At 72.6% G+C, this 55,747-nt stretch carries 47 protein-coding genes and 1 pseudogene (1 of these 48 cut by a window edge); 24 read left to right on the top strand and 24 right to left on the bottom strand.

Features of this window, described 5'->3' with window-relative positions:
- Nucleotides 1-184: 184 nt before the first annotated feature.
- Nucleotides 185-778, bottom strand: a complete 594-nt coding sequence (gene recR / locus AAC134_RS10155; protein ID WP_339948971.1) for a recombination mediator RecR — start codon at nucleotides 776-778, stop codon at nucleotides 185-187.
- Complete coding sequence (locus AAC134_RS10160) at nucleotides 775-2,586, bottom strand: ABC transporter ATP-binding protein (protein WP_339948972.1); 1,812 nt, start codon at nucleotides 2,584-2,586, stop codon at nucleotides 775-777. The genes recR and AAC134_RS10160 overlap by 4 nt, the downstream gene beginning before the upstream one ends.
- A gap of 228 nt (nucleotides 2,587-2,814) precedes the next feature.
- Between AAC134_RS10160 and AAC134_RS10165 the strand changes: the two genes are divergently transcribed.
- Nucleotides 2,815-4,605, top strand: coding sequence for an alpha-amylase family glycosyl hydrolase (locus AAC134_RS10165; RefSeq protein WP_339948973.1), 1,791 nt, complete (start codon nucleotides 2,815-2,817; stop codon nucleotides 4,603-4,605).
- A gap of 440 nt (nucleotides 4,606-5,045) precedes the next feature.
- On the opposite strand, the gene AAC134_RS10170 is transcribed toward AAC134_RS10165, so the two are convergent.
- Nucleotides 5,046-5,426, bottom strand: coding sequence for an NADH:ubiquinone oxidoreductase subunit NDUFA12 (locus tag AAC134_RS10170; protein ID WP_339948974.1), 381 nt, complete (start codon nucleotides 5,424-5,426; stop codon nucleotides 5,046-5,048).
- Nucleotides 5,427-5,778: 352 nt separating this feature from the next.
- On the opposite strand from AAC134_RS10170, the gene AAC134_RS10175 reads away from it, so the two are divergent.
- The 4 genes from AAC134_RS10175 to AAC134_RS10190 all read left to right on the top strand — a co-directional run bounded on the left by AAC134_RS10175 (nucleotide 5,779) and on the right by AAC134_RS10190 (nucleotide 9,707).
- The gene (locus AAC134_RS10175; RefSeq protein WP_339948975.1) at nucleotides 5,779-7,272 is read left to right on the top strand and encodes a phosphomannomutase/phosphoglucomutase; all 1,494 of its coding nucleotides are present in this window, start codon (nucleotides 5,779-5,781) and stop codon (nucleotides 7,270-7,272) included.
- A gap of 505 nt (nucleotides 7,273-7,777) precedes the next feature.
- Nucleotides 7,778-8,233, top strand: a complete 456-nt coding sequence (gene mlaD, locus AAC134_RS10180; RefSeq protein WP_339948976.1) for an outer membrane lipid asymmetry maintenance protein MlaD — start codon at nucleotides 7,778-7,780, stop codon at nucleotides 8,231-8,233.
- Nucleotides 8,230-9,006 (top strand): class I SAM-dependent methyltransferase, encoded by a 777-nt coding sequence (locus AAC134_RS10185; RefSeq protein ID WP_339948977.1) that lies wholly within the window; start codon nucleotides 8,230-8,232, stop codon nucleotides 9,004-9,006. Before mlaD ends, AAC134_RS10185 begins: the two co-directional genes overlap by 4 nt.
- Nucleotides 9,003-9,707 carry a DUF2155 domain-containing protein gene (locus AAC134_RS10190; protein WP_339948978.1) on the top strand — a complete coding sequence of 235 codons (705 nt, stop codon included), beginning with the start codon at nucleotides 9,003-9,005 and terminating at the stop codon, nucleotides 9,705-9,707. The genes AAC134_RS10185 and AAC134_RS10190 overlap by 4 nt, the downstream gene beginning before the upstream one ends.
- On the opposite strand, the gene aat is transcribed toward AAC134_RS10190, so the two are convergent.
- Nucleotides 9,644-10,300, bottom strand: a complete 657-nt coding sequence (aat, locus tag AAC134_RS10195) for a leucyl/phenylalanyl-tRNA--protein transferase (RefSeq protein ID WP_339948979.1) — start codon at nucleotides 10,298-10,300, stop codon at nucleotides 9,644-9,646. The genes AAC134_RS10190 and aat overlap by 64 nt on opposite strands.
- A gap of 157 nt (nucleotides 10,301-10,457) precedes the next feature.
- Nucleotides 10,458-11,537: a DUF2235 domain-containing protein gene (locus AAC134_RS10200; RefSeq protein WP_339948980.1), complete on the bottom strand. Its 1,080-nt coding sequence runs from the start codon at nucleotides 11,535-11,537 to the stop codon at nucleotides 10,458-10,460.
- A 355-nt stretch (nucleotides 11,538-11,892) separates the two neighbouring features.
- On the opposite strand from AAC134_RS10200, the gene AAC134_RS10205 reads away from it, so the two are divergent.
- Nucleotides 11,893-12,252, top strand: a complete 360-nt coding sequence (locus tag AAC134_RS10205) for a hypothetical protein (RefSeq protein ID WP_339948981.1) — start codon at nucleotides 11,893-11,895, stop codon at nucleotides 12,250-12,252.
- Nucleotides 12,253-12,588: 336 nt separating this feature from the next.
- On the opposite strand, the gene AAC134_RS10210 is transcribed toward AAC134_RS10205, so the two are convergent.
- The gene (locus AAC134_RS10210) at nucleotides 12,589-14,877 is read right to left on the bottom strand and encodes a xanthine dehydrogenase family protein molybdopterin-binding subunit (RefSeq protein ID WP_339948982.1); all 2,289 of its coding nucleotides are present in this window, start codon (nucleotides 14,875-14,877) and stop codon (nucleotides 12,589-12,591) included.
- Nucleotides 14,878-15,122: 245 nt separating this feature from the next.
- On the opposite strand from AAC134_RS10210, the gene AAC134_RS10215 reads away from it, so the two are divergent.
- Nucleotides 15,123-15,734: a hypothetical protein gene (locus AAC134_RS10215; protein ID WP_339948983.1), complete on the top strand. Its 612-nt coding sequence runs from the start codon at nucleotides 15,123-15,125 to the stop codon at nucleotides 15,732-15,734.
- 76 nt (nucleotides 15,735-15,810) lie between these two features.
- Here AAC134_RS10215 and AAC134_RS10220 read toward each other — a convergent pair whose 3' ends face one another.
- Nucleotides 15,811-16,524 carry an HAD family hydrolase gene (locus AAC134_RS10220; RefSeq protein WP_339948984.1) on the bottom strand — a complete coding sequence of 238 codons (714 nt, stop codon included), beginning with the start codon at nucleotides 16,522-16,524 and terminating at the stop codon, nucleotides 15,811-15,813.
- A 510-nt stretch (nucleotides 16,525-17,034) separates the two neighbouring features.
- On the opposite strand from AAC134_RS10220, the gene AAC134_RS10225 reads away from it, so the two are divergent.
- Both AAC134_RS10225 and AAC134_RS10230 read left to right on the top strand, forming a co-directional pair.
- On the top strand, nucleotides 17,035-17,484 hold the full coding sequence (locus tag AAC134_RS10225) for a thioesterase family protein (RefSeq protein ID WP_339948985.1): 450 nt from the start codon (nucleotides 17,035-17,037) through the stop codon (nucleotides 17,482-17,484).
- 173 nt (nucleotides 17,485-17,657) lie between these two features.
- Entirely contained in the window at nucleotides 17,658-18,167 is a 510-nt protein-coding gene (locus tag AAC134_RS10230; RefSeq protein ID WP_339948986.1) for a pyridoxamine 5'-phosphate oxidase family protein, read from the top strand.
- A gap of 253 nt (nucleotides 18,168-18,420) precedes the next feature.
- Here the strand turns inward: AAC134_RS10230 and AAC134_RS10235 are convergent, their stop codons facing one another.
- Both AAC134_RS10235 and ttcA read right to left on the bottom strand, forming a co-directional pair.
- Entirely contained in the window at nucleotides 18,421-18,834 is a 414-nt protein-coding gene (locus AAC134_RS10235) for a VOC family protein (RefSeq protein ID WP_339948987.1), read from the bottom strand.
- Nucleotides 18,835-19,007: 173 nt separating this feature from the next.
- Nucleotides 19,008-19,823, bottom strand: a pseudogene (gene ttcA, locus AAC134_RS10240) (tRNA 2-thiocytidine(32) synthetase TtcA); the annotation flags it as partial.
- A 137-nt stretch (nucleotides 19,824-19,960) separates the two neighbouring features.
- Here ttcA and AAC134_RS10245 point away from each other — a divergent pair.
- Complete coding sequence (locus tag AAC134_RS10245; RefSeq protein ID WP_339948988.1) at nucleotides 19,961-20,563, top strand: hypothetical protein; 603 nt, start codon at nucleotides 19,961-19,963, stop codon at nucleotides 20,561-20,563.
- A gap of 178 nt (nucleotides 20,564-20,741) precedes the next feature.
- Here the strand turns inward: AAC134_RS10245 and yidD are convergent, their stop codons facing one another.
- The 3 genes from yidD to rpmH form a co-directional block, all read right to left on the bottom strand.
- Nucleotides 20,742-20,993 carry a membrane protein insertion efficiency factor YidD gene (gene yidD / locus AAC134_RS10250; protein ID WP_339948989.1) on the bottom strand — a complete coding sequence of 84 codons (252 nt, stop codon included), beginning with the start codon at nucleotides 20,991-20,993 and terminating at the stop codon, nucleotides 20,742-20,744.
- Complete coding sequence (gene rnpA / locus AAC134_RS10255; RefSeq protein WP_339949037.1) at nucleotides 20,990-21,475, bottom strand: ribonuclease P protein component; 486 nt, start codon at nucleotides 21,473-21,475, stop codon at nucleotides 20,990-20,992. Before rnpA ends, yidD begins: the two co-directional genes overlap by 4 nt.
- 323 nt (nucleotides 21,476-21,798) lie before the next feature.
- Nucleotides 21,799-21,933, bottom strand: a complete 135-nt coding sequence (gene rpmH, locus AAC134_RS10260) for a 50S ribosomal protein L34 (protein WP_092865130.1) — start codon at nucleotides 21,931-21,933, stop codon at nucleotides 21,799-21,801.
- 301 nt (nucleotides 21,934-22,234) lie between these two features.
- On the opposite strand from rpmH, the gene AAC134_RS10265 reads away from it, so the two are divergent.
- On the top strand, nucleotides 22,235-23,005 hold the full coding sequence (locus AAC134_RS10265; RefSeq protein WP_339948990.1) for a TVP38/TMEM64 family protein: 771 nt from the start codon (nucleotides 22,235-22,237) through the stop codon (nucleotides 23,003-23,005).
- Nucleotides 23,002-24,372 (top strand): FAD-dependent oxidoreductase, encoded by a 1,371-nt coding sequence (locus AAC134_RS10270; protein ID WP_339948991.1) that lies wholly within the window; start codon nucleotides 23,002-23,004, stop codon nucleotides 24,370-24,372. The genes AAC134_RS10265 and AAC134_RS10270 overlap by 4 nt, the downstream gene beginning before the upstream one ends.
- Before the next feature lie 113 nt (nucleotides 24,373-24,485).
- Here the strand turns inward: AAC134_RS10270 and ugpC are convergent, their stop codons facing one another.
- From ugpC to AAC134_RS10295, 5 genes are read right to left on the bottom strand one after another with little or no spacing between them, the layout of a single operon-like run.
- On the bottom strand, nucleotides 24,486-25,556 hold the full coding sequence (gene ugpC, locus AAC134_RS10275) for a sn-glycerol-3-phosphate ABC transporter ATP-binding protein UgpC (protein WP_339948992.1): 1,071 nt from the start codon (nucleotides 25,554-25,556) through the stop codon (nucleotides 24,486-24,488).
- Nucleotides 25,557-25,569: 13 nt separating this feature from the next.
- Entirely contained in the window at nucleotides 25,570-27,264 is a 1,695-nt protein-coding gene (locus AAC134_RS10280; protein ID WP_339948993.1) for an alpha-amylase family glycosyl hydrolase, read from the bottom strand.
- Nucleotides 27,261-28,145, bottom strand: a complete 885-nt coding sequence (locus AAC134_RS10285; RefSeq protein WP_339948994.1) for a carbohydrate ABC transporter permease — start codon at nucleotides 28,143-28,145, stop codon at nucleotides 27,261-27,263. Before AAC134_RS10285 ends, AAC134_RS10280 begins: the two co-directional genes overlap by 4 nt.
- Nucleotides 28,142-29,137 carry a sugar ABC transporter permease gene (locus AAC134_RS10290; protein WP_339948995.1) on the bottom strand — a complete coding sequence of 332 codons (996 nt, stop codon included), beginning with the start codon at nucleotides 29,135-29,137 and terminating at the stop codon, nucleotides 28,142-28,144. Before AAC134_RS10290 ends, AAC134_RS10285 begins: the two co-directional genes overlap by 4 nt.
- 7 nt (nucleotides 29,138-29,144) lie before the next feature.
- A complete protein-coding gene (locus AAC134_RS10295) occupies nucleotides 29,145-30,416 on the bottom strand; it encodes an ABC transporter substrate-binding protein (protein ID WP_339948996.1) in 1,272 nt (423 codons plus the stop codon).
- A 606-nt stretch (nucleotides 30,417-31,022) separates the two neighbouring features.
- On the opposite strand from AAC134_RS10295, the gene AAC134_RS10300 reads away from it, so the two are divergent.
- A complete protein-coding gene (locus tag AAC134_RS10300) occupies nucleotides 31,023-31,952 on the top strand; it encodes an alpha/beta hydrolase (RefSeq protein ID WP_339948997.1) in 930 nt (309 codons plus the stop codon).
- 118 nt (nucleotides 31,953-32,070) lie between these two features.
- The gene (locus AAC134_RS10305; RefSeq protein ID WP_339948998.1) at nucleotides 32,071-32,841 is read left to right on the top strand and encodes an MBL fold metallo-hydrolase; all 771 of its coding nucleotides are present in this window, start codon (nucleotides 32,071-32,073) and stop codon (nucleotides 32,839-32,841) included.
- A 79-nt stretch (nucleotides 32,842-32,920) separates the two neighbouring features.
- Here the strand turns inward: AAC134_RS10305 and AAC134_RS10310 are convergent, their stop codons facing one another.
- Nucleotides 32,921-34,054 carry an acyl-CoA dehydrogenase family protein gene (locus tag AAC134_RS10310; protein ID WP_339948999.1) on the bottom strand — a complete coding sequence of 378 codons (1,134 nt, stop codon included), beginning with the start codon at nucleotides 34,052-34,054 and terminating at the stop codon, nucleotides 32,921-32,923.
- Between the two features lie 250 nt (nucleotides 34,055-34,304).
- Here AAC134_RS10310 and AAC134_RS10315 point away from each other — a divergent pair, with 250 nt between their 5' ends.
- Nucleotides 34,305-36,110, top strand: a complete 1,806-nt coding sequence (locus AAC134_RS10315; protein ID WP_339949000.1) for a calcium-binding protein — start codon at nucleotides 34,305-34,307, stop codon at nucleotides 36,108-36,110.
- A gap of 156 nt (nucleotides 36,111-36,266) precedes the next feature.
- On the opposite strand, the gene AAC134_RS10320 is transcribed toward AAC134_RS10315, so the two are convergent.
- Complete coding sequence (locus AAC134_RS10320) at nucleotides 36,267-37,040, bottom strand: gamma-glutamyl-gamma-aminobutyrate hydrolase family protein (protein WP_339949001.1); 774 nt, start codon at nucleotides 37,038-37,040, stop codon at nucleotides 36,267-36,269.
- Between the two features lie 221 nt (nucleotides 37,041-37,261).
- Between AAC134_RS10320 and AAC134_RS10325 the strand changes: the two genes are divergently transcribed.
- Nucleotides 37,262-37,501: a YdcH family protein gene (locus AAC134_RS10325; RefSeq protein ID WP_339949002.1), complete on the top strand. Its 240-nt coding sequence runs from the start codon at nucleotides 37,262-37,264 to the stop codon at nucleotides 37,499-37,501.
- 90 nt (nucleotides 37,502-37,591) lie between these two features.
- Here AAC134_RS10325 and AAC134_RS10330 read toward each other — a convergent pair whose 3' ends face one another.
- Entirely contained in the window at nucleotides 37,592-39,754 is a 2,163-nt protein-coding gene (locus tag AAC134_RS10330; protein WP_339949003.1) for a malate synthase G, read from the bottom strand.
- A 195-nt stretch (nucleotides 39,755-39,949) separates the two neighbouring features.
- On the opposite strand from AAC134_RS10330, the gene pepN reads away from it, so the two are divergent.
- From pepN to AAC134_RS10350, 4 genes are all read left to right on the top strand, one after another.
- On the top strand, nucleotides 39,950-42,514 hold the full coding sequence (gene pepN, locus AAC134_RS10335) for an aminopeptidase N (RefSeq protein WP_339949004.1): 2,565 nt from the start codon (nucleotides 39,950-39,952) through the stop codon (nucleotides 42,512-42,514).
- A gap of 127 nt (nucleotides 42,515-42,641) precedes the next feature.
- Nucleotides 42,642-43,592 carry an alpha/beta hydrolase gene (locus AAC134_RS10340; protein WP_339949005.1) on the top strand — a complete coding sequence of 317 codons (951 nt, stop codon included), beginning with the start codon at nucleotides 42,642-42,644 and terminating at the stop codon, nucleotides 43,590-43,592.
- 372 nt (nucleotides 43,593-43,964) lie between these two features.
- Complete coding sequence (locus tag AAC134_RS10345; RefSeq protein WP_339949006.1) at nucleotides 43,965-44,399, top strand: universal stress protein; 435 nt, start codon at nucleotides 43,965-43,967, stop codon at nucleotides 44,397-44,399.
- Nucleotides 44,400-44,413: 14 nt separating this feature from the next.
- Nucleotides 44,414-45,994, top strand: a complete 1,581-nt coding sequence (locus tag AAC134_RS10350; protein ID WP_339949007.1) for an alanine/glycine:cation symporter family protein — start codon at nucleotides 44,414-44,416, stop codon at nucleotides 45,992-45,994.
- A gap of 238 nt (nucleotides 45,995-46,232) precedes the next feature.
- Here the strand turns inward: AAC134_RS10350 and AAC134_RS10355 are convergent, their stop codons facing one another.
- From AAC134_RS10355 to AAC134_RS10365, 3 genes are all read right to left on the bottom strand, one after another.
- Complete coding sequence (locus AAC134_RS10355) at nucleotides 46,233-48,095, bottom strand: M3 family oligoendopeptidase (RefSeq protein ID WP_339949008.1); 1,863 nt, start codon at nucleotides 48,093-48,095, stop codon at nucleotides 46,233-46,235.
- Nucleotides 48,096-48,228: 133 nt separating this feature from the next.
- Nucleotides 48,229-48,633 (bottom strand): AAA+ family ATPase, encoded by a 405-nt coding sequence (locus AAC134_RS10360; protein ID WP_339949009.1) that lies wholly within the window; start codon nucleotides 48,631-48,633, stop codon nucleotides 48,229-48,231.
- Between the two features lie 442 nt (nucleotides 48,634-49,075).
- Nucleotides 49,076-49,900, bottom strand: a complete 825-nt coding sequence (locus AAC134_RS10365) for an OmpA family protein (protein ID WP_339949010.1) — start codon at nucleotides 49,898-49,900, stop codon at nucleotides 49,076-49,078.
- A 284-nt stretch (nucleotides 49,901-50,184) separates the two neighbouring features.
- Here AAC134_RS10365 and AAC134_RS10370 point away from each other — a divergent pair, with 284 nt between their 5' ends.
- A complete protein-coding gene (locus AAC134_RS10370; RefSeq protein ID WP_339949011.1) occupies nucleotides 50,185-50,403 on the top strand; it encodes a helix-turn-helix domain-containing protein in 219 nt (72 codons plus the stop codon).
- Nucleotides 50,404-50,645: 242 nt separating this feature from the next.
- On the top strand, nucleotides 50,646-52,430 hold the full coding sequence (locus tag AAC134_RS10375) for an alpha/beta-hydrolase family protein (protein ID WP_339949012.1): 1,785 nt from the start codon (nucleotides 50,646-50,648) through the stop codon (nucleotides 52,428-52,430).
- 107 nt (nucleotides 52,431-52,537) lie between these two features.
- On the opposite strand, the gene AAC134_RS10380 is transcribed toward AAC134_RS10375, so the two are convergent.
- Nucleotides 52,538-54,196, bottom strand: coding sequence for an electron transfer flavoprotein-ubiquinone oxidoreductase (locus tag AAC134_RS10380; RefSeq protein WP_339949013.1), 1,659 nt, complete (start codon nucleotides 54,194-54,196; stop codon nucleotides 52,538-52,540).
- Nucleotides 54,197-54,663: 467 nt separating this feature from the next.
- Between AAC134_RS10380 and AAC134_RS10385 the strand changes: the two genes are divergently transcribed.
- Nucleotides 54,664-55,614, top strand: coding sequence for a uracil-DNA glycosylase (locus AAC134_RS10385; protein ID WP_339949014.1), 951 nt, complete (start codon nucleotides 54,664-54,666; stop codon nucleotides 55,612-55,614).
- A protein-coding gene (gene moaB / locus AAC134_RS10390; protein WP_339949015.1) for a molybdenum cofactor biosynthesis protein B crosses the window boundary here: on the top strand, nucleotides 55,611-55,747 show its start. 427 nt of this gene lie beyond the right edge of the window; only the first 137 of its 564 coding nucleotides appear in the window; it begins with the start codon at nucleotides 55,611-55,613; its stop codon lies beyond the right edge, outside the window. Before AAC134_RS10385 ends, moaB begins: the two co-directional genes overlap by 4 nt.

Raw genomic sequence — 55,747 nt, forward strand, 5'->3', positions numbered from 1 at the left:
CCTGTTCTTTGGTGAGTCGGGAGCCCGCCGGAGGCTCCCGCACGCCGGACTCCTACGCCCCCATCCCACCCGGACGCGACGCAGCCAAGCCCGCCCGCAGGGCGCCTGTAGACCGTTTGCAGAATCCGTTTCTACGGGCGCCCTGCGCGCGGGCCTGGCTGCGTCGCGCCGTTTGCGAGGCGCGTCAGAGCCTCCGCCGCGCCCTCAGGGCTGCGCCGATGGTGCCGTCGTCCAGGAAGTCGAGTTCCCCGCCGACCGGCACCCCCTGCGCCAGGGATGTCGCCGAGACCCCGTCGGGGAGGATGTCGGCCACGTAGTGGGCCGTGGTCTGTCCGTCGATCGTCGCCGGCAGGGCCAGGATCACTTCGGCGACCCCGTCGCGCACGCGCTCCGCCAGCCGCGGCAGGCCCAGCTCGTCGGGGCCGGTCCCGTCGAGCGCGTTCAGCAACCCGCCGAGCACGTGATACCGCCCGCGATAGGCCGAGGCCCGCTCCATCGCCCACAGGTCCGCCACGTCCTGCACCACGCAGATCAGCGTCGCGTCGCGCTTGGGGTCCGAGCAGATCCGGCAGCGGTCGCCGGTCGAGAGGTTCCCGCACTCGAGACACGGCTTGACCGTGCGGGCCACCTCGGCCATCGCCTCGGCCAGCGGCGCCAGCAGCAGATCGCGCTTGCGCATCAGGTGCAGCGCCGCCCGCCGGGCCGAGCGGGGGCCCAGCCCCGGCAGGCGGGCCAGCAGCTCGATCAGCCGCTCGACGGGCTCCTGTCCCTGGGTCATGCCTCCTCCCGGAACTGCAGTCGGTAGAGGTCGGCGTAGAGGCCGCCCCGGGCCAGCAGCTCGTCATGGCCGCCGGTCTCCGCGATGCGGCCGGCGTCCATCGCCGCGATGATGTCGGCGTCGCGGATGGTCGAGAGCCGGTGCGCGATCACCACCACCGTGCGCCCCTGCGCCAGCCGGTCCAGCGCCGCGCGCACCTTGGCCTCCGATTCCGCGTCCAGCGCCGAGGTCGGCTCGTCCAGAAGCAGGATCGGCGCGTCCTTGAGCATCGCGCGCGCGATGGTCAGCCGCTGCCGTTCGCCGCCCGAGAAGCGCAGCCCCCGCTCGCCGCAGGGGGTGTCGATCCCCTCGGGCAGGGCCGAGACGAAATCCCAGGCGTTGGCGTCGCGCAGGGCCTGCTCGATCTCCTCGCGGCTGGCGTCCGGCCGGCCGAAGCCGACGTTGCGCGCGATGGTGTCGTCGAAGATCACCGCGTCCTGGCCGACCACCGCCACCTGCCCGCGCAGGCTTTCGAGCGTCGCGTCGCGCACGTCGCGCCCGTCGACGGCCACCCGGCCCGCCGAGACGTCGTAGAGCCGCGGGATCAGGTTCATCAGCGTGGTCTTGCCCGCGCCGGACCGACCCACCAGCGCCACCCGCGCCCCCGCCGGGATGGTCAGCGACACGTCGCTCAGCGCCGGCACGCCGCCGCCGTAGTGGAAGGAAACCCCCTCGAAGCGCACCTCGCCCTTCGCCCGCGGCAGCGCCGTGGCGCCGGGACGGTCCGAGATCGCGGGCGTCGCGTCGATCACGTCGAAGATCCGCTCGCCTGCCGCGGCGCCCTGCTGGATCTCGGCATAGAGGGTGCCGAAGCCCCGCAGGCTCTGCCCGGCGATCAGGAAAGAGGAAACGAAGGCCATGAATTCGCCGATCGAGTTCTCGCCGCTCGCGATGCGCGAGCCGATCACCCAGAAGATGATCGCCAGACCCAGACCCGCCAGCATCTCGAGAAACGGGTCGATGCGCGCGCGCTGATCGGCGGCGCGGACCCGCAGGCGGCGCAGGCTCTCGAAGGTCTCGCCGGCCTTCCGGGCCAGATACCCCTCCAGCCGGTAGGTCTTGGACAGGCGAATGCCCCCCAGCCCCTCGGCCACCCGCGCGGCCATCACCGCGGCCTCCTCGTTCGAGCGGCGCGCGATCCGGCGCAGGCGCCGGCCGATGTTGCCGATGGGGATGGCGGCGGCGGGCAGGGCGGCCAGCGCATAGAGCGTCAGTTCCCAGTCGATCCACAAGAGCGCGCCGAGCAGGCCGATCACCGTCAGCCCGTCGCGGATCAGCGCGGTGATCAGCTTCTCGCAGGCGGTGTGCAGCACCAGGATATCGGTGGTGAAGCGCGAGGCGGTGGCCGCCGGCGCCTCGCGGTCGAGGCGCGCGAGGTCGGCGCGCACCAGCGCGCCGTACATCGCCACCTGCAGGTTGCGGTCGACCTCGGCCAGGATCTTGTTGGTCTGCAGGCGCTGGGCGTAGAGCGCGGCCGACTTCGCACTCACCGCCACGATCACCAGCCAGGGCGCCAGCGCGATCATCTGCGCGTCGCGCGTCTCGAACGCGTCGAGCGCATTGCGGATGATCAGCGGATAGGCCGAGGTCGAGCCCGCCACCATTGCGATCAGCGCGAGGTTGACCAGCAGCCGTTTCCAGTGCGGCGAGAGCCAGTCGCGCCACATGCGCATCATCACGTCGCGGGCGCGGCCCTCCGGCGCGCGGCCCGGCGCGCGGTCTGGCGGCGCCGAGGCGGGGGCTGCGGCGCGGGCGGCGGCATCGGCCATGCGGGGTCTCCGTCGTCTCGGGCCCCCATGTCTAGGGGATTGCGGGGCGAGGTCCAGAGGGCAGGGCGTCCCGCCCGCCGCGCGCGCCGCACCGGCCGGGTCCCGATCCGGGCGCCGGCCGCGCGTCGATCCCTGCACTGGCCGCGCCGCGCGCCCGGTCCATATCGTTCCCGAGCCAGGCTGTCCGCGGCGACCTCCCGCCCTGCGACGCTTCCAGGAGATCCGGCCATGAACGAGGCCCCTTCCGCCGCGCCCCCGATGGGCGCGGTCGCCCATTCCGATGGAACCGCCTTTCGCGTCTGGGCGCCCAACGCCGAGGCGGTCCATGTCGTCGGCGACTTCAACGACTGGTCCGAGGACGCCGACCCGATGACCCGCGAGGACGACGGCTGCTGGGTCGTCGACCTCCCCCACGCGGCGCCCGGTCACGAATACCGCTACCGCATCTCGGCGGGGGGCGAGGTGTTCTCGCGCATCGACCCCTGGGCGCGGGCGGTGACCGGCTCGGTCGGCAACGGCATCGTGACTGCGCCCGCCTCGGCCCCCGAGGACGGCTTCCAGCGTCCCGACTGGAACCGCATGGTGATCTACGAGATGCATCTCGGCACCTTCAACCGGTCCGATCCGGACCGGCCCGGGGGCTTCGCCTCGGCGGTCGAGAAGTTCGATCACCTGCGCCGCCTTGGCGTCAACGCCCTGCAATTGATGCCGATCCAGGAGTTCGCGGGCGACCTGAGCTGGGGCTACAACCCCGCCCATATCTTCGCGGTCGAGACCGCCTACGGCGGGCCCGAGGGCTTCCGCGCCTTCCTGCGCGAGGCCCACGCCTCGGGCTTCGCGGTGCTGATGGACGTGGTCTACAACCACTTCGGACCCTCGGACCTCGACCTCTGGCGCTTCGACGGCTGGTGCGAGGACGACAAGGGCGGGATCTATTTCTACAACGACCCCCGCTCGGACACGCCCTGGGGCGACACGCGGCCCGACTACGGCCGTCCGGAGGTGCGCCGCTTCATCCGCGAGAACGCGCTGCACTGGCTGTCGGACTACGGCGTCGACGGGCTGCGCTTCGACATGACCCTCTATATCCGCACGATCTCGGGGGACGAGGGGTCGCAGGACGACGCGCTGCCCGAGGGCTGGAGCCTGATGCAGGAGGTCAACGCGGCCATCGCCGAGCGGTTCCCCGGCCGCATCGCCATCGCCGAGGACCTGCGCCGCAACCGCGCCGTCACCGAGCCGGTCGAGCAGGGCGGCGCGGGTTTCGGCGCCCAGTGGGACGCGGGCTTCGTGCATCCGATCCGCGAGGCGCTGATCGCCCCGCGCGACGAGGACCGCAGCATGCAGGCGGTGGTCGACGCGCTGACCTGCTCGGGCGCCGACGATCCCTTCCGGCGGGTGGTCTATACCGAGAGCCACGACGAGGTGGCCAACGGCCAGTCCCGGGTTCCCCATGAGATCGACGGCGACGGCCCGGCGGGCTGGGCGGCGCAGAAGCGCTCGGCGCTGGGGGCGGCGCTGATGTTCTCGGCCGCCGGGATCCCGATGCTGTTTCAGGGGCAGGAGTTCCTGCAGGGCGGCTGGTTCGACGACGAGGTTCCCCTCGACTGGGATCTCGACGAGACGTTCCGGGGGGTGACGCGCCTCTATCGCGACCTGATCGCGCTGCGGCTCGACCGGGTGGGGGACGCGGCCGGGCTGTCGGGGCGGGCGACGGAGGTGCTGCTGATGGACGAGACGCGCAAGCTGGTGGCGATCCATCGCCACGAGGGATCGCAGGACGCGGGCGCGATCGTGGTCTTCAACTTCCGCCACGAGCCGGCCGAGGAGGTCGAGATCGGCCTGCCGGCAGGCGGCGTCTGGCGGCTGCGGCTCAACACCGACTGGGACGGCTACAGCCCGGACTTCGCAGGGTTTCCCTCGGGCCCGATGGAGGCCGAGGAGGGCGAACGCGACGGTCAGCCCTTCCACGGCCGCGTCTCGATCGGCTCCTACTCGGCCCTGATCTTCACGCGCTGAGAGGGACGCCGCGCGGCCGCGCGGCTTTGGCGGGGGCGCCGCGTCGGGCGGGGCGCCGGCTGCCCGGGTCCGCCCGCGGCGCATGGCGGGCGTTGGCGCGTGGGGCCAAGGGCGCCCGGGATCGGCGGCGCGCCGGCGCGGCGGGCGGCCCGAGGGTTGGGGGGCGAACGGCCCGCCTGTGGGCGCCGCGGAGCGCCCGTCGGCCGGGGCGCCGCGCTCCCGGACCGCACGGAGGTCTGACAGGTCGAGGTCGCAGGCGGGGACGGCCGGGGGCGGAGGGCGGTCGCCGGAGGCGCCTCACGGCGCCGGCGCGAGACCACGGGCCCTGCGGCCGGGGCGGCCGATACCGGGGCGCCTGGCGTAGGCGCGCGGCGCTCGGACACGAAGAAGGCGGCCCCGGGGGCCGCCTTTTTCGTGTCCGAGCGCCGCGCAGGCGGGGCTTACTCCGGCGTCCAGGCCTCGTAGTCGCCGGCGACGCGGGGGCGGGTTGCCGGCGTCAGGACCGAGCCGGGGGGGTGGTAGGCCGCCTCGGTGCCCGTCAGGTTCGGGCGGTGCGGCTTTTCCCATTTCTGGGTCGGCAGGGGCTTCTCGGTCGGGGTCTCGTCCCAGGTGAAATGCAGCCAGCCATGCCAGTCGGGCGGGACCATCGAGGCCTCGGCCTCGCCCTTGTAGAGCACCCAGCGGCGCTTGCCGTCGGCGGTGCGCCAGTAGGTGTTGCCGAGGTCGTCCTCGCCCACCTTGGTCTGCCGGGAGACGGTCAGGCGCGTGATGATCGGCGCGCCGTTCCACCAGGTGAAGATGCTCTTGAGCGTGTCGATCATCGCCGCCTCGGTCTGCTGCCTTCGGGGCGCTTCTACCACGAAACGCGCGGGCGTCCAGAGTTCGGGTGACGCGGGCGGGTCCCGGGCGGGCCTCGAGCGGGTCCTGGCCGCCGGCGCCGGCGCCGGCGCGGGCCGCGCGGCCCGCGCGGATGTGCGCGAAGGATGCCCGCGCGCAAGGCGCCGTTTCGCTCGGGGCGCCGCGTCGCCGATGACGAAACAATGAATGCGCCCCGGGCGCCTTGCCGCGGCGCCGCATGGACGCTCGCAAAGCGGCGCGCGGCGGGCCATAAAACCCCTCGCGCGGGGGCTCGCCCGGCGCGCCTCAGGCCCCGAAGACCACCCGGAGCAACAGATGCCCAAGCCGCTTCCCGCCGTCGCCGCCAACACCTGGGACGAGCTGCGCGAACCGATGATCGTGCCCACGGGCTTCCGCGAATACGACGCCCGCTGGCGCTTCCCCGAGGAGATCAACCTCCCCGGCATGACCGCGCTGGGCCTGGGCCTGGGCACGCAGATGCACGAGGCCGGCGTGCCCCCGCGGATCGCGGTGGGCAACGACTACCGCTCGTATTCGCTGAGCATCAAGAACGCGCTGATGCTGGGGCTGATGCAGGCGGGGATCGAGGTGCTGGACATCGGCCCGGCCGTCTCCCCGATGGCCTATTTCGCGCAGTTCCACCTGGACGCGGCGGTGGCGATGGTCACCGCCTCGCACAATCCCAACGGCTGGACCGGGGTGAAGATGGGCTTCCATCGCCCCCTGACCCATGGGCCCGACGAGATGGCGCGGCTGAAGGCGATCGTGCTGAACGGCGAGGGGGTCGAGCGGCCCGGCGGCTCGATCAAGCGGGTCGACGGGGTGCGCGAGGTCTATCTCGACGACCTGGTGGGCGACTTCAAGCTCAGCCGGCCGCTGAAGGTGGTCTGCGCCTGCGGCAACGGCACCGCCTCGCATTTCGGGCCCGAGCTGCTGGCGCGCATCGGGGCCGAGGTGGTGCCGCTGCACTGCGAGCTCGACTACACCTTCCCCCACTACAACCCCAACCCCGAGGCGATGGAGATGCTCCACGACATGTCTCGCGCGGTGAAGGAATCGGGCGCGGACATCGCGCTGGGCTTTGACGGCGACGGCGACCGCTGCGGGGTGGTGGACGACGAGGGCGACGAGATCTTTGCCGACAAGGTGGGGGTGATCCTGGCGCGCGACCTCGCGCCGATGCACCCGGGCGCGACCTTTGTGGCGGACGTGAAGTCGACGGGGCTGTTCGCCTCGGACCCGGTGCTGAAGGCGCACGGGATCAAGGCCGATTACTGGAAGACCGGCCACTCTCACATGAAGCGCCGGGTGAAGGAGCTGGGCGCGCTGGCGGGGTTCGAGAAGTCGGGCCACTACTTCCTCGCCGAGCCGATCGGGCGCGGCTACGACTGCGGGATGCGGGTGGCGGTCGAGATCTGCAAGGCGCTGGACCGCAACCCTGACAAGTCGATGTCCGACCTCAAGCACGCGCTGCCCAAGACCTGGTCGACGCCCACCATGTCGCCGTTCTGCCCGGACGGGGAGAAGTATGGCGTCATCGACCGGCTGGCCGCGAAGCTGACCGCGATGGCGGACGCCGGCGAGACCCTTGCGGGCCGCAAGATCGTCGAGGCGATCACCGTCAACGGCGCCCGGCTGATGCTCGACAACGGCGCCTGGGGGCTGGTGCGGGCGTCGTCGAACACGCCCAACCTGGTGGTGGTCTGCGAGAGCCCCGAGTCGGAGGCCGAGATGCGCGCGATCTTCGAGGATCTCGACGCGATCATCCGCACCGAACCCTCGGTGGGCGAGTACGACCAGAAGATCTGACCAAAGCGCCCGGAGCGGGCCTCGCGAGGCGGGGCTCGCGCGGCCTGCGCGGCCGGGGGCCGCGCGGAAGGCGCTTCGGGATCTCACCCGGGAACAGGGCCGCGCCTGTTCCCCGAAGCCGTCCGTCGCTGTTGATGCCTGAGCGACTCGCCCGCAGGGGTCAAGGACAAGCCCCCTTCGGGGGTCGCTTCGCGATCCCTGACCCCTGCGGACGAGTCGCTCTGATCGGCATCAGCGACGGACGGCTCCGGGGAACAGGCGCTTCGCGAGGACCTCTGACCGGGGGCGCCCGGATGGGAGGGGGCGCGGGCCGGGGGGTTGCGCCGCGCGCGCGGGCGCCTACCTGCGGCAGGCGCACCGCGGTCTGCCCGGCCAGGGTTGCGGCGGCGTCGCCGATTGCGGAATCTCCGCTCAGGCGGCAACCTGCCGCCGAATTTCGGCCGGGCTCCCGCAGGGGCCGGGCACGGCAAGCTGGCAGGCGCGCTCCGGCGCGGAAAGGAAGACGATGGCGAGCAGCGCGGCGGAGACCCTGATCGGGGCGGCGGTGATCGCCGTCGCCGCCGGATTCCTCGTCTACGGCGCCCAGACCGCCGACCTCGGACCGACGGGCAGCGACCGCTATGAGCTGAAGGCCGCCTTCCGCAAGGTCGAGGGGGTGTCGGTCGGCGCCGACGTCAAGATCGCGGGCGTCAAGGTCGGCTCGGTCGCCTCGCTCGAGCTCGATCCGGGCACCTACCAGGCGGTCGCCATGCTGACCATCGACAGCACCGTGAAACTGCCCGACGATTCCGACGCCGCCATCCAGTCCGAAGGGCTGCTGGGGGGCAACTACGTCGCCATCACGCCCGGCGGCTCGGACCTGATGCTCGCTCCGGGCGAGGAGATTCTCTACACGCAGGGCTCGGTCAACCTGATGGACCTGGTGGGACGCGCGATCTCGTCCTCGGGAGCCTCGGATTGACCTCCGCCTCCGCGCCCGCCGCCGATCACTGGAACGCGCAGGGCTATGCGCAGGCGGCCCGGTTCGTGTCCGACCTCGGCGCGCCGGTGGTGGCGCTGCTGGATCCCGCGCCCGGCGAGCGGATCCTGGACCTGGGTTGCGGCGACGGCGCGCTGACCGCGCGGCTGGTCGAGATGGGCGCGCGGGTGACCGGCGTGGACGCCTCGCCCGACATGATCGCCGCCGCCCGCGCCCGCGGGATCGAGGCGCAGGTGATGGACGCCGCCGCGCTGACCTTCGAGCGCGCCTTCGACGCCGTCTTCTCCAACGCCGCGCTGCACTGGATGGTGGACGCGCCCGCGGTGCTGTCGGGCGTCGCCCGCGCCCTGGTCCCCGGCGGCCGCTTCGTGGCCGAGCAGGGGGGCATGGGCAACGTCGCGGCGATCCGCACCGCCATGATCGCGGTGCTGGCCGAGGAGGGCGTCGCGACCACGCTGCACGAGGTCTGGCGCTTTCCCTCCCCCGCCGAGCAGACGGCCGCGCTGGAATCGGCTGGCTTCGTCGTGGAAAGCATCGAGCTGATCCCCCGCCCCACCCCCGTCGCCGCGGGGATGGAGCAGTGGCTGGCGGTGCTCGCCGCCCCCGCGCTGGCGATGCTGCCCGAGTCGCGGCGCGAGGCCGCCCGCGCCCGGATCGCCGCGCTCGCCGCCCCCGCGCTGCGCGACGGCGCGGGGAACTGGACCGCCGACTATGTGCGGCTGCGCTTTCGCGCGCGACTGGAGAGAGCCGAATGATCCTCGGACCGATCCGCCCTCCCCTCCGCTGGCGGCCCCGCGTCGGGCTGCTGCTGACGCTCGCCGTCTCGGCGCCCGCGCTGGCGATGGCCCAGGCGCAGGGGGCGACCGCGCCCACCGCGCTGGCGCAGGCGCCCGCGCAGGGGATCGAGACCTGGACCGAGCGTCGCGCCGCCCCTGCGCAGACCGCCGTCCCCGGCGCCGAGGGCGCCGCGCTGCAGAACGTGCAGGGCGAGACCCGTCCGGGCGTCGAGACGCCGGGCCGCGACCTGCCCGCCGGCGACCGCGGCTCGCTTGGCGACAACTTCCGCCAGGTCCCCGCCGACGAGAACGGCCGCCTGCGCCAGTATGAGCCGCCCAAGCCCGAGCGGCAGCCCTCGGTCGCGATGGAGGGCGCGCGGCTCAAGGTGCTCGACAAGATGACCGGCCAGGTGGACGAGATCGACCTGAAGGTCGGCGAGACCCGGGTCGAGGATCGGCTGGAGCTGGCCCTGCTGACCTGCCGCGCGCCGCAGGAGGACGTTCGCCAGGACGCCTTCGCCTATCTCGAGATCCGCGACCTTCGCGAGGATCGGCCGCGGTTCTCGGGGTGGATGTTCGCCTCCTCCCCCGCGCTCTCGGCGATGGACCACGCGCGCTACGACGTCTGGGTGCTCAGCTGCAGCGCCAGGTCGGGCGAGGCGTCGCCGGGCAGCGAGTAGAAGTCGGCCCGCGACTTCACCGCCTCCTCCAGCATCTGGTGATAGCGCGCGCGGGAGATCTCGATCGCGCCCAGCCGGCTGAGGTGTCCGGTGACGAACTGCGTGTCCAGCAGCTTGAAGCCGCCCGCGCGCAGCCGCGCCACCAGCCAGACGAGCGCGATCTTCGAGGCGTCGGTGCGGGTCGAGAACATCGACTCGCCGAAAAAGGCCGCGCCGAGCTGCACGCCGTAGAGGCCGCCCGCAAGCTCGCCGTCCATCCAGATCTCGACCGAATGGGCGTAGCCGAGCCGGTGCAGCGTGCCGTAGAGCTCGCGGATCTCGGGGTTGATCCAGGTCTCGTCGCGGGCGGCGCAGCCGTCGAGCACCGCTTCGAACGCCCGGTCCACCGAGGCGACATGGCCGTCGCGCTTCATCCGCTTGGTCAGGCTGCGGGGCACGTGCAGCCCGTCGAGCGGCAGGATCCCGCGGCGCTTCGGGTCGACCCAGAAGATGTCGTCGGCGTCGGCCGACTGCGCCATGGGGAACACGCCGGCCGAATAGGCCCGCAGCAGCAGGGTCGGGGTGATCTCCAGCGGTTCGATGGGCTCGCTCATGGCCGCGGGGCTCCTGACCGTATCGTGAAGGATAGGCACGGGCCGGCGCTCTGCGCAACTTTTCGTAGCGGAAGGGTTGGGGCAAAACAGCTCTGACGGGCATTGCGGCGCCCCGGGAACCGCCTCCGCGAGCATCCGGGGGCGGGGCGGCGGGCGCTCAGCCCTGCTCGGGGCCGGGCGGTTCGGGCAGGGGCGGTTCGGGCAGGGGCGGTTCGGGCAGGGGCGGGGCGGCGCCGCGGGCCCGCGGCACATAGCCCAGCCGCACCATGCGCAGCGCCACCGAGGGGTGCAGGACCTCGCCGTTCTCGGGGCGCACGCGGCGGCGCTCGCGGATCACGAACATCCGGCCCGACCCCCGGCGCGCCCCGCGCATCGGCGCGGCGGCGTCGGGATGGACATGGTCGCGCCAGGTCTCGGGCAGCGGCAGGCCCAGCGCCTCCGATCGCTCGAGCATCCAGGCCAGCGACAGGTCGGCCAGCGGGCGCGCCGCCTCGAAGCCGCCGACGTGACCGCCGACGTCGCCGTGGCCGCCGGGGAACCAGACCTGCTCGACCCGGCCGGGCCGCTGCTGGTCCAGGCGCCAGGTCTCGGGGCGGAAGGCGACCCGATCCTCGTCGAGCGCCAGCGCGTGCAGGCCGTGGCCGACATGGGCGCCAAGGCGGTGGTCGTGGAATTCGGTCGCCATCGGGTGCAGGAACGACAGCCCCGGCCAGGGGATGCCCAGCGCCTTCACCGTGTCCCAGACCCCGACCAGGTCGATCGACGCGCGCGCGTCATGGCCGTGCAGCGCGCGGAACCCGGCCGCCCGCTCGGCGTCGCCGGATTCGTAGAGTCGGAAGGCCCGCTGCACCCGGCGATGGATCGCCCGCTCGGGCCGCAGCAGACCGACAAAGCCGATCAGCCCGGCCAGCGAGCGCACCGCATAGGCGCCCCGCGAATAGCCGTAGAGGAAGATCCGGTCCCCCGGCCGCCAGCGCGAGGACAGACGCGCATAGCCATCCAGGATCGCGTCGTTCAGCCCCAGCCCGATCGCCGCGCGCAACCAGCCGCGCGGCCCCCGCCCCTGCACGCCGGGGTGGTGGTCGAGCGCGAGATCCGCCCTCCGCCCCCCCTCGCCCAGCAGTTTGAACAGCCGCCCGGCATGCGTCTCGCGCCCCGGCTCGAGCGTGGACAGCGTGCCGTCGACGATGAAGACGTGGACGCGGGGACGACGGGAGGGGGCGGCGGGCTCGGTCATGGGGCGGCGCGCGGGAGGGCCGGCGGATCTCCGGAAACGGTCGGGCGGCGGCGGCCGCGGATCCCGGACCTTGCCGGCCAGCGGCCCCGGGTTGCAAGGGGGCTGGCGCGGGGCGAGGGCGCGCGCAGTTTGCGGGAAAGGGGCGCCCCGGGGGCGAGGCGGCGCCGGGGCGACGGCGCTCGGGCGCCGGCCTCGCGACGACGTCGAGATGCTACGGGAGCCGGAGCGAATGCCTCGCTTTGCTCCCATCCGCCGCCGCGTTTGCGCCTCATTTACCCCCGACGTGGCATCAAGAACCCGTGGGAGCGGCCCGACGCACAACGGGCGGCACGAGAGCGAGCGGAGCGTTAGTGAGATGCGTGACCTGATCTTCATGGATTGCGGCCCCGAAGCCGCGCAGCAGGCCGAACTCTGGGCGGGCGGGGCGCTGGCCCGCGCCGGCGTCCCCGAGGCGGAGGCCGCGGCGGCCGCCGCCCGTCTGGCCGAGGGCGTGCGCGCCGCGGCCGAGGCTTTCGAGGCGCAGGGCGGCGGCGCGCGGCCCCAGTCGATGCTGGTGCTCAGCGACGAGGGCGGGCGGCTGTCGTTCGAGCTGGTGGCCGACGGCCGCCTGCCGCGCAACGCCGCCTGCGCCTGCGGCAAGGGCGCCTGGACGCCGGCCGACCGCGCCGCCGCCGGCGACGGCGCCGTGCGCCTGACCATGGCCGCCGTGGCCTGAGGGCCCCCGCGCCCCGGCCGGACCCGGTTGGCGCGACGAGAACCGCCCTGCGGGCGGCTCTCGCCCGCCGCCGTCAGAGCCAGACACGTCAATCGAAACAGGCGCGCCCCACCGGGCGCGCCTGTTTCATTCAGGGTGCATGGCGCAGGGCGTATGGCCGTCCGCCTGCGATCGGGTCCCGAGTTTCGAGACGCGCGTCGTCGGTCGCCTGAACCCGCCGCCCCCTCACGCCCCTGCGCGGCCTGCCGAACGCCCTGATGTGCCCACCACAGAGACCCGGCGCGGGCCCGCCGATGCGCGCGGCGAGGGGCCATGCCCCCGCCGCGCGGGTCCCGATCAGGCCGCGTTGAGGTAGTTCCAGACCCGCACGGGCGTGAATGGCGGCGCGGCCACGCCCACGCCGGCCGAGAGCAACGCGTCCTGGATCGCCATCGCCAGCGCGGGGATCGCGCCGACGGCGCCGGCCTCGCCGCAGCCCTTCACCCCCAGCGGGTTGGTCGTGCAGGGGATCTCGTTGAGCTTGAACGAGATCGGCGGGAAATCCGAGGCCCGCGGCATCCGGTAGTCCATGAACGTGCCCGACAGCGGCTGCGCGGTCTGGGGATCGAAGACCATCACCTCGCCCATCACCTGGCCCGCGCCCTGCACCAGTCCGCCGTGGACCTGGCCCTCGACCAGCAGCGGGTTCACCACCCGCCCGAAGTCGTCGGCGACCGAATAGCGGGTGATCTCGACCGCGCCGGTCTCGGGGTCCAGCTCGACCTCGGCCACGTGGCAGCCGTTGGGGAAGGTGGCGACCCGGTCGTTGACCTCGCCCAGCGCCTCGACGCCGCCCATCTCGGCGGCCGCCTCGAACAGGGTCACCGAGCGGTCGGTGCCCTTGATGCGGAAGCGCCCGCCGTCCTCGACCGAGTACTCGATGTCGGGCCTGGCGGCCTCGAGCAGGCTCGAGGCGCCCTCCATCGCCTTCTCGATCACCTTCTCGGCCGCCAGCATCAGCACCCGGCTCGCCATGATCAGCGAGCGCGAGCCGCCGGTGCCCCCGACCGCGGTCAGCACGTCCGAGTCGCCCGCCAGCAGGCGGATCTTCATCGGGTCGACGCCCAGCTCCTCGTGCACGATCTGGGGCCAGGCGGTCTCGTGGCCCTGTCCCGAGGACTGGGTGCCGACGGCGAGCGTGATCTCGCCCTCGGGCGTCACGTTCATCAGCGCGCTCTCGGCCGGGCCGCCGCCGGTCCGCTCGAAGTAGTAGGCCGCGGCGATGCCCGCGACCTTGCCGCGCCCGGCCGCCTCGGCGCGCCGCGCCTCGAACCCCGCCCAGTCGGCGGCGGCCAAGGCGTCGTCGACGTTGCGCGCGGGATCGGCGCTGTCGAAGACGCAGCCGCCGTGGTTGGTGTAGGGCGTCTGGTCGGAGGTGATCAGGTTGCGCTTGCGGAACTCGGCCCGGTCGGCGCCAAAGGCGCGGGCGGCTGTCTCCATCAGCTGCTCGGTGACATGGATCATCTCGGGCCGGCCGGCGCCGCGGTAGGCGTCGGTCGGCACGGTGTTGGTGAAGGCGCCCTTCACCTCGTGCCGCCAGACCGGCACGTCGTACATCCCCCCCGAGATCGGCGCCGAGAAGAACGTGTGGATCGCCGCTCCGAAGGTCGAATAATACGCGCCCAGGTTCGAGACCGAGTGGAAGCGCATCGCCAGCACTTTCCCCTCGGCGTCGAAGGCGCCCTCGGCCAGGGTCAGCAGGTCGCGGCCCTGCGCGTCCGAGAGGAACGCCTCCGACCGGTCGGCCGTCCAGCGGATCGTGGCGCCCAGGTCCCTCGCGCCGATCGCGATCAGCGCGTCCTCGGGGTGGGCCTGCAGCTTCATCCCGAAGCCGCCGCCCACATCGGGGGTCATCACCCGGATGGTCGCCGCGTCCACGCCCAGCTGACGGGCGAGCTTGGCGCGCAGATTGTGCGAGCCCTGGGTGCCGGCGTGGATCTCCCAGCGCCCCTCGCTCCAGCCGATGCGGGCGGCGCGCGGCTCCAGCGAGGCGACGACGATGCGGTTGTTCACGACCTCGACCGAGACGGTCTTGGCGGCCCTGGCGAAGGCCGCGTCGGTGGCCTCGGCGTCGCCCATCCCCCAGTCGTAGGCGAGGTTGCCCGGCGCCTCTGCGTGCAGCTCCGGCGCGGCGGGCTCGAGGGCGGCGCGCTGCTCGACCACCACGGGCAGCTCCTCGAGGTCGAGCTCGATCAGCTCGGCCGCGTCGCGGGCCTGGGCAAGCGTCCGGGCCACCACCATCGCCACCGGCTGGCCGACGAAGCGGACGCGGTCCGTGGCGAGGTGGGGCATGGTCACGGGCTTGACCGGCTCGACGCCCTCGCCGGTGCTCTCGAGCGGGAAGTCGTTGGTCAGCGGGTTCAGCCGGCCCTCGATCTCGGCGGCGGTCAGCACCAGCTCCACCCCCTCGGCCTGCCGCGCGGCGGAGACGTCGAGGCCGGTGATTCGGGCGTGTCCGGCCGGCGAGCGCAGGAAAAAGGCGTGCAGGTCGCCCGTGGCGCGCATATCGTCGACGTACTGGCCTTCGCCCTTGAGGAAGCGCACGTCTTCGCGGCGGCGAATGGGCTGGCCGAGACCAAATTTCATCAGCGGACTCCGAATTTTGCGGAAAGATGCGCGGAGGGTCGCGCGAGACCGCCGGGAAGGTTACTATTGTCTGGACAGACTGTGCAACGGGCCGATGAGTCGGTCGCCGCAAGACAGTAGCTGAAGATAGCGTGAATGATTTCGCTAGCGTTCATCGAAGCGCGACGTTAATCTTCGGGGTGTATCGAGCGTGTTGTGTGCGTGCATGCTGTGGAGTGAGTTGCGTGCGTGGTGACGACAGACTGATGACGATTCTGACCGGAGTCGTGTTGACGATCGCCCTGGGCGCCGTGGTCCAGAGCGGCGATCTCATGGGGCGTTTCGGCGCCGGACCCGGCATCCATCCCAGAGACGATGTGGTCGAACTGGCCGCCAACGACGTCTATGCCATCGACGTGGTCGCCAACGACCGCGGCGCGGTGGACGGCGACGGGCGACGGGTGCTGATCATGACCGCGCCCGCCTGCGGCGTGGCCTATCGCAGCGGCGACCGGATGATCTACCAGGGCGCGGCCGAATGCGCGGGCGTCCAGCGGCTGACCTACTGCGTCGCCCGCGGGGACGAGTGCCTGGGCGCCGAGGTCACGCTCGTGCTCTCGCCCTCCAGCGTCGCCGCAAGCCCCACCGACACCCCTGTCGCGCGCCTGGCCGAGCGGCCGGCCCGCCCCTCGGACGCCGAGGTGTCGATGGCGCCCGGCGGCGGCTCGGGCTTCACGGTGGAACTGGGAACCGCGGCCGGCGAGCGTCCGCTGGTCGGCCTCAGCACGGCGTTCGGATCGCTGGCGCCGGGCGAGGCGGCGGCCGAAGCCGGAGCCTCGGCCGAGGGGCCGGCGCGCGAGGGAACCGCGCTCGACTGACCCGCGCCCGACCGGCTGCGCCGTGAGGGCGCCCGGTCCTGAGCTCCTCGCCTGACGCCCGCCCGGCAAGCGGGGCTCAGGCCAGCGCCAGTTCCGCCAGCAGATCCGGCAGCTCGACGATCGAACCGAGGACGCGGTCGGCATGGGGCGAGAGCTCCGCCGCCTCGGCCGGTCCCGTCAGCACCCCCACCACCAGACCCGCCCCGGCCGAGCGCCCCGCGCCCAGGTCGTGAAGGCTGTCGCCGATCATCGCCACCTCGTGGGGGGCGATGCCGACGGCGCCGGCGAAGGCCTGCACCATCCCCGGCCCCGGCTTCAGCCCGTGGCCGCTGTCGTATCCGGCGATGAAGTCGAATTTCTCCAGCGCGCCCAGCATCGACATGTGGGAGCGGGCGGCGCGTTCGGAATCGTGGGTGGCCACCCCCAGCGCCAGCCCGCGCGCCCGCAGCGCCTCGAGCAGGGCGGGCAGGTCGGGCGCCGCGGCCATCGGTCCGCGCATCACCGCCGCGGCGGCGCGGTCGTCGATCTCGGCCGCGATCCCCTCCGCGTCGCGTCCGGGCAGATAGGGCGCCCACAGCGCGGCCACCTCCGCCGTCGAGCCCGCCACCACCGGCGATCCCGCCCGGAACCGCCCCGTCACGGGGTCGAGCCCGGCGAGATCCCCCAGCCGGTCGCGCAGCGCGAGGTCATCGGGGATCACGGCGGCCAGCGTCTCCTCGACGAAGCCGCGCCAGGTGGCCTCGAAGTCCAGCAGGGTGCCGTCCTTGTCGAAGAGAATGCCCCGGATCATGCCTGCGCCCCTCGCTTGTCCGCCCCACGCGCGGGGGTCCTTCCGTGTCTAGCGGCAGGCGGCGGGCGGGGAAAGCCGGCGCGGCCGTGCCGGGCGGTCGAGGCGAGGGTCCGGGGGGCGCTGTCGGCCCGGCTGAGGCCGGCCGCGCAGGGTGACGAGGGCTCGCGCGCCCGGTCGGGGACGGCGCGCTGTGCGGGCAGGCCGGGACCGACCGCCTGTCGAGCCGGCGCCGACGCGCTGCTCGGCGGCGGCGGCGCGCACCTGTTCGGCTTCGGCCCGCAGGGCGGCGAGGCGCCGGACTTCGCGCCGGGCCTTTCCCGCGCCGTCATCGCCCGCCTGACCTTCGCCGAGGTTTGCCGGTGTCGAGGGCGGCGCCCTCCTCCAGGGGCCGGTCGAGCGACCCTCCGCCCCGCGGCTCGGCGAGGGTGTGACCGAGGCGAAGCTTAACAACGCGCCCGATTTCGTCGAAGGCTGTCGTCGGAGGAGACCCCGACCCGAGAAGGAGCCCCGATGCCCCGCGATCGTCCGCTGCGCGACCAGTATCTCCGGTTCGTCCCGATGACGACCCGGTTGAAGGACAACGACCAGTACCTGCACATGAACAACACGGTCTACTACGAGTATTTCGATACCGTGGTGAACGCCTGGCTGATCGAGTGTTGCGGTCTGGTCCTGCCCAACGGCCCCTACATCGGCATCATCGCCGAGACCCAGTGCACCTACCTCTCGGAGGTGAAGTGGCCCCAGAACGTGGTGGTGGGGATGCGCATCGACCGGATCGGCAGCTCCTCGATCACCTACGGCATGGCGCTGTTCGGCGAGCATGAGGCGCGGGCCAACGCCGTGTGCCGCTATGTGCACGTCTACTGCGACGGCGCCTCGCGTCGGCCCAAGCCCCTGCCGGAGTTCATGCTCGAAGAGGCCCGCAAGCTGATGCTGCCGGAGGCGGCGACGGCCTGACGCCCAGCACGCAGGCTTGAGGGACCGGCCGCGGGCCGCGACCGGTCCCCATGCTGTGGAACAGCCAATCCGTCTCGCGGAAAGGTTGGCTGTCTGCCCGGAAATTGCCATCCCTGGCGACAGATCGCCTCCCGAGGGCCCCGCGAACGGGACCGCATTGAAGGGAGACGATGATGACCGACCTGAAAAAGGCCGAGAAAAATCCCCAGGCGCTGTTCTGGGACGAGCTCGACGACGTGACCGCCGGCATGCTGGGGGTCGAGGGCATGAAGGCCAACCTGCAGCCGATGTCCCACCACGCCGAGCCGGCGCAAGGCAAGCTGTGGTTCGTGACCCGCCGCGGCGCGGAGATCGTGTCCGAGATCGGGCAGGGCGCCACCGCGCGCTACGTGGTGGTGGGCGATGACCACGACTTCCACGCCTGCGCCTCCGGCCCGATCCGCGTGCACCGCGACGAGCGGGTGCTCGACGACCTCTGGAACCCGGTGGTGGCGAGCTGGTTCGAGCATGGCCGCGACGATCCCGACCTGGTGATGCTGGAGATGGACCTGCGCGAGGCCGACGTCTGGGCCTCGACCAACAACGGCGCCCTGTTCGGCTGGGAGATCGCCAAGGCCAACCTCAAGGGCGGCGAGCCGGACGTCGGCGTGCGCGCCAAGATCGAGTTCGCCGTCGCGGCCTGAGGCCCTGCGCAGGGACAGCTGGGCGGCCCGGGGGAGCTTCGTCGACGTGTCGAAGACTGCCCCCGGCGAGCGAGGCGGGCCGGGCCGCGGCCCGCGCTCCCTCCGGCCGCTCCCGCCGCGCCGAGACAGGGCGGCCGGGCTCAGGCGCGTCTGCCCCCTCCCTAACGCCGCGCGCGGGCTTCGGTCCGCGCGCGGCGTTGCATCTGGTCATCGACGGGTTCGCGGGCGAAGGATCGGATCCGGCGTCGCCCGTTCAGAGGCCCCAGATCTTGGGCTCGGCAAACTCCACCGAGTTGCCGGCCGGGTCCCGGCAATAGATCGAGACGGCGCCGTTGGGCCATTCCACCCGGCTTTCGATCCCGATCCCGTGGGCGGCGAGGCGCGCGGCCCAGCCCTCGATCCCCGGCCCTTGCGCCGAGAAGCAGATGTGCCCCGGGCCATGCGCGCCATGGGGCGGCACCTGCAGGGGGGCGTCGGGCTCGGGCGGGATCGGGGTGCTCAGCGGGTTGAAGATGAACACCATCCCCCCGTCCGCGCGAAAGAAGCGGTGCCGGTCTGGGACCGACTGGATCATCTCCAGCCCCAGCGCCTCGCCGTAGAACGCCGCGGCGGCGTCGAGGTCCTGGGCGTAAAGGCAGGTTTCAAGGACGCGGGGCGCGGCGGTCATGGCGCTGGACTCCTGTAGGGTGTTCTGAGGGCTCAGACCTGCTCGGCGGCCTGATCCGCGGGATCTTCGAGGGTCTGCCCGCGCGCCCGGGAAGGCAGGCGCGGCGGCGCCTGATAGCCCTCGCCCAGCGCGCCGCCGGGCAGACCCTCGGCTGCGCCCGCCTCGGCGCCGGCCATCAGCCCGGCGAAATCGAAGAGCGTGGGATCTGCGAGATGCGAGGGGCGCACGTTGCACAGCGCCCGGAACATCACCGCGCGGCGGCCGGGCGAGCGGCGCTCCCACTCATCGAGCATCGCCTTGACCTGCTGGCGCTGCAGCCCCTCCTGGCTGCCGCAGAGGTCGCAGGGGATGATCGGATAGTTCATGGCCCGCGCAAACCGCTCGCAGTCCTGCTCGGCCACATGGGCCAGCGGGCGCAGCACGCTCAGGTCGCCGTCCTCGTTGATCAGCTTGGGGGGCATGGTCGCGAGGCGCCCGCCGTGGAAGAGGTTGAGGAAGAAGGTCTCGAGGATGTCGTCGCGGTGGTGGCCCAGGACCACGGCCTGGCAACCTTCCTCCCGCGCGATGCGGTAGAGGTTGCCGCGGCGCAGGCGCGAGCACAGCGCGCAGTAGGTGCGGCCGGCGGGGACCTTCTCCTTGACGATCGAGTAGGTGTCGCGGAACTCGATCCGGTGGGGAACCTGGCAGCGCTCGAGGAACGCCGGCAGCACGGTGGCGGGGAAACCGGGCTGGCCCTGGTCGAGGTTGCAGGCCAGCAGCTCGACCGGCAGCAGGCCGCGCCATTGCAGCTCCACCAGCGCGGCCAGCAGCGTGTAGCTGTCCTTGCCGCCCGAAAGGCAGACCAGCCAGCGATCGCCCTTGGCCGCCATGCCATAGGTCTCGATCGCCTCGCGCGTCTCGCGGATCACGCGCTTGCGCAGCTTGCGGAACTCGGTGGTTCCCGGGGCGCCGCGCAGCAGCGGCGGAAGCTCGGCGTCGGTGTCGGACATGCTCCGGCGATAGGGGATCGCGGGCGGGCGCGCAACCGGATTCCGGGGGGCGGGGCGAGGGGTTGCGGGCGGCTCGGGCTTGCGGGGGGGGCTGTGGCGGGCCTATCGTCCCGCCGTCCAGCAGGAGGACCGGGTCGATGGGAAATCACCGCGCGCCATGTCACCCCGCCGCGTCGCGCCTTGCCGCGGCCTGTGTCGGCCTCGTGGCGCTGGGCGCCTGCGCGGGCGGCAGTCCGGAGGGCGGCCCGCCGCCGCGGCCGCCGATGGCGGAGGCCGAGTGCCGGGCGCTGGTCGCCTCGGCTTCGCCCGAGGCGCTGTCGGCCCGCGGCGCGGCGCTGCTGATCGTCGAGCCGTCGCTGATCGAGGGCGGCGTCGCGCGCCCGGTCGGCCTGCGTCTGCGCGAGCAGACCTCGGGCGAGATCGCGACGCTCGACTGCCTCGAGGGGGGCACGGTCTATGGCGCGGTGCCGCCGGGCCGCTGGAACGTGGATGCGCTGATCCCGATCGGCGGCGCCTCGGGCGAGACGATCCCGCTGGCGGGCACGGTCGTGGCCACGGACGAGCTGCGCCTGGGCGCGGGCGAGACCATGCACCTGAGCCGCCCGATCTGGACCCGACAGGGCGGCGCGTTGAGCTTCCGCTCGGAATACGACGATCGGGCGCAGGTGGCCACGGTCCGCCGGCTCGCGCCCAACGTCGACACGGCGCTGCTGCTCAGGGAACTGGGCGAGGACGGCTGAGGTCGGCGCAGGCCGCGGCGCGATCCGCCCGCCTGTGGGGGCCGGACGCTCGCCGCGGCGGGTCGGCCGGGCCGCGCGTGGCGGCGGGCGCGGATCGGCGAGGGCGGCGCAGGCGGCTGGCGGCCAGCCGGCGCGCGGGTCCGCCGGTCGGCTGGTCCCGCGGGGGTCCGCGGGGGGGCTAGTCCCGCGCGGGTCCGCGGGGGGGCACCGGATCGTGACCGTCGCCGCCCCAGGGATGACAGCGCGCGATCCGCCGCAGGGCCAGCCAGCCGCCGCGCAGGGGGCCGTGGGTCTCGAGCGCCTCGAGCGCGTATTCCGAGCAGCTCGGCGCGAAGCGGCAGTTGCGCCCCAGCCAGGGCGAGATCAGCAGGCGATAGGCATGGACCGGCAGCGCCAGCAGGCGGGCGAGGAGACGGGCCGCGAGGCTCACCGTTTCCCCTTGCCGCGCGACTTGCGCGGGGGGCGGTCGGCGGGCGGGGCCGGCGTCTCGCCGCGGGCGCGGGCGGCGTCGGCCTTGTCCTCGCGCGCATGCAGGCGGGCGACGCCCTCGGCGAGGTCGGCGAGCAGCGCGGGGAAGGGGCGCGCCGCGGTGGCCTCGCGCCGGCCGATCAGGACGTAGTCCCAGCCGGGCCGGGCCGTGGCGGGCAGCACCTCGGCCGCGACGGCGCGCAGGCGGCGCTTGGCGCGGTTGCGCTGCACCGCGCCGCCGACCTTCTTCGAACAGGTGAAGCCCACGCGCACCGGCGTCTCTGCGGGCTCCTCCGCGCGGCGGCGGCGGGCCTGGAGGTTCAGCCCGGGCAGGCCGAGGCGCTGGCCGTGGTTGGCGGCCCGCACGAAGTCGCGGCGTTGCTTGATGACCGAGGGACGCCGCGCGGGGGAGACCTGCGCCGAGGGCGCGCCGCCCTCCGGCATCCGGGCGCCGGCAGCCGGGGCGTCGTCAGCCGGGGGGGCGTCAGGGCCGGGCAAGGGCCCCTCGCCGGTCGCGGCGCAATCGTCTGCGCCCGCGGGCGCGACGCCCGCACGCGCGCTGTCCGCCGGCGCTGCGCCGCGCTGGCGTTCAGGCGCGCAAACGGGTGCGCCGCCGGCCTCGCCCGACGTTCCGGAGGCGGCCGAGACGGGCTCGGCGGCTCCTGGCGGTCGGGGGGGCGCGGCGGCGGACATCACCGTCTGGCCTCTCGGCTGCGCGGCGTCGATCGTCGTCGATCCGCGGGACGGCGCCCGCGGGTCGGACGCGATCAGGCGCTCAGCTTCTTGCGGCCCTGGCGGCGGCGGCGAGCGATGATCTGCTGACCGCTCTTCGTCGCCATGCGGGCGCGGAAGCCGTGGCGGCGCTTGCGGACGAGCCGGCTCGGCTGGTACGTGCGCTTCATCTCGTGTCGCTCCTTGATCGGGGCCCTGGACCGCCCGCCTTGACGCCCCCTGGCGCCCGCCGCGATCCCGAACCTCGCCCTCCCGGCCGCGTCGCTGCGCGATCGAGGGGCCTCGAAAATTCCGGAGCCGGTCGGATAAGCGCCGTGACCCCCGCTGTCAATGGCGCAGAGGGCAGGCAGGCCGGGCTCGCCGCCTGAAAGACGACATCAAGCCGGCGTGAGGGGGCTCGTCGCCCGCGCCGGCGACCTGCATATCGCAGGGATATGGTCCGCGGCGCCCGCCGCCAGAGGGAGACGACCCATGACGCAGGCGCCGATTCCCCCAACGCCGCCGCCCGCTGCGCCTCCGGTCCCCGCCTGGCGCCGCTGGGCGCCGCTGGCGGCGCTGGCGGCCGGCGCGGCGCTGGGCTGGTGGCTGCTGGGGGACCGGCTGTCCTTCGACGCCCTGCGCGAGAACCGCGCGGCCCTCGTCGCCTGGCGCGATTCGGCCTGGATCGAGGCCGCGGCGGTCTTCATGCTCGCCTATGTCGCGGTGGTGGCGTTCTCCCTGCCCGGCGCGCTGATCATGACCCTCACGGGCGGCTTCCTGTTCGGCGCGGCGCCGGGGACGGCGCTGAGCGTGGTTGCGGCGACCCTGGGAGCCACGGCGATCTTCCTCGCCGCCCGCAGCTCGCTGGGCGCATCGCTGGAGCGGCGCCTGCAGGGGCAGGGCGGCTTCCTCGCCCGGCTGCGGGCCGGGGTGGCGGAGAACGAGGTCTCGGTCCTGCTGACCCTGCGGCTGATCCCGGCGGTGCCGTTCTTCATCGCCAACCTGGCGCCGGCCTTCCTGGGCGTGCGCACGCGCACATTCGCGTGGACCACCTTCGTGGGCATCATCCCCGGAACCGCGGTCTACTCCTGGACCGGCGCGGGCCTTGGGGCGGTGTTCGACGCGGGCGGGGAGCCCGACCTCGGCCTGATCTTCCGCATCGAGGTGCTGGGCCCGCTGCTGGCGCTGGCGGCCCTCGCCGCCCTTCCGGCGATCCTGCGCGCGGCGCGGGGACGACGCTCCGCTCTGGAGGGCGAGGGATGAGCGCCGCGGTCCTGACGCCGGACCTGTGCATCGTGGGAGCGGGCTCGGGCGGTCTTTCGGTAGCCGCGGGGGCGGCGCAGCTGGGCGCCTCGGTGGTGCTGGTCGAGGGCGGCGAGATGGGGGGCGACTGTCTCAACTTCGGCTGCGTGCCCTCCAAGGCGCTGCTTTCGGCCGGCGCCCGCGGGCTGGCGTGGGAGGCGGCGCTTGCCCATGTCCGCGAAGCCATCGCCGCGATCGCTCCCCACGATTCGCAGGCGCGGTTCGAGGGTCTGGGCGTCACCGTCCTGCGCGGCTGGGCCCGCTTCACCGGCCCCAGGGAGCTGGCGGTCGGCGAGACCCGCATCCGTCCCCGCCGGGTGGTGATCGCCACCGGCTCCTCGCCCGCGGCGCCGCCGGTTCCGGGGCTGGAGACGGTCCCCCACCTGACCAACGAGACGCTGTTCGAGCCCCGCCCCCGCCCCGACCGCCTGCTGATCCTCGGCGGCGGTCCCATCGGCATCGAGATGGCGCTCGCCCACCGTCGCCTGGGCTGCGCGGTGACGGTGATCGAGGCGGGGCGCGCCCTGGGCCGCGACGACCCCGAGGCCGCCGCCGTGGTGCTCGAGGCGCTGCGGGCCGAAGGGGTGGAGATCCGGGAGCGCACCTCCGTCGCCCGGGCCGAGACGACCGCGACGGGCGTCGCCCTGATCGACGACACCGGCGCCCGGCACGAGGGCGACGCGCTGCTGGTCGCGGCGGGGCGCAAGCCCAACCTCGACCGCCTCGACCTGCCCGCCGCGGGGATCGAGGCGGGTCCCGCCGGAGTCACGGTCGACCGGGGCCTGCGCAGCTCCAACGCCCGCGTCTACGCCATCGGCGACGCGGCCGGCGGGCCGCAGTTCACCCATGTCGCGGGCTGGCACGGGGGGCTGGTGGTCCGCTCGGCCCTGTTCCGCCTGCCCGTGCGCACCGACCGCAGCCCGATCCCGCGGGTGACCTACGCCAACCCCGAGCTCGCCCAGGTCGGCCTGACCGAGGCCGAGGCGCGCGAAGCCCATGGCGACAGGCTGGAGGTGATCCGCGAGGCGTTCACCGGCAACGACCGCGCGGTGACCGAGGGCGAGACGGCCGGCTTCCTGAAGCTGATGGCCGTGAAGGGCCGTCCGGTGGGCGTGACCATCGTCGGCCGCGGGGCGGGCGACCTGATCCTGCCCTGGGTGCTGGCGATGTCGGCGGGTCTGAAGCTGACCGCCCTCACCGGCATGATCGCCCCCTATCCCACCCGCGGCGAGATCTCCAAGCGCGCGGCGGGGTCCTATTTCACCCCTCGGCTGTTCGGGAGCCCCTGGCCGAAGCGGGTGGTGCGGCTGTTGTCGAAACTGCCCTAGGTCGGCGCCCGGGAGCGGCGTCGGGAGAGGCCCCGGGGGCAAGCCCGGGGCGCCCGTGGGGCGAGCCGGGGCCTCCTGCCCGCCGCCGGCCGCCGGCGCGGCCTGCGAGGTCTTCAGCCCGCCCGCACCGCCTTGCCGGACTCGTCGAAGAGACGCAGCGCGTTGGGGTCGGTGGCGAGCCGCATCCTGTCGCCTTTCCTGGCGGGCAGGGCGCCAGGGAGGCGGGCGACGAGGGGCTCGGCCTCCGGGCCCATGTCGAAATAGACAAGCTGGCTTTCGCCCAGCTTCTCGACCAGCGTGGCGTCGCCCTCGTAGAACGGCGCCTCGTCATCCTGCGCCAGGCGCAGGTCCTCGGGGCGCACGCCGAGGCTCAGTCCCCGGGCGCCCGACGGCGCGGTCAGGGGGACGGGGGCGAAACCCGCGACCTTCACGCCCGCCTCGGTCGCCTCGGCCGCCAGCAGGTTCATCGAGGGCGAGCCGATGAAGCGCGCGACGAAGGTGTTGGCGGGGTGGCGATACAATTCCATCGGGGCCCCGACCTGCTCCACCCGCCCCTCGCGCAGCACCACGATGCGGTCGGCGAGCGTCATCGCCTCGACCTGGTCGTGGGTCACGTAGATCATCGTGGTGTCGGCCATCCGCTCATGCAGGCCCGCGATCTCGATCCGGGTCTGCACGCGCAGGGCGGCGTCGAGGTTCGAGAGCGGCTCGTCGAACAGGAACACCCGCGGATCCCGCACGATCGCCCGCCCGATGGCGACCCGCTGGCGCTGGCCGCCGGAGAGCTGGCGGGGGAGGCGGTCCAGAAGCGGCTCGAGCTGCAGCATCCGGGCGGCCTCGCGCACCCGCTCCTCGACCGCGCCCTTGCCGGCGCGCGCCAGCCGCAGGCCGAAGGCCATGTTTTCGTAGACCGTCATGTGGGGGTAAAGCGCGTAGGACTGGAACACCATCGCGATGCCGCGCTCGGCCGGGGTCAGCTCGTTCACCCGCTCGCCGTCGAAGGCGAGCTCCCCCTCCGAGATCTCCTCCAGCCCCGCGATACAGCGCAGAAGCGTGGATTTCCCGCAGCCCGAGGGCCCGACGAAGACCACGAACTCGCCCGTCTCGATGGTCAGGTCGATGTCGCTCAGCGCCTGCACGCGCCCGTAGCGCTTGCCGAGTTTCTCCAGCGTCAGGCGAGCCATGGGGTTCCTTTCTTCATGCGGCCTCCGGCGCCTCGGCCCCGAAATAGGCGTCCCAGGGCCCCAGCCGCAGGGAGCCATCGATCAGGCGGCCCGAAAAGCCGTGCCCGTTCAGCCCGTGCGCGTCCCAGGGCGCGCGCAGGGCGCGGGTCTCGGGCGAGAGATTGAAGGCGCAGAGGATGCGCGAATTGCCCTCCGCCCGGGTGAAGGCGACGACGGGGTCGGGCGCCTCCTCCATCTCCAGCCGGCCGCGGGCGAGCGCGGGGTGCGCGCGGCGGAAGGCCAGCAGGCGGCGATAGGCGTGCAGGACCGAGGCGGGGTCGGCCTCCTGCACGTCGACGGCATGGGCCACATGCTCGGGCGCCAGCGGCAGCCAGGGGCGCGCGTCGGAGAAGCCGGCGTGGGGCGCGTCATGGACCCAGGGCATCGGCGTGCGGCAGCCGTCGCGGCCCTTGAACTGGGGCCACAGGCGCAGGCCGTAGGGGTCGCGGATGTCCTCGTAGGGGAGATGCGCCTCGCCCAGGCCCAGCTCCTCGCCCTGGTAGAGGCAGACCGAGCCGCGCAGGCTCAGCAGCAGGGCCGCCAGCAGGCGGATCTGCTCGGGCTCGTGCATCTTCCAGCGGGAGGGGTGGCGCACGGTGTCGTGGTTCGAGAACGCCCAGCACGGCCAGGCGCCGCCCCCCGTCCCGGTTTCAGTCTCGATCCCCGTCCCGGCCCCCGGCCCGCGCGCGTCGGCGGCGGCGTGCTGAACGCCCGCGATGATCGTCTTGACCCGGGCCGCGTCGGGCGGGTCGGGGGCGAGGAAGGCGAAGTCGTAGCACATGTGCAGCTTGTCGCCGCCGGCGGTGTAGTCGGCCATGACCTCGCTGCCGCGCTGGCTCTCGCCGACCTCGCCCAGCGTGGCGCGGGCGCGGCCCCCGGCCCCGAACTCGTCCAGCAGGGCGCGCAGCCGCCTGAGGAACGCCAGGTTCTCGGGTCGGGTCTTGTCGTGCAGGTGCTCCTGCCAGTTGTAGGGATTCTCGGAAGGGGCGGTGTTGGCGTTGCGCAGCGCGGGATCCAGCACCGGATTGTCGGTCAGCGCAGGGTCGTGGAAGTAGAAGTTCACGGTGTCGAGGCGAAACCCGTCCACCCCCCGCTCCAGCCAGCGCCGCGCCACGCCCAGCACGGCGTCCTGCACCTCGGGCTCATGGAAATTCAGGTCCGGCTGCGCGGCGAGGAAATTGTGCATGTAGTATTGCTGGCGGGTGGTGTCCCACTCCCACGCCGGGCCCCCGAAGATCGACAGCCAGTTGTTCGGCGCCGTCCCGTCGGCCTTGGCGTCGGCCCACACGTACCAGTCCGCCCTCGGCCCCTCGCGGCCCGAGCGGCTCTCGACGAACCAGGGGTGCTGGTCGGAGGTGTGCGAGAGGACCAGGTCGATGATGACCTTCAGGCCCAGGGCATGGGCCTCCTCGACCAGCGCGTCGAAATCGGCGTCGGCGCCGAACATCGGGTCCACCTCGGTGAAGCCCGAGACGTCGTAGCCGAAGTCCTTCATCGGCGAGCGGTAGAAAGGCGTCAGCCACACCGCGTCGGCCCCCAGCTCGGCGACATGGTTCAGCCGGGCGCGCACGCCCGCAAGGTCGCCGATCCCGTTGCCGTCGCTGTCCTGGAACGAGCGGACGTAGACCTCATAGATCACCGCCCCGCGCCACCACTCCGCATCGGTCATCCCTTCACGCCTCCCGCGGTCAGGCCGGCGACGATCTTGCGCTGGAAGATCAGCACCATGATCACCAGGGGCGCGGTGACGATCACCGAGGCCGCCATGATCTCCCCCCAAGGCACCTCCTTGCCCGAGGAGCCCGAGAGCAGGGCGATCGCCACCGGCACCGTGCGCGTGTCGTTGGACGACACGAAGGTCAGCGCGAACAGGAACTCGTTCCACGCCTGGATGAAGGCCAGCAGGCCGGTGGTGACCATGGCCGGCCACAGCAGCGGCAGGAACACCCGGCGCACGATCTGGAAGGGGGTGGCGCCGTCGACGATGGCGGCCTCCTCCAGCTCGGCGGGCATGTCGCGCATGAAGGTGGTCAGCACCCAGACCGTGAAGGGCAGGGTGAAGATCATGTAGCTCAGGATCAGCGAGCCCAGCGAGTTGTAGAGGCCGAACGCCCGCACCATCTCGAACAGCCCCGCCAGCACCGCGATCTGGGGGAACATCGAGACCGACAGGATCGTCAGCAGCAGCAGCCCCCGCCCCCGGAAGCGCACGCGCGACAGCGCGAAGGCCGCGGTCACGGCCAGGAACAGCGAGATCGCCACCACCGCGACCGCCACCATCACCGAGTTGAGAAAATTCAGCGGAAACGGCCCCTTGGTCAGCACGTCGACATAGTTGCCGAGGTCCAGGGTCGAGGGCAGGTAGTTGACCTCGAACAGCGCCGAGCCCTGCTCGAGGCTGGTCAGGATCGCGTAGTAGAACGGGAACACCGAGAACAGCACGATGAACACGACCAGCGCCCAGAAGCCCACCGCCTTGGCGGCCTTCGTGGCCCGGCGAAGCGCGAGGTTCGGGCGCGGCGCGGCGGCGCGGCGTGCGGAGCCGGTCATCGTCCGCTCCCTTCCAGGTCCAGCCGCGCCACCTTGATGTAGCCGATGGTGATCAGCGCGATGGTCAGGAACAGCATGGTCGAGGCGGCCGAGCCGTAGGCGAACTTGTCGAACTGGAACAGGTTCTGGTAGGCGAGCACCGACATCGTGGTGGTGTCGGCGTTGTTGGGCGTCAGCACGTAGACGATGTCGAAGACCCGCAGCGCATCGAGCCCGCGGAAGATCGTCGCCACGATCAGCGCCGGCGCCACCAGCGGCAGGGTCACCTTCCAGAACACCTTCACCGGGTTCACCCCGTCGATCTTCGCGGCCTCGTAGATGTCGCGCGGGATCATCTGCAGACCCGCGAGGATCAGCAGCGCCATGAACGGCGTGGTCTTCCAGATGTCGACCAGCATCACCGCGATCATCGCCGTGTCGCCCGAGGCGAGCCAGGCGATCGGCCGCTCCATCAGTCCCAGGCTCATGCCGAGGTCGTTGATCACCCCGAACTGGTCGTTGAGCATCCACGCCCACATCCGCGCCGAGACGATGGTCGGGATCGCCCAGGGGATCAGCACCGCGGCGCGCACCCAGCCGCGGCCCCGGAACTCCTGGTTCAGCACCAGCGCGATTGCCATGCCCAGTACCGTCTCGACGCTGACCGTGACCAGCGCGAAGCGCACCGTGTTCCACACCGCGTTCCACCAGTCGGCCGAGGCGAGCAGGCCGAAATACTCGCCCTCTCCGTCGCCATAGTCGAACCACTCGAGATAGTTCTTGATCCCGTACCACTGCGCGCCGGCCAGATCGTCCAGCGAGGCGTCGGTCAGGCTGAACCAGATGGTGCGGAACAGCGGCCAGCCGGCCACGAAGGCCAGCACCGCCAGCATCGGCAGCAGGAACAGCGCCGCCGAGCGCAGCCGCTGCGCCCGCAGGCGCGAGCGGCCGGGCCGGCTGGCGGGGGCGGAGGGGGCGGGCGCGCCGCCGCCCTCGGTCGCGGGCCGGGTCACGCGCCGATTACCAGCCCGAGCCCTTGATCCGCTCCAGCTTCGCCGACAGGCGCTTCAGGCTGGCCTCGGCCGGCCGGTCGCCCGACAGGGTGGCGTGCACCGCGTCCCAGAACTCGTTCGAGACCTCGTTGTAGGCGCCCTGCGTGGGGGCCGAGGGGCGGGGCACGGTGTTGAGGAAGATCTCCTTCCACTGCGGGATCGAGGGCTGCGCCTCGGCGATCTCGGGGTCGTCGTAAAGCGCCTCGATGGTCGGCAGGCGGGTCAGCTCGATGGCGCGGGTCTTCTGCGCCTCCTCGCCGGTGAGGAACATCACCAGCTCGATCGCCGCCTCCTGCTCGTCGGAATACTTCGAGACCGCGAGGTTCCAGCCGCCCAGCGTCGCCGCGGACCCCGCGCCGCCCGAAGGCAGGGGGGCGATGGCGAACTTGTCGGCCACGGCCGAGTCCTCGCCCTGGCCCAGCGCCCAGGCGTAGGGCCAGTTGCGCATGAAGGCCGCGTTGCCGGTCTGCCAGACGCCGCGGCTCTCCTCCTCCTTGTAGGCCAGCACGCCCTCGGGGGAGATCGTGCCGATCCAGCTCGCGGCGGTGTCTAGCGCCTTCGCCGCCTCGGGGTTGTCGATCGAGATGGTCCCGTCGGGCTCCACGATCTGGCCGCCGCCGTGGGACATCACCCACTCCAGCGCGTCGCAGGTCAGCCCCTCGTAGGCGGCGCCCTGGAAGACGAAGCCGTGGAAGTCGTCCGCGCCCTCGCCGCGCTCTCCGTCCTGGATGGCCCTCGCCTGCTCGGCCATCTCCTCCCAGGTCTCGGGGGGTTCGAAGCCGTATTTCTCCATCAGGTCGGTGCGGTAATAGAGGGCCGGCGCGTCCGAGAACATCGGCATGGCCACCAGCTTGCCGTCCACCGTCTGGCTCTGGATGATCGACTCGAAATGCTTGTCCGCCTGGCCCTCGGCCGCCGCCGACAGGTCGGTGAAATGCGAGGCGAGCTGCGGCGCCCAGACCACGTCGGTCCGATAGACGTCGATGTCCGAATTCCCCGCCGACAGCCACAGCCGGTATTGCGCGAACTGGTCGGTGGTCGAGGAGGGCATCTCCACGATCTCGACGCTGTGCCCGGTCTGCTCCTCGAACTTGTCGAGGTTCATGCGCAGCACCTCGTTGTCCCGGCCCACCGGGCCCGAGACGATCGAGAGGTCGGCGGCGAATGCGGGGCCCGCGAGCGCGACGAGCGCCGAGGCGAGCGCAAGGGGATGGCTGGGGGGACGGGTGGGGCGGCTCATGCGGCGGTTCCTCCTGACGGCGGGGCGTCGGGTCGGGCCGGCGCTCCTGTCCAGATCTCGAGTCACGACGCCCCCGGGCCGGGTGTCTTCCCGGCCCGGGACCGCCGCGCATGTGCAATGGCTTTAAACATGCGGGGATGGGGAGGGATGTCAAACCGCCCGATGCAAGCGCATCCCGACAGACGGCGCCGCGAAACCGGGCAGAAGACTGGGCGCGCTGGGGATTTCACGGCCGCGAGCGGTTTCTGCCAGGCGGAGGCGTTTCCGCACGATGGCGCTTCGGCCCCTCGGCGCCCTGAAAAGAAAAACGCCGGCCGGGCGCAAAGGCCCGTCCGGCGATGGGCGGATCGGTCCGGACCAAAATCGTGCCGGCAGGAGGGAGGTCCCATCGCCACTGGTCCAGACATCGCGACCGCACAGGGAGGAGCGGGCGCTTTGACGATCCGTTGGTTCCCTTACTAACTGCCGACCGACCGCCCGGCAAGTGTTCTTGACGCGCCATTCGACCGCAGCGAACCTCCCGGGCGAAGACGGCGGACGTGACCGGCCGGCGCGCCGGGCGATCCGCCCCCCAAGATCCCGTCGCCATGGGAGGAGACGACCGCCATGCCGCTGCATCCGTTCATCGAGGTGATGCTCGAGAAGCTCGCCCAACAGCCCGGCCTGTCCGAGCAGTCGCCCGAAGCCGGCCGCGCCCAGGTGGCCGCCGGCCGCGAGGCCGTGGGCAAGGGCCCCGAGATGGCGGAGGTCCGCGACCTCGAGATCCCCACCCGCGGCGGCTCGATCCCCGGGCGGCTGCTGGTCCCCTCGGCCGATCCGGCCGGACTGGTCGTCTATCTCCACGGCGGCGGCTGGGTGCTGTGCGACATCGACGACTTCGACACGATGGGCCGCCGGCTTGCCGCCGACAGCGGCTGCGCGGTGCTGATGGTCGACTACCGCCTCGCGCCCGAGCATCCGTTCCCCGCCCCGCTCGAGGACAGCGAGGACGCGGTCGTGCATGGGGCCGAGCTCGCGGCCTCGGCCTTCTCGCGCCCCGTGCCCCTGGCGGTGGCGGGCGACAGCGCGGGCGGCAACCTCGCCACCATCGCCGCGCGGCGTCTCAGGTGCCGGGTGACGCTGGCGATCCAGGCGCTGATCTACCCGGTGACCGACTGCGACTTCGACCGCCCCTCCTACCGCGAGCGCTCCGAGGGGATGCCGCTGAAAGGGCGCGACATGGAGTGGTTCTTCGCCCACTACGCCCCGCGCGAGGCCTGGCCGACCCCCGACATCTCGCCGATCCGCGCGCAGGACCTCTCGGGCCTGCCGCCCGCGGTGGTGACGCTGGCCGAATACGACGTGCTGCGCGACGAGGGGCTGGCCTACGCCCGGGCGCTCGAGGCCGCCGGCGTCCCCGTGACCCTGCGCGAGATCCCGGGCCTGACCCACGGCTTCATCCGCCTGCACAACCTGTGCGAACCCGCGGCCGAGGAGCTGGCCGCCATCGGGCGCGACATCGCCCGCGCCTGCAAGGCCGCTCGCGCCGAGGCCTGAGGCCGGGACGGGGGGCGGGCGCCCGCCCCCCGCTCACGCCCATGTCAGTTGCCCTGCCGCTGCGTCGCCCCAATTCCTAGGCCGCCGGACCACTCCAGGTCGGAAGAGGGAGATCGACATGACACGCACGCGTCGCGAAGCGCTGAGGATCGGGGCGGCCGCGCTCGCCGGCATCGGCACGATCGGGATCATGCCCTGGCGCGCCCGGGCCGAGGGCTATTCCCACGACACCCAGGGCGGCGAGATCGGCATCCACCCCGTCTCCCACGCCTCGTTCGTGATGACCACGCCGGGCGGCCCGGTGATCTATGTCGACCCGGTGGGCGAGCCCTCGGCCTACGAGGCCCTGCCGGCCGCCGACGTGATCCTGATCACCCACCAGCACGGCGACCACTACGCGCCCGAGACGCTGGCGGCGCTGGCTGCGCGCAACGACGCGAGCCTGATCGTGAACCCCGCGGTGATGGAGATGCTGTCGGCCGACCTGAAGCCCCGGGCCACCGCCGTCGCCAATGGCGAGACCGCCGACGCCGGCGGCATCCCGCTGCGCGCGATCCCGGCCTACAACCTCACGCAGGAGCGGCTGCAGTATCACCCCAAGGGGCGCGACAACGGCTATATCCTCGAGATCGACGGCATGACCGTCTACATCGCCGGCGACACCGAGGACATTCCCGAGATGCGCGCCCTGACCGGCATCGACATCGCCTTCGTGCCGATGAACCTGCCCTACACGATGGACGAGACCGCGGCCGCCTCGGCCGTGGCCGAGTTCAAGCCGACGGTCGTCTACCCCTACCACTACCGCGATTCCGACCTCGACAAGTTCGAGGCCGCCCTCAAGGACGCCTCGGGCGAGAGCGAGGTGGTTCGCGGCCCCTGGTACTGACGCCCCCCGCCCGCCCCCTGACCCCGGGGGCGGGCCCCGTAGGGCGCATTTCAATGCGCCATGCCGGGGGCCGGCGTCCTCATCGCCCCGAGAGCCGCCCGATCCGCTCCAGCATGATCTCGGTCGAGCCGTCGGCGAAGCTTGCGGCCTGCATCCCGGCCATGTGGCGGGCGAACATCGAATTGGCGCCCAGCCCCGCGGCGCCATGCGCGTGCAGCAGCTCGGGCACCCAGCGGTTGGCGAGCTGGATGCCCACATATTTCGCCTGCGCCGCGATAAGCTGGGTGTCCTCGCCCGCCGAATGGGCGACCTCGGCGTTGCGGACCAGCGCCCGGGCGGCGGCCAGCTCCGCCTCCGCCGCCGAGAGTCGCCAGCGCCAGCCCTGCCGCGTCTCCAGCGCCGCGCCGAAGATCTGGCGGGAGCGGCCGTGCGCCGCGGCCGAATCGAGGCCCGCGTCCACCATCCCGAGGCACATCGCGGCCACGTAGATCCGCGCGCCGTTGATCTCGGTCAGGATCTGCTTGAAGGCCGTGCCGGGCTGGCTGATCACCGCCTCGGGCGGCGCCTCGTAGTTCTCCAGCCGGTAGCCGCCCAGCCCGTTGGCGAAGATCCCCCAGCTTCCCGAGCCCGCGACCCGGCTGAACCCCGGCCTCTCGGCCTGCACCAGGAAGGCCGCGATGCCTGCGCCCTCGCCGATCTCTCCGGTCTGGGCAAAGCAGATCGAGGTCGAGGCGTGCTCGGCGTTGGTGATCCAGGCCTTTTCGCCGTTCAGCACCCAGGAACCGTCGTCGAGCCGCCGCGCGGTGGTGCGGATCGCGGCGAAATCGGATCCCGCGCCCGGCTCGGTCAGCGCCGCGCAGCCGGTGGCCTCGCCGCGCAGCATCGGGGCGACGCGGCTCTGGGCCAGCGGGTTGTCGGTCAGCCGCGCCAGCCGCCAGGCCGTGTTGTGGGTGTTCAGGATCGCCATCGAGAAGCCGAAACAGGCGCGGGCGAACTGCTCGGCGATCTCGGACTTGCAGGCGAAGGAGAGGCCGAGGCCCCCCAGCTCGGTCGGGACCTGGATGCCGGCGAACCCCGCCTCGGCCGCCAGGCGGAGGGCGTCGAGGTCGGCGCGCCGCTCGCGCTCGCAGCGTTCGGCGGCGGGGACCAGCACCTCGTCGGTGAAGGCGCGCGCCTTGTCCACCAGCGCCCGCTCGGCTGCGGTCAGCGTCATCGCTCATCCTCCCTTGGGCGCGCCGCCCTCGCGCGGCGCGATGAGGGCCGCGCCCGGCGCCGCCCCGGCGCGCAGACTAGGCGCCGACCGGCCGCCCGGCAAGGCGCCGGCGATCCTGCCGCCCGGCGTCGCGCCAGGGGCGCCGCACGTCTTCGCCTGCTCTCGTGGAGGTTGACTGTGCGCGGCCCAAGCCTCACCTTGTGGGCGAGGGAGACGTGGGGCGGTCCTGCAGGGGAGCAGGATGGTCCGAGTGTTGGCACGCGGCGCAGAAAGCGTCGATCTTCTGGTTCTCTCGGCCGGTTTCGGTCGCGAGGGCGCCGGCGAACTGACCGGCAATCTCGTCATGGACCGCTATTCCTGGACGACGTCCGACGGACTCGCGGCGAAGGCGACGGGCGAGGCGGGCACGCTCCGCGTCAATCTCTCGGATGTGCCCTCGGGCCGGGCCGAGACGCTGACCCTCGCGGTCGCCGAGGCGACGAAGCTGACGATCGAGGCCGACCGCCCTTGGATCCGTCTGGGGCAGCTGGCGGGGGGCGATCCGCCCGGTCTCGCCTTCGACCCTATCCTGCGCGGCAAGGACCGGTTTCGCGCCGAGGGCGGGGGCGACGTGCGCCTGTTCGGCGACGGGGTGATGGCGCAGGATCACGACAAGGCCCGCGCCGACGTGTTCGAGCTTTCGGGCGCGGGCGGCCGGCAGGCGGTGGGCGACTTCTGGCTGGTTCCCTCGACGCTGTTCCAGGTCCGCATGGGCGACGACGACTTCCGCATCGACTCCCGCGGCGCGATCCACGTCTGGGGCGACGCGGCGATGCTGCTCGACAAGGCCGGCGACGACGGCGCGCAGGTGCGCGGGGGCGACGACCGCCTCGATGCGCGCGACGCGCTCGAGGGGGTGCGCCGGCCCGGGTCGCCGGTGCTGGTCGGCGACGTGGGCGAGGTCGGCGTGGGCTGGCTGCTCCGCGGCGGCGACGACCTGCTGATCGCCCCGCGCAAGGCCGGCGCCTCGCTGCTGGGCGACGTCCTCTCGGGCGACGGGCAGGCGCGGCTGTTCTGCGGCGACGACGTGCTGCGCGGCGGACGGGGCGACGACTTCCTGTTCGGCGACGCCCAGAACCTGGTGGAAGAGGGGGTGGGCTTCCGCCCCGGCTCGGACGTGCTGCGCGGGGGGCGGGGGGCCGACACGCTCTATGGCGACGCGCGCGAGATCTCGGATCACACGGTGCGGCTCGGCCGCGACCCGGGGGCCGACCGCCTGTTCGGCGGCGCGGGGCGCGACCGCGCCGAGGGCGGCTGGGGCGACGACCGCATCTTCGGGGGCGAGGGCGGCGACCGTCTCTACGGCGACCAGGGCGGCGACCGGCTCGAGGGCGAGGCCGGCGGCGACCGGCTGTGGGGCGGCCTTGGCGCCGACCGGCTGACGGGCGGGGCCGACGGGGACCGCCTCTATGGCGAGGCCGGCGAAGACGCGATCTTCGGCGGCGCCGGCTCGGACGCGCTGTGGGGCGGCGCCGGGGGCGACCGCCTGCTGGGCGAGGGCGGCAAGGACCGCCTGCGCGGCAATGGCGGCCGCGACGAGCTGCTGGGCGCCGCGGGCGGCGACCGGATCGACGGCGGCTCGGGCCGCGACGCCCTGTTTGGCGGCGGCGGCGGCGATGTTGCGCGGGGCGGGCGCGAAGACGACGCGGTCCATGGCGGCGGCGGTCGGGACCGGCTCCGCGGCGGCGGCGGCGAGGACGAGCTGTTCGGCGGCGGCGGGGCCGACACGCTGTCCGGCGGCAACGGCGACGACTGGCTCGAAGGCGGGGCGGGGCGCGACCTGCTTATCGGAGACGCCGGCGCCGACGTGTTCCGCCTGGCGCGGGGCGGGGGCGACGACGTGGCCGAGGACTTCGATCCCGACGTCGACTGGCTGTCGGTCGCGCGCGCGCTGGGCGCGGTCGACGTGCACGAGGCCGCGCGCGGCGTCTACGTCTCGGCGGGCGGCGCCTCGATCCTGCTGCTGGGGGTGGCGCTGGGCGAGCTCGACCCTGTGGCGCACGACTGGCTGGGCTGAGGCCCCCTCGCCCGAGGCGGAGCGGCCGGCCGGCCCCCCGGACAGGGGGCGGGCGGCGAGGCCCTCAAACAGCGAGCGGGCGGCGAGGCCCTCAATCGGGAGGCGGGCGGCGAGGCCTTCGAACGGGGGGCGGGCGGCGCGATCCCCGGAGGGGGATCAGGCGGCGAGGCGCCGGGCGGCGCGTGCGCGGGCGGCTTCGCCGAAGGCGGTGTAGACCGCCTGGCCGACCGCGCTCTCCCAGGCCATCCACTCGACATGCCACTGGGCGCCCAGCGCAAAGCCCGGCGCGTCGCGGATCGACAGCGCCTCGGGGGTGCCGTCGGGGGCGGTGCCCTCGATCACCACGCGCGGGCCGGTCTCCATCACGCCCTGGCCGTGCAGCGTGTTGGTCATCGCCTCGGTGACGCCGAGGATGCGGTGGAATTCGCCGCCCTCGACGAACTCGACCTTGTGGCGCAGGGCGAACTTCTCCTCGACCGTGCCGTCGGGGGGCATGCGGTGGTTGAGGCGGCCGGGGATGTCGCGGATCTCGGGGTGCAGGGTGGCTCCGAAGGCGACCGCCATCTCCTGGAAGCCGCGGCAGATGCCCAGCACCGGGACGCCGGCCTCGACCGCCGCGCGGATCAGCGGCAACGAGACCCCGTCGCGCTTGGGATCGAAGGGCTTGTGGGCCTCGGTCTCGTCATGGCCGTAGTGCGAGGGATGCACGTTGGCCCGCCCGCCGGTGAACACGAACCCGTCGCAGGCCGCCAGCAGGTCGGGCACCGACAGCGCCTCGGGCAGGGCGGGGATCACCAGCGGCAGGCAGTCGGCCGCCTTGGCGACCGCGTGCAGGTTCATCTCTCCCGCCGCGGACACCGGGAAGACGTCGTTGATCATGAAGGCGTTGGCGATGACCCCGATGACGGGGCGGGAGGCTCTGCCGGGCATGGGCTCTCGGGGCTCTGGGTCCTGAACTGCCCGCGCCGGCGTCGGCGAGGAGCCGACACGCGGGCCGTTGCGTCTGTGAACGGCGAGGATAGCGGCGCCCGGCCCCGACGTCGAGGCCCCCTCCCGCCGCGGCCCGAGGGCGACGACCCGGGGGCGGATTGACCGGGATCAAGACGCCCGGGCGGACAGGGCGCCGAGCCTCGCGAGGCAGGAGACCCCTGATGTCCCACGTCCCCCACGATCTCGCCGAGGGCCTCCCCGAACACGCCGCCCGGCCTGCCGAACGGCGCGGCGAGGCCCCGCATCTCGCCCGCCTGTCGGACGACGACCACCTGCCAAACCGCGAGATTCACCGCGCCGAGATCAACGTCCGGCCGATGGAGCGCCTCGCCCTCGAGGCCCTGAAGAAGCGGCGCCTGGCGCTGGCCGACGAGATCAGGGGGCTGCCGGCCGCGGCCTGAGACGCCGCGCCTCCCGCCCGCGGGCGGGAGGCGCGCGTCCCGATTCCCGGCCGATCTGCCCGGGTCCGGGCCCGGGCCCGGACCTCGTCCTCAGCTCGCCCGCTTCATCGCCTTGAGCTGCAGGCGGCGGCGGTGGAGCACCGGCTCGGTGTAGCCCGCGGGCAGGGAGCGGCCCATGAACACCAGGTTCCAGGCCGCGGCGAAGGCCGGACCGCCGAAGCTGGGCGCCATGGGCGTGTAGTCGGGATCGTCCGCGTTCTGACGGTCGACGACCTCGGCCATGCGCTTCATCGTCTCCATCACCTGATCGTCGCTGACCACCTCGTGGCGCAGCCAGTTGGCGATGTGCTGGGACGAGATCCGGCAGGTCGCGCGGTCCTCCATCAGCCCCACGTCATGGATGTCGGGCACTTTCGAGCAGCCGATCCCCGCATCCACCCAGCGCACCACGTAGCCCAGGATCCCCTGGGCGTTGTTGTCGAGCTCGGCCTGGATCTCCTCGGGCGACCAGTTGGGCCGGTCGGCGAGCGGGACCGTGAGGATGTCCGAGAGCTTCGCGCGCGGCCCGCCGGCGGCGATCCCGGCTTGCACGGCGCGGGCGTCGACCTTGTGGTAGTGCGTCGCGTGCAGGGTGGCCGCGGTCGGGCTGGGCACCCAGGCGCAGTTGGCGCCGGCCTTGGGGTGGCCGATCTTCTGCTCGAGCATGTCGGCCATCAGGTCGGGCGCCGCCCACATCCCCTTGCCGATCTGGGCCTTGCCCGCCAGCCCGCAGGCCAGCCCCACGTCCACGTTCCAGTCCTCGTAGGCCTTGATCCAGGGCTGGCCCTTCATGTCCGCCTTGCGGACCATCGGACCCGCCTCCATCGAGGAGTGGATCTCGTCGCCGGTTCGATCGAGGAAGCCGGTGTTGATGAAGGCCACCCGATGCTTCGCGGCCCGGATGCACTCGGCGAGGTTCACCGTGGTGCGCCGTTCCTCGTCCATGATGCCCATCTTGACCGTGTGGCGCGGCAGGCCGAGCGCCTCCTCGACCCGGTCGAAGACCTCCGAGACGAAGGCCGCCTCGTCGGGCCCGTGCATCTTGGGGCACACCACGTAGATCGAGCCGGCGGGCGAGTTGCCCCCCTCGCGCTTGAGGTCATGCAGGGCGCAGAGCACCGTGCACATGGCGTCCAGCGCCTCCTCCGAGATCTCCTGCCCGCCGGGGCCGTGCACGGCGGGCGTGTCCATCAGCAGGCCGACGTTGCGCACCAGCATCAGGGCGCGGGCGCGGACCGCGAAGGGGGCGCCGTCGGGGTCGGTCGCCTGGAAGTCCTCGTTCAGGGTGCGGGTGAAGGTCTCGCCGCCCTTGCTCACCTGCTCGGACAGGTCGCCCTTCATCAGGCCCAGCCAGTTGCGATAGGCCAGCGCCTTGTCCTCGGCGTCGACCGCGGCGACCGAGTCCTCGCAGTCCATGATCGCGGTCAGCGCCGATTCCAGCTTCACGTCGGCGATGCCCGCGGGATCGGCCGCGCCGATGGAATGCCCCTTGTCGATCACCACCTGCGCCAGCAGCCCGTTGCGCCTCACCAGCACCGAGGCGGGGGCGCCGGCCTCGCCCGTGTAGCCCGCGAACTGGGAGGGATCGGCGAGGCCCGTCTCGCCCGCCCCCCCGTCCACGATCAGCGCCCCGCCCTCGACCCGGATCGAGGTCACGTCGGCCCACGCGCCGCCCGCCAGCGGCGCGCTCTCGTCCAGGAACCCCTTGGCCCAGGCGATCACCCGCGCCCCGCGCTCGGGGTCGTAGCCCCCGCCCGCGGGCAGGTCGCCCAGCGCGTCGGTGCCGTAGAGCGCATCATACAGCGACCCCCACCGCGCGTTCGCCGCGTTCAGCGCATAGCGCGCGTTCATCACCGGAACCACCAGCTGCGGGCCGGCGAGCGTGGCGATCTCGGGGTCGACGTTCTGCGTCTCGATCTCGAAGGCCGGGCCCTCGGGCACGATGTAGCCGATCTCGTCGAGCATCGCGCGGTAGGCGGCGGCGTCCCAGGGCTTGCCCTTCGCCTTGCGGCACCAGGCGTTCAGGTCCGACTGGAAATCCTCGCGTTTCTCCAGCAGCGCGGCGCGCTTGGGGCCCAGTTCGGCGACGATGCCCGCCAGTCCCGTCCAGAACGCCTCCGACGTCACGCCGGAGCCGGGCAGCGCCTCGGTCTCGATGAACTTGTGCAGCGGGCGCGCCACGCGCAGGCCGGCGACGTCGATGCGGTCGGGCATGTGAGGTTCCTGGAAGTTGAGTCGTCTTTTGCACCATGACCTTGCCAGGCCCGCGCTGCCAGCTTTTGCGGGTCGGGTTTTCACCTGTCGGGATCGCCCGCAGCCGGCGACGGGCGTCTGCAAACGCGCCGGGGGCGCTTGCGCCGGCCCGGGGGGGCTGCAAGTCTGTGTCCCGTTCGCTGAAAGGAGACCTCCATGCGTCCCGACGCCCCGCAGCCGATCCGCCTCGCAGATTACACGCCGCCGAGCTGGCGCGCCGAGACGGTTCGGCTGGTCTTCGACCTCGCGCCGCGGGGCGCCAAGGTGCACGCCAGGATCCGCTTCGTGCGCGGCGAGGGGCCCGAGGGGCCGCTGCGCCTCGACGGGCAGAAGCTGATGCTGATGGCCGCCCGCCTCGACGGGCGCGACGTCTTCGACGAGGTGGCGCTCGATACCGACGGGATGACCCTTCCCGGCCCGCTGCCCGACGCCTTCGACCTCGAGACCACGGTCGAGATCGACCCCGAGGCGAACACCGAGCTCGAGGGCCTCTACCTTTCCGGCGGGGTCTACTGCACCCAGTGCGAGGCCGAGGGCTTCCGCAAGATCACCTATTTCCCCGACCGCCCCGACGTGATGGCGACCTATTCGGTGCGCATCGAGGCCCCCGCCTCGACCCCCGTGCTGCTCTCGAACGGCGAGCCGGGCGAGAGCGGCGCCCTTCCCGACGGCCGCCTGTTCGCCGAGTGGTCCGACCCCTGGCCGAAGCCCAGCTACCTGTTCGCGCTGGTCGCCGGCAACCTCGTCGCCCACCGCGACCGCTTCACCACCGCCTCGGGCCGCGAGGTCGACCTGGGCATCTGGGTGCGGCCCGGCGACGAGAGCCGCTGCGAATACGCGATGGACGCCCTGAAACGCTCGATGCGCTGGGACGAGGAGGTCTATGGGCGGGAGTATGACCTTTCCGTCTTCAACATCGTTGCGGTGGATGACTTCAACATGGGGGCGATGGAGAACAAGGGCCTCAACATCTTCAACTCGAAATACGTGCTCGCCTCCCCCGAGACCGCCGGCGACCGCGACTACGAGCTGATCGAGGGCATCATCGCCCACGAGTATTTCCACAACTGGACCGGCAACCGCATCACCTGCCGCGACTGGTTCCAGCTCTGCCTGAAGGAGGGGCTGACGGTCTTCCGCGACCAGCAGTTCAGCGCCGACATGCGCTCCGAGCCGGTCAAGCGCATCGACGACGTGAAGATGCTGCGCGCCCGCCAGTTCCGCGAGGATGCGGGGCCCCTCGCCCATCCCGTGCGCCCAGAACAGTTCATCGAGATCAACAACTTCTACACCGCCACCGTCTATGAGAAGGGCGCCGAGCTGATCCGGATGCTGCACCTTCTGGTGGGCCCCGAAGCCTATCGCCAGGCGCTGGACCTCTATTTCGAACGCCACGACGGTCAGGCCTGCACGATCGAGCAGTGGCTGGACGTGTTCCAGACCGTCACCAACCGCGACCTGACCCAGTTCAAGCTGTGGTATTCCCAGGCGGGCACCCCCCGCGTGACGGTCTCGGAGGGCTGGAAGCCCGGCAAGTACACGCTGACCCTGCGCCAAGACGTGCCCTCGACCCCCGGCGCGCCCTCGAAGAAGCCGATGGTGATCCCCATCGCCTTCGGCCTGCTGGGTCAGGGCGGAACCGAGCTGGTCGAACCCGGCGTGCTGGAGCTGACCGAGCCCGAGCAGACCTGGACCTTCCCGCTCGACGAGCGTCCGGTCCCTTCGCTGCTGCGCGGCCTGTCGGCCCCGGTGATCCTCGAGCGCCGCTCGACCTCGGCCGAGCGGGCCTTTCTGCTCGCCCATGACGCCGACCCGTTCAACCGCTGGGAGGCCGCCCGCGCCATGGCGCTCGAGGCGCTGATGGGCGCCGAGCCGGTCGCCCCCTTCGCCGAGGCCCTGCGCCTGGCGGTGGCCGACGCCTCGCTCGATCCCGCCTTCCGCGCCCTGCTGCTGACCCTGCCGGGCGACGACGAGCTGGCGCGCGAGACCTGGTCGCGCGGCCGCCAGGCCGATCCCGACGCGATCCACGCCGCCTCCGAGACCGCCAAGGCCGCCATCGCCGAGGCGCTGGAGCCCGAGCTGCGCGCCCTCTACACCGCGATGGAATCGCCGGGCCCGTATTCTCCCGACGCGGCCTCGGCCGGGCGCCGGGCGCTGCGCAACGCCTGCCTCTCGCTGCTCTCGCGCCGTCCGGTGGGCCCCGCGCTCGCCGAGGCGCAGGCCAGGGCCCCCAGCATGTCCGAGCGTCTGCCCGCGCTCGCCGCCCTCCTCCACGCCGGCGCGCCGGCCGCCGAGCCCGCGCTCGCGGCCTTCGCGCAGGAGTGGAAGGGCGACCCGCTGGTGATGGACAAGTGGTATCTCCTGCAGGCCACCACCCCGGCCGAGGGCACGCTCGCGCGCGTGAAGAGCCTGTCCGAGGATCCGGCCTTCGCCTGGAAGACGCCCAACCGCTTCCGCTCGCTGGTGGCGGCGTTCTCGACCAACCACTTCTGCTTCCACGCCGCCGACGGCGCCGGCTACCGGTTCCTCGCCGACTGGCTGTTGAAGCTGGACCCGCTGAACCCGCAGACGGCCGCCCGCGTCGCCGGCGCCTTCGAGACCTGGCGGCGCTACGACGACGCCCGCCAGGCCCTGATCCGCGCCGAACTGGAGCGCATCGCCAAGACCCCCGGCCTGTCGCGCGACCTGACCGAGATCGTGACCCGCATGCTCGGCGCCTGACCCTTCTGCGGCGCGCCTGTCGCCGGGCGCGCCGCAGGCGACCTTCCCCCACGCCACCCACCCCGCCTCTTGCCCGCGGCCCGATCCCCGCCCATCCTCCCGCCAACCACAAGGGAGGGAGGGCGCAATGCTCCAGATCGACCCCACGCTGTTCACCGACGAGGCCGTCTCGGCCGAAACCCGGACCTTCCTCGAGAAGATCGAGGCGACGCTGGCCGAGTTCCCCGCCACCAACGAGGTCCCCATCGAGCTGACCCGCAAGGCGCGCGAGGAAGGCAAGGGCCTGTTCCCCATCGACGGCCCGCTCGAGGGGTCGGACTGGATGGACTACCCCGGCGGCCAGCGCCGCGTGCGCGTCTCGCTGCCCGAGGGCGAGCCGCGGGGCGTCTACCTGCACATCCACGGCGGCGGCTGGGCGCTGGGTTCGCCCAAGTACAACGACGGCGAGAACCAGCGCCTGGCGAAGGCCTGCGGTCTCGCCGTGTGCTCGATCGAATACCGTCTCGCGCCCGAGCATCCGTTCCCCGCCGGCCCCGACGACTGCTTTGCCGCCGCCAAATGGGCCATCGAGACGCTGCCCTGGGGCGACGTCCCGTATTTCATCGGCGGCGAGAGCGCGGGCGGCCACCTCTCGGCCGTCACCCTGCTGCGCCTGCGCGAGGCGGGGCTGCTGGATCGCATCAAGGGGGCGGTGCTGACCTACGGCTGCTACGACATGCGCATGGCGGCCTCGGCGCGGAACTGGGGCGAGCGCAAGCTGATCCTCAACACTCCGGTGATCACCTGGTTCGCGGAGATCTCGATCCCCGAGCCTGCGGACCGTGAGAACCCGATGTTCTCGCCGATCCTGGCCGACCTGCGCGGCATGCCGCCGGCCCTGTTCTCGGTCGGCACGGCGGACCCGCTGCTCGACGACACCATGACCATGGCCGGGCGCTGGGTCGGGGCGGGGAATCTGGCCGAGATGGCGGTCTATCCCGGCGGCATCCACGCCTTCGACGCCTTCAGGGACCTGGGCATCGCGCGAGGCTACGCCGCGCGCAAGACGGCGTTCCTGAACGGCCTGCTCGAGCTCTGAGGCGATCCCGGGCGGGCCGCGCCGGCCCGCCCGGGCGATTCCCCCAACCCGTCGCCGACCCGCCGCGGACCTGTCGCCGGCCCGGAGTCGCGCGCGCGCCCTGCGCCTGCGCCCCGGGAACAGGCGCGCGGGCGGCGTCGTGGCCGCGTCAAGAAAGCGTCACCGAGCGTCAAGCTGGGCAAGCGTCCATCAAACCCGCCATCGCGGCGCCCAATGCCGCGCCATTCGGCGGGAAATAATCCGACCATATCGATTTGTCTTTGGTTCAAACCTTCCCGCGGGGACAGGCTTACCTTCGCGTGATGCCGCAGCGTCGCGCAGAGGGACGGTCTGCCGATGTCCGGCGCCGAAAGCGCGGAGGGTGCTCCCACCATGATCGAGGAGATCTACGTCGTCGCCTTCGAGGGCGATGAACGCCACCACGTGCTCGACTACGCCACAGAGCAGGCGAAGAAGTCGGGCGCGCGCCTTCACATCCTGCACGTCCTGGAATGGTCGCCCTACGCCTTCCTGACGCCAGAGGAGCTCGAGGAACGCCACGGGCGCCGCAAGGACGAGCTCGCCCGCGCTCATTCCGCCATCATGGGGCCGGCGCTGCAGCGGGTGGCGGCCGCCGACGTCTCGGCCGAGGGCGAGATCCGCTACGGCCAGGTCGTCGAGCTGGTCTGCGACACCGCCGAGAAGCTCGGCGCCTCGATGATCTTCGTCGGGCGGGCCGGGGGCAACGCGCTGGGCGCGCGGATCTTCGGCTCGGTGCCGCTGGGGCTTGCCCAGGCCGCCACCGTGCCGACCGTCATCGTCCCCTGAGCGAGAGAGAACCCATGCGATTTCATCCCGAAGCTTCCTCGCGCGTCCCGGGCGGCGCCCTCATTCCCATCCTCGCGCTGGCGGCCCTGCTGGTTGCGGCCGCCGGTCCCGCCGCGGCGCAGTCGCTGGACGAGACCATCAACACGATCTTCGCCGACTACACCGGCTGGTACGTGGCGCTGATCTTCGCCGACCTGCCGGGCACCAACTTCAGCTGGATCGCGCTGTGGCTGGTGGTCGCCGCGCTGATCTTCACCGGCTATTTCGGCTTCATCCAGATCAAGGGCTTCGTCCACTCGATCCGGCTGGTGCGGGGCGACTACTCCGACCCCGACGACGCGGGCGAGGTCAGCCACTTCCAGGCGCTGGCGACCGCGCTCTCGGGCACGGTGGGCCTGGGCAACATCGCCGGCGTCGCGGTGGCGGTCGGCATCGGCGGTCCGGGGGCGACCTTCTGGATGGTGATCGCCGGCCTCTTCGGCATGGCCACCAAGTTCACCGAGTGCACGCTGGGCGTGCGCTACCGCAACGAGTATCCCGACGGCCGCGTCTCGGGCGGGCCGATGTACTACATCACCAAGGGCTTCAAGGAGCGTGGGCTGCCCGGCGGACCGTTCCTGGCGGTGCTGTTCTGCATTTTCACCATTCTCGGCGCGCTGGGCGGCGGGAACATGTTCCAGGCCAACCAGGCGCATGCGCAGCTCGCGGGCGTGGTCGGCGACTACCCGGGCTTCATCACCGGCTGCATCCTGGCCGTGGTGACCTTCGCGGTGATCGCGGGCGGGCTGAAGTCGATCGCCAAGGTGACCGAGAAGGTGGTCCCGTTCATGGGCATCTTCTATGTCGCGGTCTCGGTCCTGATCCTGCTGATGAACTACGACATGATCGGCTGGGCTCTGGGCCAGATATTCCTCGGCGCCTTCACCGGCCTGGGCGTGGTCGGCGGCTTCACCGGCGCCCTGATCCAGGGTTTCCGACGCGCCGCCTTCTCCAACGAGGCCGGCATCGGTTCGGCCGCCATCGCCCACTCCGCCGTGCGCACCAAGGAGCCGGTGACCGAGGGCTACGTCGCCCTGCTGGAGCCGTTCATCGACACGGTGGTGATCTGCACCATGACCGCGCTGGTGATCATCATCACCGGCGTGCTGACCATGGACCCCGAGACGGGCCACTATGTCTGGAACGCCGAGGCCGGGCGGATCGCGACGATGGGCGAGGTGTCGGGCGTGCAGCTGACCTCGGCGGCCTATGCGCAGGCCTTCGGCTGGTTCCCGGTGCTGCTGGCGGTGGCGGTGGTGCTGTTCGCCTTCTCGACGATGATCTCGTGGAGCTACTACGGGCTGAAGGCCTGGACCTACCTCTTCGGCGAGGGCAAGACCAAGGAGGTCGTGTTCAAGGCGATCTTCTGCCTGTTCATCATTGTCGGCGCCTCGGCCAACCTGGGCCCGGTGATCGACTTCTCCGACGCCATGCTGTTCTCGATGGCGGTGGTGAACGTGATCGCGCTCTACCTGCTGATGCCGATCGTGCGGGGCGAGCTCGACAGCTACGTGACCCGCCTGCGCTCCGGCGAGATCAAGCGCTACAAGGGCTGAGGGCCCCGAGAGACCGACGCGCGCCCAGGGCTCTCCGGGGCGCGCGCGAGGTCTCAAGGCTGGTTCGGACGGGACGCCGGTCCCGGGCGCGAGGCGGCCCGGCCCGCCCGCTGGGCGCCTGCAGACCCCTGTTTCAACAAGCGGACTACAGGCGCCCTGCGGGCGGGCTTTGACCAGGGATGGGCGTTGTCGCCCCGCCGGAAGGGGGGGCGTGGACACCGTTGCCCCGGGGAACGGCTCAGACGTCCATCGCCTCCAGTTCGCCGATCATCCGGTCGATCAGGCCCAGGCCCTTCTGCCAGAACTCCGGGTCCGTGGCGTCGAGGCCGAAGGGCGCCAGCAGCTCCTTGTGGCCCTTCGAGCCGCCGGCGGCGAGCAGGTCGAAATACTTCTTCTGGAAGCCCGGCTCCCCCTCCTCGAACACGGCGTAGAGCGCGTTCACCAGCCCGTCGCCGAACGCGTAGGCGTAGACGTAGAAGGGCGAGTGGATGAAGTGCGGGATGTAGGTCCAGTAGTTCTCGTAGCCCTCGGCAAACTCGAACGCCGGGCCGAGGCTCTCGGTCTGCACCTCCATCCAGATGCGGCCCAGGTCCTCGGAGGTCAGCTCGCCCTCGGCGCGGGCGGCATGGACCCGGCACTCGAAGTCGTAGAAGGCGATCTGGCGCACCACGGTGTTGAGCATGTCCTCGACCTTGCCCGCCAGCAGCGTGCGCCGCTTCTTGGGGTCGGTCTCGGCATCCAGCAGCTTGCGGAAGGTCAGCATCTCGCCAAACACCGAGGCCGTCTCGGCCAGCGTCAGGGGGGTGTTGGACAGAAGTTCGCCCTGGTCGGCGGCCAGGATCTGGTGCACGCCGTGGCCCAGCTCATGGGCGAGCGTCATCACGTCCCGCGTCTTCCCCAGGTAGTTCAGCATCACATAGGGATGCACGTCGGTCACCGTGGGGTGGGCGAAGGCGCCCGGCGCCTTGCCGGGCTTCACCGGCGCGTCGATCCAGCCCTTGTCAAAGAACGGCTCGGCCAGCGCGGCCATCTTCGGATCGAACCCCGCGTAGGCGTCGAGCACCATCGACCGCGCCTCGTCCCAGGAGACCTTGCGGTCGGGCTCGTCGGGCAGGGGGGCGTTGCGGTCCCAGTGCTGCAGCTTCTCGAGCCCCAGCCACTTCGCCTTCAGCGCGTAGTAGCGGTGCGAGAGACGCGGGTAGGCGCCGACCACCGCGTCACGCAGGGCCTCGACCACCTCGGGCTCGACGTGGTTGGCCAGATGCCGCGCGGTCTGGGGCGTGGGCATCTTGCGCCAGCGGCACTCGATCTCGTGCTCCTTGGCCAGCGTGTTGGTGATGCGGGTGAAGAGGGGCAGGTTCTCGGCGAACACTTCGGACAGCGCGGCGGCCGCGGCGGCGCGGCGCGAGCGGTCGGAGTCCGACAACAGCGTCAGCGTCGATTCCAGCGGCAGCGGCTCGTCCTCGCCCTCCACCTCGAAGGTCAGGCGGGCCATGGTCTCGTCGAACAGGCGGTTCCAGGCGGTGGCGCCGACCACCGACTGGTCGTGGAGGAACTTCTCGAGCTCGTCCGAGAGCTGGTAGGGCCGGTAGGCGCGCACCCGCTCGAGCCACGGCAGGTAGCGCGCGAGGGTCGGGCTCTCGCCCGCCATCTCGGCCAGCCGCTCGTCCGAGAGGCGGTTGATCTCCAGCGTCAGGAACACGATCGGGGCGGTGATCTCTGTCACCTCGGCCTGGCGGTCGCCCATGAACTTGGCGCGCGCGGGGTCGGAGGTGTTCTGGTAAAGGCGCAGCCCCGCGTAGCTCATCACCCGGCCCAGCTTCTGCTGCAGCGCCTCGTAGCGGGCGACGGCCCAGCCCAGCTCGTCCCCGGTCAGGGTCTCGAGCTTGCCCTCGTAGTCCTCGGCGAGCTTGGCGGCCTCCTCCCTCGCGGCGTCGAGATCGGCGCGCAGGGCCTTGTCGTCGGGGCCGACATAGAGGTCGTCGAGGTTCCACTCCGGCAGCTCGCCCAGCGGCGTCGCGCCGCCCGAGGCCTCGGCCACGTCGCGCAGCGGCGCGGCCTGCGGAATCGGCCCCAGCGGAGTCGGACGGGCGTGGATCATGAGAGGTCCTTTCGGGTCGGTCGAAGCGGGCCGGTCGCGACGCGGCGCGGGGCCGGGGCTCCGCTCGGGGATGGGTCGGGTCCAGTGATAGACGCCGGGAGAGGGGGACGGAAGGGCGCGGCGCCCGCCCGGATCAGAGGTCGATGGCCGGCGCGGGCGTGTCGGGGGCGGCTTTGGGCGCCTCCTGGGGGCCCGCGTCGGGCGCGGAATCTTCGAGCCCTTCGGCGCCGCCCTCGCGCCTGGGGATCAGGATGTCGCCATTCGGCAGCATCTCGGGCGGGCCGTAGTCGTCGAGCATGGCGACGGCGTCGCGCATCTGGCGCAGGGCGGGGCCGAGCTGCTCGCGCAGGCGCTCGATCGCCTCGCGGGCGGCGTCGGTCATCTCGTCGAGGCCCGGGATCTCCGGCAGCCAGCCGTCCTGGGCCTCGGGGGCGGGCGCCTCGGGCGTCTGTTGCGCGGCGAGCGGCGGGGCCGCGAGGGCCAGCGCCAGGGCAAGCGCGGGAAGGGCGAGCGCGGGGAGGGTGCGGGCGGTTGTCATGGCGCTGATGTGGGGCGCGGCGCCCCATCCGCCAAGGCGGGCGAGGCGGCGGGCCGCAAGCCGCGGCGCAACGCGCGCGCCGGTGGGGGCGGTCCGCCCGCCGCGGCGGGGTCGGCGTGGGCGCCTGTTGCGGAGCGAGAGCGGCGGGCGAGGGGCGCCGGGCCGGCTGGCGAGGGGGCGCCCGGGCGGCAAGGCGCGGGCGCGTGGGCCGGCGCCGGGCCAGGGCCCCACCGCCTCCGGCTGCAAGGGGAGACGTCGGCCACCTGCGCCGCGCTGGCCGCGCCGCGGCGGGCCAAACGGTCCGACCGGGCGCATCCGTTGCGCCGCGGCTTTCGGGACACGGGCGCCAGGGCCCCCAAAAGAGAAACGCCCCGCGGGAGACCCGCGGGGCGTTCCTGTTTCTGACCGTCCGGCGGGCCTCAGGCCCGGCCGGCCGTCGCGATCACTCGGAGATCGCGATGGTGGCGCGACGGTTGCGCGGCTCGCGCACGTTGTCGCCGGTCGGGACGGCCAGCTCGAGCTCCGAGCGGCCGGCCTTGGTCACGGTGCCCACGTTGACGCCATCGGTCGACGCACGGGCCAGGATGGCGCGCTCGACGGCGGTGGCGCGACGCTCGGACAGACGCTGGTTGTAGGCGACCGAGCCGACGGTGTCGGTGTGGCCAACGATCGAAACCAGCGGCGAGCCGTAGGCGGACAGCAGGGTCACGACCTCGTTGATCACTTCCTGAGCGGCGGCAGTGATGTCAGCGCGGTCGAAGCCGAAGTACACGGTCAGGTCGCCGGCCGCGCCGATGCAGGCGGCGAGCGCCTCCTCGTACATGGCCATCGCGTCCTCGGCCGAGACGCACGCGTACGCGCCCTCGACCAGCGACTCGAGGTACTGATCCCAGTAAGCCTGGGCTTTGGCGCACGCCTCGGGGCGGGCGGCCTTGTTGGCGTTCACCGCCGCGACCATCTCGGAGTAACCGGTCGCGGAAACGCCGATCTCCTCAGGGGTCCAGGGGGCGACGCCGCCGGCGGCGGCGGCCTGGGACTTGGCCACGTAAGCGGTCGAGTCCATCCAGTTCACGTCGGTGCGCGCGGAACGCACGGCCAGAGCCTGATACTCACGAGCCAGCGCGGCGTCGAAGGACGAGCCCTCGATGCTGGTCCCGAGGTAGTCCTCGGCCGTGAAAGTCCCAGCCAGGTTCGCGCCCGGCAGGTACGAGCAGCCAGCCAGAGCCAGCGCAGAGCCCGCCATGACAATCCGGGAAATGTAGTTCATCCCTCTCTCCGTCTCGGTTCGCCCGGCTGCGGCCGCCGGGACTGTGGGGTTCGGGCGACGGCCTGACGGTTGGCACCCTCAGGGACCGGATCGCACGTTCGCGCTTGACGATCAACCTTTCCGAGTCGCCGCAAGCCACGCCCGTGCCGCAGATTTCACATCACGTCGCGTTTTAACAACACATTCGGGACTGAGGGCTAGGTTCGCGGCGATTCTGTGGAAGACCGGGGCCGCCAAGGCGGGTGGCGCCGTGTTTTCCGCTCGGGGTGATACGGGAAAGCCACATGAGGACGCGCTTCGGAACTGGGGAATCGGATGCGGCTGCAGCCGACGTCCGCCTGCAGCTGGTCGGAACAGACGGCCATGTCAGATCGCTCGGGGAAATCGAATCGGAAACGATCCGCTTCGCCATAAGCCGCTACGGGGGCAATCTTTCAGAGGCGGCGCGGCGCCTGGGGATCGGCCGCTCGACCCTCTACCGGCGATTGGGCGGCGACGACTGATCCGCGCCGCCGCCGGCGGACGCTGCGCGGCGCGCTCGACGTTGCCGCCGGGGGGCGGGCCCGTCTAGGGTCGCGCCTCCCCCCGTGCGGCCCGTCGGAGCAGCGTCATGCCGGAACCAGACCCCCGCGCCGGCGCTCCTCGGGGCGCGTCCCGCCCGCCCGAGGCCGCCCGCAGCGCTCGGCCTGCGGCCGACGGCGAGGCTCTGCCCCCCGGAGCGGACGGCGAGGCTCCGCTCCCGCCGATGTCCAGGCGCGAGACCTCGCCTCCGCCCGCCGCCGCCCCTGACGACGCGCGGCCGCCGGCGCAGGCGCAGGCGCAGGGGGCGGCGCAGGGGCAGGGGTCTGCGACGGGAGGCCGGACGGACGGGGCGCGAACCGAGGCGTGGCGGGGCGGCGGGCTCTCGTGGCTGGTGCTCGCCGCGGGGCTGGGGGTCTGCGCGCTGGCCTTCTCGCCCTCGCTGATCCCGCGGCCCTGGCCGTTCCAGGCGCTGCTGGCCGGGGTCTCCTTCGCGCTGGGTGCCTGGCTCGCGATCGCCGTGCGCTGGCTGTGGCGCTGGCTGGAACTGCCCGAGCCCGCCGCGCTGGCCGCCCGCCGCACGGGGCAGGCGCTGAGTCTCGCCGCCGCGGCGGGGCTGGCGGCCGGACTTTGGCGCTCGGCCGGGTGGCAGAACGCGACGCGCGCGCTGATGGGCATGCCCCCGGTCGAGAACATGTTTCACGTCCGCACCCTTCTGGCCGCCGCGGCCGTGGCCGCGGTGTTGCTGGGGCTCGGCGCGCTGCTGGCCTGGGGGCTGCGGGCCGCGGCGCGCGCGCCCCTGCGGGTGTCGCGCCGCCGCGCGGCCTCGGCCGCAGGGGTGGCGCTGTTCCTGGGCCTGCTGGTCACCGCGGTCGATGGCACGCTGGTGCGCGGCGCCATCGGCCTGATCGACCAGGTGCAGGCCGCCGTCGACGTCGCCGACCCGCCCGGGGCCGAGCCGCCCATCCTGCCCGAACGCTCCAGCGGTCCCGGCTCGCTGATCGCCTGGGACGGGCTCGGCCGCGCGGGCAAGCGCTTCGTCCACGAGGGGCCGCGCGCCGCCGAGATCTCGGCCGCCACCGGCCGCCCGGCGCGGGAGCCGATCCGCGCCTATGTCGGCCTGCGCGCCGCCGACGACGTCGAGGCGCAGGCCCGCCTCGCGCTCGACGAACTGACCCGCGCCGGCGGGTTCGAGCGCAAGATCCTGGTCATCGCCACGCCCACCGGCACCGGCTGGCTGCAGAACGAAGCCATCGCTCCGCTGGAATACATGCACGACGGCGACACCGCGGTGGTCGGGGTGCAGTATTCCTACCTGCAGAGCCCCCTGTCGCTGATCCTCGAGCCGGGGCTGGCCCAGGCCTCGGCCCGCGAGGTCTTCGCGGTGATCCATGAGCGCTGGCGCAGCCTGCCCGAAGCGACGCGCCCGCGCCTCTATGTCTTCGGGCTGAGCCTGGGCTCGCTGGGCTCGGAGGCCTCGCTGCCGCTCAACGCCTGGGTGCGCGACCCGATCAAGGGCGCGCTGTGGGCCGGCCCGACCTTCCGCAACCCGTTCTGGCGTCAGGTGCGGCGCGACCGGCGGGCGGGCTCTCCGGACTGGCGGCCGGTGTTCGAGGACGGGGCGCTGGTGCGCACGCTGGGCCCCTCGCTGCCGGGCGCGGCCTATGCCGAGGGCTGGGGGCCGCTGCGGATCGTGTTCCTGGCCAACCCCTCGGACCCGATCGCCTTCTTCGAGGAATCGATGTGGTGGCGCGAGCCGGCCTGGATGAAGCCTCCGCGCGGCGCCGACGTGACGCCGCTGTTCTCCTGGCGGCCGCTGACCAGTTTCCTTCTGACCGCGGCCGACATGCTCTCGGCCGCGGACGCGCCGCCCGGGCATGGCCACGACTACGCCGCCCAGGACTATGCCGACGCCTGGGCCGCGGTCACCGCGCGCGAGGGCTGGGGGCCGCTCGACAGCGCCCGGATCGCCGCCCGGATTCGCGAGACCGACCCTGACGTGGAGCGCTGACCACCGCCCGTCCCCGTCCCCGTCCCCGTCTGTGGAATGCAAACGGCCCCCGGCGCCTGGGCGCCGGGGGCCGTCGGGTCGCGTCGCCGGGCCGGGGCCCTGCGCGCTCACATGTTGGGATAGTTCGGCCCGTCGCCGCCCTGGGGGGTTGTCCAGTTGATGTTCTGCGGCGGATCCTTGATGTCGCAGGTCTTGCAGTGCACGCAGTTCTGGAAGTTGATCACGAACCGCGGGTTCGAGCCGTCGTCGTCGCTCACCACCTCGTAGACCCCGGCCGGGCAGTAGCGCTGCGCGGGCTCGGCGAACTTGGGCAGGGTCCAGCCGATGGGGATCTCGGGATCCTTCAGCTGCAGGTGGCAGGGCTGGCTCTCGGCGTGGTTGGTGTTGGCGAACGAGACGTTGGTCAGCCGGTCGAAGCTCAGCTTGCCGTCGGGCTTGGGATACTCGATCGGCTCGTAGTGGCGGGCGCGGCGGGTCGCCTCGGCGTCGTTCTTGCCGTGACCCAGCGTGCCCAGCAACGTGCCCCCGAAGATCGACGAGAACCACATGTCCGCGCCGCCCAGCGCCAGGCTGCCCCAGAGGCCGTAGCGGGACCACAGCGGCTTGACGTTGCGCACGGGCTTGAGGTCGGCCGCGATCGGGCCGGTGCGCACGTCTTCCTCGTAGGCGGCGACCTCGTCGCCCTGGCGACCCTCGCCGATGGCCGCGAACACGGCCTCGGCCGCGGCCTTGCCCGAGAGCATGGCGTTGTGGTTGCCCTTGATGCGGGGCAGGTTGACCATGCCCGCCGAGCAGCCGAGCAGCGCGCCGCCGGGGAAGGTCAGCTTGGGCATCGACTGCCAGCCGCCCTCGGTGATTGCCCGCGCGCCGTAGGCGACGCGCTTGCCGCCCTCGAGCAGCTCGGCCACCGCGGGGTGATGCTTGAGGCGCTGGAACTCCTGATAGGGGCGCAGGTAGGGGTTCTGGTAGTTCAGGTGCACCACGAAGCCGATGAAGATCTGGTTGTTCTCGGCGTGGTAGATGAAAGACCCGCCGCCGGCGTTGTTGCCCAGCGGCCAGCCCATGGTGTGGGTGACCGTCCCCTCCTTGTGCTTGGCGGGGTCGATCTCCCAGATCTCCTTCATGCCGAGGCCGTATTTCTGCGGCTCGCGGCCCTCGGCGAGGCCGTACTTGTTGATGGCGACCTTCGAGAGGCTGCCGCGCACGCCCTCGGCCAGCAGCACGTACTTGCCGCGCAGCTCCATGCCCGGCTCGTAGCCCTCGCCCGGCGTGCCGTCGGGGTTCTTGCCGAACTCGCCCGCCACGACGCCGACGACTTCGCCGTTGTCGCCGTAGACCAGCTCCGAGCAGGACATGCCTGGGAACACCTCGACGCCCAGCTCCTCGGCCTGCTCGGCCATCCAGCGGCAGACGTTGCCCATCGAGACGATGTAGTTGCCGTGGTTGTTCATCAGCGGCGGCATCGGGAAGTTGGGGATCTTCACGTCCCCGTTCTCGCCCAGCAGCAGGAAGCGGTCGTCGGTGACCGGCGTGTTCAGCGGCGCGCCCTTGGCCTTCCAGTCAGGGATCAGCGCGTCCAGCCCGCTGGGATCGAGCACCGCGCCCGAGAGGATGTGCGCGCCGACCTCGGAGCCCTTCTCGAGCACCACGACGTTCATGTCGTCGCCGCCCAGCTGCTTGAGGCGGATCGCGGCGCTGAGGCCGGCGGGCCCCGCGCCGACGATGACGACGTCGACGTCCATGGTTTCGCGTTCGATCTGGCTCATGTCTGGCTACCTCGTCTCGTGGCTCGTGCGCGGAGGCCGGGCCGCCGAAGGGCGGGGGTCCGCCGCCCGGCCCCGCCGGCGGTTCGGCGGGGGCGGGCGCATCTATGGGTCACCCCCAAGGGGCGTGTCTCTGTGGCGCCCCGTCAGGGCGCGTCGTCAGGGTCGCCCCGGCGGGGCGCATCGTCAGGTCGCCCCTGGGGGCGGGTCAGGCGAGCGCTCCGGAACGGGCCGGAGCAGGGTCGTCTTCGGGGTTAATGACCGCTCGGCAAGCCGTCAACAGGCAGCCGCGGGGACAGCGCGCCCGTGACGCAACGGTGGGGCGGAGCGGCGCGGAGTCCAGCCCTGCGCCCGTTCGCGCAACCGCGCTCCCGGCTGGCGGCGCGCGGGCGCGGCCGGGAGAGAGGGGCGGGGCGCCGCGACCCAGACCGCGCTTTCTCCGCGCCCGAAGACCGGGTTAGGTAGGGCGCATGGAACATGAGACGGAGTCGGGCGCAGGCGGAGCCTTGTGGCAGGCCGCGGGGCGGGACGCCCTGCTGGCCGCGCTGGCGTTTCAGCTCGACTGCGGCGCCGACGAGCCCATCGCCGAGACCCCCTGCGACCGCTTTGCCGAGACCGCCGCGGATCTCGCGGCGCGCGCGGCCCGGGCGGCGGAGGAGGGCGCGGGGCGGGAGGGGGCCGGCGGCGCCCCCGCCGGGACAGAGCGCTCCCGCCCGCCCACCCCGCGCTCCGCCCCGGCGGGGGCGCCGCCGGCCGGGCGCGGGACGCCGGCCGCGGGCCCTGCGATCGAGCGTCCGGCCGTGGATCTCGCGCGCGAGGCCGCGGCCGCCTGCTCCTCGCTCGAGGCGCTGCAGGCGGCGATCCGGGGGTTCGACGGCTCGCCCCTGAAGAAGGGCGCGCGCAACACCGTGATCTGCGACGGGCATGCCCAGGCGCGGGTGATGATCGTGGGCGAGGCGCCGGGGCGGGACGAGGATCGGCTGGGCAAGCCCTTCGTGGGGCGCTCGGGACAGCTGCTGGATCTGATGCTGGGGGCGATCGGGCTCGACCGCGCGTCGCAGGCGGCCGAGACCGGCTGCTACATCACCAACGTCGTCTACTGGCGCCCGATCGAGAACCGGCGGCCCTCGGGGGACGAGGTCGCGATGCTGACGCCGTTCCTGGAGCGGCACGTGGCGCTGGCAAAACCGGAGTTTCTGGTGCTGATGGGCGCCTCGCCCGCCCAGGCGCTGCTCGAGACGACCATGGGCATCACCCGGCTGCGGGGGCGCTGGCGCCTCTGGAACGGGACGCCCTGCCTGCCCACCTTCCATCCCGCCTACCTGCTGCGCCAGCCCGACAAGAAGCGCGAGAGCTGGCGGGACCTGCTCTCGCTGCGCGCCGCCATGGACGGCGCGAAACCCTGGGAGGACGAGACATGAGCCCCTCCGACGCGACCGCCCACGGCGGCCCGGCCGAGCGCGCGTTCATTCCGCTGCGCATCGCGGTGCTGACGGTCTCGGACACGCGAACCGCGGGCGACGACCGCTCGGGCGACACGCTGGCCGCGCGGAT

Origin of the sequence: uncultured Albimonas sp. (assembly GCF_963977235.1) — a bacterium.
Classification (GTDB): Bacteria; Pseudomonadota; Alphaproteobacteria; order Rhodobacterales; family Rhodobacteraceae; genus Albimonas.

Bases quoted from the DNA above. Each gene is read 5' to 3' on its own strand.
- recR (WP_339948971.1), bottom strand. From the start codon at position 778: ATGACCCAGGGACAGGAGCCCGTCGAGCGGCTGATCGAGCTGCTGGCC.
- AAC134_RS10160 (WP_339948972.1), bottom strand. From the start codon at position 2,586: ATGGCCGATGCCGCCGCCCGCGCCGCAGCCCCCGCCTCGGCGCCGCCA.
- AAC134_RS10165 (WP_339948973.1), top strand. From the start codon at position 2,815: ATGAACGAGGCCCCTTCCGCCGCGCCCCCGATGGGCGCGGTCGCCCAT.
- AAC134_RS10170 (WP_339948974.1), bottom strand. From the start codon at position 5,426: ATGATCGACACGCTCAAGAGCATCTTCACCTGGTGGAACGGCGCGCCG.
- AAC134_RS10175 (WP_339948975.1), top strand. From the start codon at position 5,779: ATGCCCAAGCCGCTTCCCGCCGTCGCCGCCAACACCTGGGACGAGCTG.
- mlaD (WP_339948976.1), top strand. From the start codon at position 7,778: ATGGCGAGCAGCGCGGCGGAGACCCTGATCGGGGCGGCGGTGATCGCC.
- AAC134_RS10190 (WP_339948978.1), top strand. From the start codon at position 9,003: ATGATCCTCGGACCGATCCGCCCTCCCCTCCGCTGGCGGCCCCGCGTC.
- aat (WP_339948979.1), bottom strand. From the start codon at position 10,300: ATGAGCGAGCCCATCGAACCGCTGGAGATCACCCCGACCCTGCTGCTG.
- AAC134_RS10200 (WP_339948980.1), bottom strand. From the start codon at position 11,537: ATGACCGAGCCCGCCGCCCCCTCCCGTCGTCCCCGCGTCCACGTCTTC.
- AAC134_RS10205 (WP_339948981.1), top strand. From the start codon at position 11,893: ATGCGTGACCTGATCTTCATGGATTGCGGCCCCGAAGCCGCGCAGCAG.
- AAC134_RS10210 (WP_339948982.1), bottom strand. From the start codon at position 14,877: ATGAAATTTGGTCTCGGCCAGCCCATTCGCCGCCGCGAAGACGTGCGC.
- AAC134_RS10215 (WP_339948983.1), top strand. From the start codon at position 15,123: ATGACGATTCTGACCGGAGTCGTGTTGACGATCGCCCTGGGCGCCGTG.
- AAC134_RS10220 (WP_339948984.1), bottom strand. From the start codon at position 16,524: ATGATCCGGGGCATTCTCTTCGACAAGGACGGCACCCTGCTGGACTTC.
- AAC134_RS10225 (WP_339948985.1), top strand. From the start codon at position 17,035: ATGCCCCGCGATCGTCCGCTGCGCGACCAGTATCTCCGGTTCGTCCCG.
- AAC134_RS10230 (WP_339948986.1), top strand. From the start codon at position 17,658: ATGACCGACCTGAAAAAGGCCGAGAAAAATCCCCAGGCGCTGTTCTGG.
- AAC134_RS10235 (WP_339948987.1), bottom strand. From the start codon at position 18,834: ATGACCGCCGCGCCCCGCGTCCTTGAAACCTGCCTTTACGCCCAGGAC.
- AAC134_RS10245 (WP_339948988.1), top strand. From the start codon at position 19,961: ATGGGAAATCACCGCGCGCCATGTCACCCCGCCGCGTCGCGCCTTGCC.
- rnpA (WP_339949037.1), bottom strand. From the start codon at position 21,475: ATGCCGGAGGGCGGCGCGCCCTCGGCGCAGGTCTCCCCCGCGCGGCGT.
- rpmH (WP_092865130.1), bottom strand. From the start codon at position 21,933: ATGAAGCGCACGTACCAGCCGAGCCGGCTCGTCCGCAAGCGCCGCCAC.
- AAC134_RS10265 (WP_339948990.1), top strand. From the start codon at position 22,235: ATGACGCAGGCGCCGATTCCCCCAACGCCGCCGCCCGCTGCGCCTCCG.
- AAC134_RS10270 (WP_339948991.1), top strand. From the start codon at position 23,002: ATGAGCGCCGCGGTCCTGACGCCGGACCTGTGCATCGTGGGAGCGGGC.
- ugpC (WP_339948992.1), bottom strand. From the start codon at position 25,556: ATGGCTCGCCTGACGCTGGAGAAACTCGGCAAGCGCTACGGGCGCGTG.
- AAC134_RS10280 (WP_339948993.1), bottom strand. From the start codon at position 27,264: ATGACCGATGCGGAGTGGTGGCGCGGGGCGGTGATCTATGAGGTCTAC.
- AAC134_RS10285 (WP_339948994.1), bottom strand. From the start codon at position 28,145: ATGACCGGCTCCGCACGCCGCGCCGCCGCGCCGCGCCCGAACCTCGCG.
- AAC134_RS10295 (WP_339948996.1), bottom strand. From the start codon at position 30,416: ATGAGCCGCCCCACCCGTCCCCCCAGCCATCCCCTTGCGCTCGCCTCG.
- AAC134_RS10300 (WP_339948997.1), top strand. From the start codon at position 31,023: ATGCCGCTGCATCCGTTCATCGAGGTGATGCTCGAGAAGCTCGCCCAA.
- AAC134_RS10305 (WP_339948998.1), top strand. From the start codon at position 32,071: ATGACACGCACGCGTCGCGAAGCGCTGAGGATCGGGGCGGCCGCGCTC.
- AAC134_RS10310 (WP_339948999.1), bottom strand. From the start codon at position 34,054: ATGACGCTGACCGCAGCCGAGCGGGCGCTGGTGGACAAGGCGCGCGCC.
- AAC134_RS10320 (WP_339949001.1), bottom strand. From the start codon at position 37,040: ATGCCCGGCAGAGCCTCCCGCCCCGTCATCGGGGTCATCGCCAACGCC.
- AAC134_RS10325 (WP_339949002.1), top strand. From the start codon at position 37,262: ATGTCCCACGTCCCCCACGATCTCGCCGAGGGCCTCCCCGAACACGCC.
- AAC134_RS10330 (WP_339949003.1), bottom strand. From the start codon at position 39,754: ATGCCCGACCGCATCGACGTCGCCGGCCTGCGCGTGGCGCGCCCGCTG.
- pepN (WP_339949004.1), top strand. From the start codon at position 39,950: ATGCGTCCCGACGCCCCGCAGCCGATCCGCCTCGCAGATTACACGCCG.
- AAC134_RS10340 (WP_339949005.1), top strand. From the start codon at position 42,642: ATGCTCCAGATCGACCCCACGCTGTTCACCGACGAGGCCGTCTCGGCC.
- AAC134_RS10345 (WP_339949006.1), top strand. From the start codon at position 43,965: ATGATCGAGGAGATCTACGTCGTCGCCTTCGAGGGCGATGAACGCCAC.
- AAC134_RS10350 (WP_339949007.1), top strand. From the start codon at position 44,414: ATGCGATTTCATCCCGAAGCTTCCTCGCGCGTCCCGGGCGGCGCCCTC.
- AAC134_RS10355 (WP_339949008.1), bottom strand. From the start codon at position 48,095: ATGATCCACGCCCGTCCGACTCCGCTGGGGCCGATTCCGCAGGCCGCG.
- AAC134_RS10360 (WP_339949009.1), bottom strand. From the start codon at position 48,633: ATGACAACCGCCCGCACCCTCCCCGCGCTCGCCCTTCCCGCGCTTGCC.
- AAC134_RS10365 (WP_339949010.1), bottom strand. From the start codon at position 49,900: ATGAACTACATTTCCCGGATTGTCATGGCGGGCTCTGCGCTGGCTCTG.
- AAC134_RS10370 (WP_339949011.1), top strand. From the start codon at position 50,185: ATGAGGACGCGCTTCGGAACTGGGGAATCGGATGCGGCTGCAGCCGAC.
- AAC134_RS10375 (WP_339949012.1), top strand. From the start codon at position 50,646: ATGTCCAGGCGCGAGACCTCGCCTCCGCCCGCCGCCGCCCCTGACGAC.
- AAC134_RS10380 (WP_339949013.1), bottom strand. From the start codon at position 54,196: ATGAGCCAGATCGAACGCGAAACCATGGACGTCGACGTCGTCATCGTC.
- AAC134_RS10385 (WP_339949014.1), top strand. From the start codon at position 54,664: ATGGAACATGAGACGGAGTCGGGCGCAGGCGGAGCCTTGTGGCAGGCC.